Here is a 47,257-nt window from a genome sequence, read left to right on the forward strand (position 1 = left end):
TTGAGGGTATGGACAAGGATTTGGCGATGGAACTGGCGGTGCGCGGCGTAGTTACCCGCGAAGACCTGGCCGAGCAGTCGATTGATGACCTGCTCGACATCGACGGCATCGACCAAGAGCGTGCCGGCAAGTTGATCATGGCCGCCCGAGCCCACTGGTTCGAGTAATTAGGCGCGGCCTGAGGAGAGAAGTGCATGACGCAAGTCACGGTGAAAGAATTGGCCCAAGAGGTCGCTGCACCGGTAGAGCGCCTGCTGCAGCAGATGCGTGAGGCAGGTCTGCCGCACACCGACGCCGGTCAGGTAGTGACCGACAATGAGAAGCAGGCATTGCTGGCTCATTTGAAGAGCAGCCACAAGGCAAAAGTGGAAGAGCCGCGCAAGATCACCTTGCAGCGCAAAACCACCAGCACCCTGCGTGTCGCCGGTAGCAAGAGCATCAGCGTAGAAGTACGCAAGAAGAAAGTATTCGTTCAGCGCAGCCCGGAAGAAATCCAGGCCGAGCAGAAGCGCGAGCTGGAAGAGCGCCGTGCAGCAGAAAATGCTGCCCGTGAAAAAGCCGATGCCGAAGCACGTCAGCGTGCCGAGGAAGAAGCCCGTCGCCAGCCAGCCGCTGCCAACGCCGCACCGGCTGCCGCCGCTGCGCCGGCTCCAGCGCCTGTGATCGAAGCTGCAGCCGCCGATGCTCCGGCACCGGTTGCCGATCGTAAGAAAGACGACGTGCGTCGCAGCGACAAGTCGCGTGACGACGAGCGTCGTGGCGGTGAGCGCCGTAACGAAGCGCCGCGCGTTTCGGTCAAGGTCAAGGAAAAGGAAAAGGCGCCTACCCCGCGTGCCGCTCCGCGTACCACCGACGAAGAAAGCGATGGCTTCCGTCGTGGTGGCCGTGGCAAGGGCAAGCCGAAGAAGCGTAACGCCCACGGTTTCCAGAACCCGACCGGTCCGGTTATCCGCGACGTGCAGATCGGCGAGACCATCACGGTTTCCGACCTGGCCAACCAGATGTCCGTCAAGGGCGCTGAAGTGGTCAAGTTCATGTTCAAACTGGGCACTCCGGTGACCATCAACCAGGTGCTCGACCAGGAGACAGCTCAGCTGATCGCCGAAGAGCTGGGCCACAAGGTCACCCTGGTCAGCGACACCGCCCTGGAAGATTCCCTGGCCGAGTCGTTGAAGTTCGAAGGCGAGACCTTCTCCCGTGCTCCAGTCGTGACCGTAATGGGCCACGTTGACCACGGCAAGACCTCGCTGCTCGACTACATCCGTCGTGCCAAGGTAGCTGCCGGCGAAGCCGGTGGTATCACCCAGCACATCGGTGCGTACCACGTGGAAACCGACCGCGGCATGGTCACCTTCCTCGACACCCCGGGCCACGCCGCGTTTACCGCCATGCGTGCCCGTGGTGCCAAGGCGACCGACATCGTGATCCTGGTGGTTGCCGCGGACGACGGCGTGATGCCGCAAACCCGCGAAGCCGTCCAGCACGCCAAGGCTGCCGGCGTTCCGCTGGTCGTGGCTGTGAACAAGATCGACAAGCCAGGTGCCGACCTCGATCGCATCCGTAACGAACTGGCCGTCGAAGGCGTCACTTCCGAGGACTGGGGTGGAGACACGCCATTCGTCAAGGTGTCGGCGAAGATGGGTACCGGTGTCGACGAGCTGCTCGAAGCCGTCCTGCTGCAAGCCGAGATCCTCGAGCTCAAAGCCACTCCATCGGCCCCGGGTCGTGGTGTGGTGGTTGAATCGCGTCTGGACAAGGGCCGCGGTCCGGTGGCTACCGTGCTGGTTCAGGACGGTACCCTGCGTCAAGGCGACATGGTCCTGTGCGGTTCGAACTACGGCCGTGTACGGGCCATGCTCGACGAGAACGGCAAGCCTGTTAAGGAAGCCGGCCCGTCGATCCCGGTCGAGATCCTCGGCCTGGATGGCACTCCGGACGCCGGTGACGAGCTGTCGGTAGTGGCTGACGAGAAGAAAGCCCGTGAAGTTGCCCTGTTCCGTCAAGGCAAGTTCCGCGAGGTCAAACTCGCTCGCGCTCACGCTGGCAAACTCGAGAACATCTTCGAGAACATGGGCCAGGAAGAGAAGAAGACCCTCAACATCGTGCTCAAGTCCGATGTTCGTGGTTCTCTCGAGGCCCTGCAGGGCTCCCTGAGCGGCCTGGGCAACGACGAAGTACAGGTTCGCGTGATTGGCGGCGGTGTCGGTGGTATCACCGAGAGCGATGCCAACCTGGCCCTGGCCTCCAATGCAGTACTGTTCGGCTTCAACGTGCGTGCCGATGCCGGCGCGCGCAAGATCGTCGAGCAGGAAGGTCTGGATATGCGTTACTACAACGTGATCTACGACATCATTGAAGACGTCAAGAAAGCCTTGACCGGGATGCTCGGCAGCGATGTTCGCGAGAACATCCTGGGTATCGCCGAAGTGCGTGACGTGTTCCGTTCGCCGAAGTTCGGCGCCATCGCCGGCTGCATGGTCGTCGAGGGTGTGGTCTACCGCAACCGTCCAATCCGCGTACTGCGCGAGGACGTGGTGATCTTCGAAGGCGAGCTGGAATCGCTGCGTCGCTTCAAGGACGATGCGTCCGAAGTACGTGCCGGCATGGAATGCGGTATCGGCGTCAAGAGCTACAACGACGTCAAGGTCGGCGACAAGATCGAAGTCTTCGAGAAAGTCCAAGTGGCTCGTACGCTTTAAGCCGCGAGCATGGGAACCGCCAATCGCCCGCCCCAGGGCGCCGCTTGGCGGCTCTGAACGCAACGCCCGGTCCGGCTCTAGCCTGGCCGGGCGTTTGCCGCTTTAGTTACAGGTAGCAAAAATGGCAAAAGAATATAGCCGTACCCAACGCATCGGCGATCAGATCCAGCGTGAGCTGGCCCAGTTGATCCGTCGTGAAGTCAAAGACCCGCGCGTCGGCGTGGTCACTATCACCGCTGTTGATGTCAGCCGCGATGTCGGCCATGCCAAGGTGTTCATCACCTCCATGGGCCAGGAAGGCGCGGAAGACATCAAGCAGACCCTCAAGGTGCTCAACGGCGCGGCCAGTTTCCTGCGCGTGCACCTGGGCAAGGAAATGCAACTGCGCAGCGTGCCGCAACTGCATTTCCACTATGACGAAAGCATCAGTCGCGGCGCCCACCTGTCGGCCCTGATCGAGCGCGCCGTCGCCGAAGACAAGCTGCACCAGGCTGCCGACACGCCCCTGGACACCAAGGAGTAAGCGGTGGCTCAGGTCAAGCGTATCCGTCGTAACGTCAGCGGCATCATCCTGCTCGACAAGCCCTTGGGGTTTACCTCCAACGCCGCCTTGCAGAAGGTCCGCTGGCTACTCAACGCCGAAAAGGCCGGGCACACCGGTAGCCTCGATCCACTGGCCAGCGGCGTGCTGCCGCTGTGCTTCGGTGAGGCGACCAAGTTCTCGCAGTACCTGCTCGATTCCGACAAGGGCTACGAGACGGTCATGCAACTGGGGCAGACCACCACCACGGGCGATGCCGAAGGTGAAGTGCTGAAAACCCGTGACGTGACCGTTGGTCGCGCCGATGTCGAAGCGGTTTTGCCACAATTTCGTGGTCAAATCAGTCAGATACCGCCGATGTACTCGGCCCTCAAACGTGACGGTCAGCCGCTGTACAAGCTTGCCCGTGCAGGTGAAGTAGTGGAGCGCGAGGCGCGTTCTGTTACTATTAACCGCTTGGAATTGCTCGAGTGCGAAGGCACCCGTGTCCGGTTGTCGGTCGGCTGCAGCAAAGGCACCTACATCCGCACCCTGGTCGAGGATATCGGCGAGGTGCTCGGTTGCGGAGCCTATGTCGCTGAACTGCGCCGTACCCACGCCGGTCCTTTCGAGCTAGCCCAGACCGTGACCCTCGAAGAACTCGAAGCGGTCCACGCCGAAGGTGGCAACGAAGCGGTCGATCGCTTCCTGATGCCATCGGACAGCGGTCTGCTGGACTGGCCACTGTTGCAGTTCTCCGAGCACAGTGCGTTCTACTGGCTCAATGGTCAGCCGGTCAGAGCCCCCGACGCGCCGAAGTTCGGCATGGTCCGGGTACAGGATCACAATGGTCGCTTCATCGGTATCGGTGAAGTGAGCGAAGACGGGCGCATCGCGCCTCGTCGCTTGATTCGGTCAGAATGATCGAAACCTTCAGTGTCAGGCCCAGGCCTGGGACTGGTGGTAAAGAGGATGGCTGTTAATAGGCACGGTCACGCCTCACTTTATGAATACAGGGAGCAGTCCCTGGCCTATTGGAAACCGTTTGTTCGGGTTCCCTTGATTTGGAGAAGCCAGATGGCACTCAGCGTTGAAGAAAAAGCAAAGATCGTTGGCGAATACCAGCAAGCCGCCGGTGACACCGGTAGCCCGGAAGTACAGGTTGCTCTGCTGACCGCCAACATCAACAAGCTGCAAGGCCACTTCAAGGCCAACGGCAAAGACCACCACTCCCGTCGTGGTCTGATCCGCATGGTTAACCAGCGTCGCAAGCTGCTGGACTACCTGAAAGGCAAGGACACCACTCGTTACAGCGCCCTGATCGGTCGTCTGGGTCTGCGTCGCTAATAGCGGCCTGGCCAGTGGTGTGCACGGCGTGCTGCAGTCACCAGGCGGAGCCTTTGGCCCCCGTGCTGGTGAGCACGCCTTGCGTATCTATGAGGTTGGCTGTCTGTCTCGCCTGAGCGGTTTACCGCGAGGGCAGGGCAGGCTCCCAACCTCTAGTTTTATCTGGACTGCCAACAGGGCCGATTCCCTGTTCTGCCCAAGAATTCGCAAGAACCCGTTCCCCCAGAGCCACTGAAAAAGGTAGGAAACCGTGAACCCGGTAATCAAGAAATTCCAGTTCGGTCAATCGACCGTTACCCTCGAGACGGGCCGTATTGCTCGTCAAGCGTCCGGCGCCGTATTGGTCACCGTCGACAACGATGTCACCGTACTGGTGACCGTGGTCGGTGCCAAACAGGCCGATCCAGGCAAAGGCTTCTTCCCCCTGTCCGTTCACTATCAGGAAAAGACCTACGCCGCCGGCAAGATCCCTGGTGGTTTCTTCAAGCGTGAAGGCCGTCCTTCCGAGAAAGAAACCCTGACCTCGCGTCTGATCGACCGTCCGATCCGTCCGCTGTTCCCAGAAGGCTTCATGAACGAAGTGCAGGTTGTCTGCACCGTCGTTTCCACCAGCAAGAAGACCGATCCGGACATCGCTGCGATGATCGGTACCTCGGCTGCCCTGGCGATCTCCGGCATTCCGTTCGAAGGCCCGATCGGCGCCGCTCGCGTTGCTTTCCACGAAAGCACCGGCTACCTGCTGAACCCGACCTACGAGCAACTGGCTGCCTCGAGCCTGGACATGGTCGTTGCCGGTACCTCCGACGCCGTACTGATGGTTGAATCGGAAGCCAAAGAGCTGACCGAAGACCAGATGCTGGGCGCCGTACTGTTCGCCCATGACGAATTCCAGGCTGTGATCCAGGCTGTCAAAGAGCTGGCCGCCGAAGCTGCCAAGCCGACCTGGGACTGGACTGCCAAGGCCGAGAACACCCCGCTGCTGAGCGCCATCCGTGGCGAATTCGGTGCTGCGGTTTCCGACGCCTACACCATCACCGTCAAGGCTGACCGTTACGCTCGCCTGGGCGAACTGCGCGAGCAAGTAATCGCCAAGTTCTCCGGTGAAGAAGGTCAACCGACTGCTGGTGAAGTCAAAGAAATCTTCGGCGAAATCGAATACCGCACCGTTCGCGAAAACATCGTCAACGGCAAGCCACGTATCGACGGCCGCGACACCAAGACCGTACGTCCGCTGAACATCGAAGTCGGCGTACTGCCAAAGACCCACGGTTCGGCACTGTTCACCCGTGGCGAAACCCAGGCCCTGGTCGTTGCGACCCTGGGTACTGCCCGTGACGCCCAGCTGCTGGACACCCTCGAAGGCGAGAAGAAAGACCCCTTCATGCTGCACTACAACTTCCCGCCGTTCTCGGTAGGCGAGTGTGGTCGCATGGGCGGTGCTGGCCGTCGCGAAATCGGTCACGGCCGTCTGGCCCGCCGTTCGGTTCAGGCCATGCTGCCTGCTGCCGACGTATTCCCGTACACCATCCGCGTCGTATCGGAAATCACCGAATCCAACGGTTCCAGCTCCATGGCTTCGGTCTGTGGTGCATCCCTGGCACTGATGGACGCTGGTGTACCGATGAAGGCGCCGGTTGCCGGTATCGCCATGGGCCTGGTTAAAGAAGGCGAGAAATTCGCCATTCTGACCGACATCCTCGGTGACGAAGACCACCTGGGCGACATGGACTTCAAGGTAGCCGGTACCGCCAAAGGTGTTACCGCGCTGCAGATGGACATCAAGATCAACGGCATCACCGAAGAGATCATGGAAATCGCCCTGGGCCAGGCCCTGGAAGCGCGCCTGAACATCCTCGGCCAGATGAACCAGATCATTGGTCAGTCCCGTAGCGAACTGTCGGAAAACGCTCCGACCATGATCGCCATGAAGATCGACACCGACAAGATCCGTGACGTCATCGGTAAAGGCGGCGCGACCATCCGCGCCATCTGTGAAGAAACCAAGGCTTCGATCGACATCGAAGACGACGGTTCGATCAAGATCTTCGGTGAGACCAAAGACGCCGCTGAAGCTGCTCGTCAGCGCGTTCTGAGCATCACCGCCGAGGCCGAGATCGGCAAGATCTACGTCGGTAAGGTTGAGCGCATCGTCGACTTCGGTGCCTTCGTCAACATCCTGCCTGGCAAGGACGGTCTGGTTCACATCTCGATGCTGAGCGATGCTCGCGTCGAGAAAGTGACCGACATCCTGAAAGAAGGCCAGGAAGTTGAAGTACTGGTACTGGACGTGGACAACCGCGGCCGCATCAAGCTGTCGATCAAGGACGTTGCCGCTGCCAAGGCATCGGGCGTTTAAGACCGTCGCTTAAGAAGAAGGACCCTTCGGGGTCCTTTTTTTATGCCTGTAGAAATTGTCTTGCGGACTTGCATCTTGCATGCAGGATTTTGCCACTGCTTGCAAAATGCACGATTCGGAATTTTGGTTGGTTGGTTAACATATTGATTTATAAGGGAAAAAATATTGGCAAAAGCTGGCACAGGCCCTGCAATAGTACTCATACCCCTGCTGCCAGGACTTACGGCGCAGACTTTTCGAAAAACAGGAGTGTCTCGTATGAAGAAGTTCGCTATTGCTGCCGCTACTGCCACCGCCCTGACCCTGACCCTGGCTAATGCGGCGTTTGCCCAACAGCCCCAGGCTCCGCTGACCGTTGCTGCTGGTGAAGTTACCAAAGCAAAAGAAGCGACCTCCGACACCTGGATCACCACCAAGGTCAAAGCTGACTTGGTTACCGAGAAAGGCATCCCGGGCACCGACATCAAGGTCGAAACCAACAAAGGCGTGGTCTCCCTGTCTTCTGATGTTGCCGTGACCGATTCGCAGAAAGAGATGGCGGTCGCCATCGCCAAGAAAATCAAAGGCGTTCAAGCCGTCTCGGCTGATGGCCTGAAAACCAACTAAGGCGTTTTCCCGACTCGCTGACCCTTAAAGGTTCATGCGAAAGACCAAAAGGACTTGGTCACTCAAAGCCCCGGCACTGGTTGCCGGGGCTTCTTTTTGGGGGCAAGGAGGGGGCTACTCCGCGTCCAGATGCAGCGGTGAGATCACCCGGCCATCCGGTTCGGCCTGGCCCAGGGCGGCATCGACGAAGTACACCCGGTCATCCGCCAGTTTGCCTTTCTCGACCAGGTAGTCCTTGATGCTGCTGGCCCGGGCTTGCCCCAACTGGCGCAGCAGCAGGGCGCTTTCGCCCCAGGACTTGAGCACGGCATCGCGCAACTGAGTGGTGCGCTGTTCGCGATCGAGTTGTTCCCACTCCGCCGGTGGCTGTTTCTTCATGCGGGTGCGGTAGATGCCTTCAAGCATCGCTGGCTTGTCGCCATCCGGGACCTTGAGCTCGGAGGCCTGGGCCGGCACCTTGTCACCGCGGCGCTGGAGGATCTTGTAGTAGGTGCTCTGGTACTCACGCTCCAGACGCTGCTGGGCAATCAACGGTCCGTCGCTGCTCTGGGCGCTGGTGCCTTCGATTTCCAGGCGCAGGGCAGGGCGCTCCTTGAGCGCCGTTGCCAGCTTGTCCAGGGCGCTTTGCGCATCCGGGCCCAGGTCACTGGAGCCAGCGGCGAAGGCCACGTTGCCCAGGTCCTGGGAGTCGCCACCACTGACCAGCCCGCCAATGAATTTGAAGGGCGCCTGGGCCGCACGTAGCACCAGGTTGCGCAGGGTTTGCCAGACAATCGGCATGACGCTGAACTGCGGGTCGTTGAGGTCGCCAGTCACCGGCAGCTCGATGGAGATCTTGCCGTCGGTGTCCTTGAGCAACGCCACTGCCAGGCGAATCGGCAGGTCCACCGCATCCGGGCTGTCGACCTTTTCACCCAGCTGCAGTTGCTCGACCACCACCTTGTTCTCGGCCTTGAGCTTGCCCTGGGTGATCACGTAATGCAGATCGATGTTCAGCCGGCCCTTGCGGATGCGAAAGCCTGCGAACTTGCCCGAGTAAGGCGTCAGGGTGGTCAGCTCGACGCGTTTGAAGCTGGTGGCGATGTCCAGGGCGGCCATCGGATCGAAGGGGTTCAGCGAGCCTTTGATGGTCACCGGTGCATAGCGATCGACCTTGCCCTTGATATCGACCTTGGCAGGTTTTGGCTGACGGTTGTCGATGGTGCCGATCTGGCCGTTGAGCTGCTGGATGGCGGTGGCAAAGTTCGGCGTCAGGCTGAAGTCGGCAAAGTTGGCCGAACCGTCATTGATATCGATTTCACCGATACGGATACCCAGCGGTTTTTCAGCCGGTGGCTTGGCTTTGACCGGCGTCTTGGACTGCGCGGTGGCCGGTTGCGGGATCAACAGGTCATCGACGTTGGTGGTGCGGTCTTCGTTGATCATGAAGCGCGCGTAGGGCTGCTTGAGGGTCACCTTGGCAATGCTCAGGGCATCACCGTGGCGGTACGACAAGCCGTCGAGGTTCAGTTGCTGCCATTTGACGAAGTCGCGGTCCTTGATGGTGTCCAGGGTGTGCAACTGGTTGACCTGGGCCTTGCCGTCAATGTTGAAGGCCAGCGGCTCGGTGCTCTTGAGATCGACGTTGAGGTCGCTGCCGAGCATGCCGCTGCGCAGTTCCAGGCGAATGTACGGGCTGATGTAGGCCTGGGCGACGCGCAGGTCGATGTCCTGGGTGTTGACCTTGAGCTTGGCAGTAACCGGCGCCAGGTTGACTTCGCCGGCGCCCTGCAGCTTGCCTTGCTTGCCCACGCCGGTATCGAGCTTGAGGGTGAAGGGCGACTGGTTGAGGCTGTCGAAATTCTGCAGGTCAAGGTTCAATGGGCCGACGTCCAGAGCTACCGCCTCTTTCTGCGAGCGGTCGGCCAGGTGCACTTGATAGTTGCGCAGTTGCACATCCTTGAGCAGTACCTGCCATGGCTTGCTCGGCGCCTCGGCGGCGGCCTTTTCCTTGGCGTCTGGCTCGGCGGCGGCAGGTTCGGCTTTCTCTTTTGCCGTGGCTTTGGCCGGCTGGCTGGCGAACAGCTTCTGCCAGTCAAGCTGGCCATCGGACTCCACTGCCGCCCAGGTTTCGAGCTTATCGCTGCGGATCTTGCCGACGGTGACCAGCTGCTTGGCCAGGTCAATCGAGGTTTCGCTGACATCCAGACGCGCAAGGCGCGCCAGCGGGCGGCCATCCGGTGCCTTGATGGCAAAGGGAGCGATGCTCAGCGAGGTGTTGTCCAGCAGCAGTTCGGTTTCTTTGGACAGGTTCAGCTTGTAGTGGGTATCGAGGCTGAGCACACCCTCTTCAAGCACCAGCGGCACGGCATCGCGCACATAGGGCCAGAAGGCTTTCATCTTGCCGTCGGTAACCTTCAGGGTGCCTTCGGAGGCGATCGGCACCAGGCTGAAGTTGCCGGCCCAGTCGATACGCCCGCCTGCCGGGCCGTTTGCGACCAGGGTCATTTCAGTGCTGTCTTCAGGCAGGGTGCTGAGGTTCTTCAGTTCCAGGTTCATCGAGTCGTAGAGAAACTCGATCGGCTCGCTCGGGCGCAGGTCCTGGAAATGCAGGTAGCCTTCGCTGAGCTTGATGCTGCCGATGCGCAAGGGGAAAGGGTCGCTGGCTGGTTCTGCAGGTTTGGGCTCGCTTGGCGGCAGCTTGAACAGTTGCGTGAGGTTGAGGCTGCCGTCCTTGGCGAACAGCAGCTCGGTGCGCGCCTTGTCCAGCTCGACGCCGTCCAGGTGCAGGGCACCGCTCCACAGGCTGTCGAGCTGCAGGTTGGCGTACAGGCGTTCGAAGCCGACCTGCTCCTTGCCCGGTTCGCCGATCTGCAGGCCCCAGAGGGTCAGCTCGAGGCTGAACGGATTGAGTTCGATCCGCTGCAGGTGCGCCGGTACTGTGGCGTAATTGGCCAGTTGCTGGTTGGCGATACGCAGGGCAACCCCTGGGAGAATCAGAAAGCCTAGCAGGCTGTACAAGGCCAGTGCGGCCAGCATGGCGCCGATGGCGCGTTTCAATCCTTTGGGCATGTGTGGCGTCGTCTGTCTCGAACGGGAGTGGTTGGAGTATGGCACGTAAAAACGGTTCCGAAGCTACCCCGGAAATTAACGAAATTTTGTTTCAGAGCTGAAGAATCAAGGTCTTCAGTGGCGGCTGACCGTCCTGCGACGGAAAGTCGCCGGCCGGTTTGAGCACTTGCCAGTCACGTACCGGGCGCCCGGCTTTCTCGGCGCAGCGCAGCACTTGCTCGCGCCAGTCGTCGACATTGACCTTGGCCAGGTTGTTACAGCAGATCAGTACGCCGTCGTCGGCGGTGCTCAACAGGGCCGGCTTGAGCAGGCTCTGGTAGTCGCGCAGCAGGTCGACGGTGCCGAAGGCGCTCTTGGCCCAGGCCGGCGGGTCGAGGAACACAAGGTCGAACTGGCGCTGCTCCAGGCGCGGATACGGCGGCAGCTTGTGGCCGCGACGCTGGCTGACCGGCAGGCCGGCGAATTGGCGGATGGCCGGAAAGTAATCGGACTGGATAAAGCTCATCGGCAACAGTTGCGGGTTGAGCGCGCCGTTCTCCTTGCCGACCGCCAGGTTGCCTTCAGCGAAGTCCAGGTTGCACACCTCGCGCGCGCCACCCGCTGCGGCGCTGAGGCCGACGCCGCAGGTATAGGCAAACAGGTTGAGCACACTTTTGCCAGCACTGTGCTGCTTGACCCAGCCACGGGCATTGCGCAGGTCGAGGAACAGCAGCGGGTCTTGCCCGGCATGGCGGCCACGTACCCGGTAGTTCAGGCCCCATTCGTGACCGACATGATCGGCCAGCGCCGCTTCACTGGGCTGGTACACCGGGTCGCGGCGATCGATGCGGCTGTTGCCTTGGGAACGGTCGTTGTAAACCAGCAGCAGTTCCAGGCCCAGGTGTGCTTGTACGGCCGCGTGTAGCTCCAGCAAGGCGCCGGTCTCAAGGCTTTGGTGAAAACTCTGCACCAGCAACTGCGGGCCGTAGCGGTCGACGGTCAGGCCGCTGGCGCCTTCCTGGCTGCCATGGAACAGGCGATAGCAGTCGGTGCCCTGGGCATGCAGTTCGGCGAGAAGGCCCTGGCGGGCGTCGAGGGCGGCGCGCAGCGCCTGATTCAAGAGGGACATGCACGTGGCCTTGGTTTGCGGACGTGCAGTTTATCAGCTCAAGCCAGGGGAGGGGCCGTTGCAGCCCCTCCCGCAGTGATCAGCGCTCGATCGCCAGGGCCACGCCCTGACCACCGCCGATGCACAAGGTCGCCAGGCCTTTGCTGACGTCACGCTTGATCATTTCATGCAGCAAGGTCACCAGCACCCGGCAACCCGAGGCGCCAATGGGGTGGCCCAGGGCAATCGCGCCGCCATTGACGTTGACCTTGCTGGCGTCCCAGCCCAGCTCTTTGCCTACCGACAGGGCCTGGGCGGCAAAGGCTTCGTTGGCCTCGATCAGATCGAGGTCGCTCAACTGCCAGCCGGCCTTTTCCAGGCAGCGGCGAGTGGCGCTGACCGGGCCGATGCCCATGATCGCCGGATCAACCCCGGCGTTGGCGTAGGCCTTGATACGTGCCAGGATTGGCAGGCCAAGCTGTTGCGCCTTAGCCGCGCTCATCAGCAGCACCGCTGCCGCGCCGTCGTTGAGCGACGAGGCGTTACCGGCGGTAACCGTGCCGTCTTTCTTGAACGCCGGCTTGAGCTTGCCCAGCGATTCGGCGGTAGTGCCGGCGCGTGGTTGCTCGTCGGTGGCGAAGGCAACCGGATCGCCTTTGCGCTGCGGAATCAGGATCGGGGTGATTTCGTCGACGAAGCGCCGGGCTTCGATGGCCGCCGCAGCTTTCTGCTGCGAGGCGGCGGCGAAGGCGTCCTGTTCTTCCCGGCTGATGCCGTATTTTTCCACCAGGTTCTCGGCGGTGATGCCCATGTGGTAGTCGTTGAACGCATCCCACAGGCCATCGCTGATCATGCTGTCGATCAGGGTGCTGTGGCCCATGCGCAGGCCGGTACGGGCACCCGGCATGACGTAGTTGGCCAGGCTCATGTTTTCCTGGCCGCCGGCGATGATCACCTCGGCGTCGCCGCAGCGGATTGCCTGGGTTGCCAGGTGCAGGGCCTTGAGGCCCGAGCCACAGACCTTGTTCAGGGTCATGGCCGGTACTGCGTGAGGCAGGCCAGCCTTGATCGCGGCCTGGCGCGCCGGGTTCTGTCCGGCGCCGGCGGTCAGCACCTGGCCGAGGATGACTTCGTCGACCAGTTCGGCATCGATGCCGGTCTGGGTCAGCAGCTGGCGGATCACCGCAGCGCCGAGGTCGACGGCAGGAATGTTGGCCAGCGCCCCCTGGTAGCTACCGACAGCGGTACGGGTGGCGGCAACGATTACGACATCTTGCATGGCGCAGGTCCTCACTCTTATTGGATTTGGCGTCAGAACGGTTCAGGTCCGCAGGCCTGGATAGACCGGCATGGTGGCATAGATGGCCGGGCGAGGGCTATTGGCGCGCCTCAGGCGACACCCATGCGCCGCCGGGCGCGATGGGCCGAGCCATCGCGCATCGCCCAGCGCAGCACGGGCGCGGTGCTGTTGATGCCCAGGCGGATCAGCCGGCGTTGCAGCGGGTTCTGGCCCAGCTCGAGCATGTTGCTGGCCCATTCCGGCAGCAGGTCGATTCCGGCTCGCAGCATCAGCGCACCGACCGGTTGCGCCAGGCGGCTGGGTGCCGGCGCATCGAGCAGCACCTGCACCACTTCATGGCTGCGCGCGTCGCACAAGAGTTGCGGGCGCATGGCCTGCAGGTAGTCGTCGATCTGCCGGCGCGAGCGCGGCACGTTGCGCGCGCCCAGGCGTTCGGCGATCAGGGCGATTTCGGCGTAGTAGGCATCCTGTTCGGCGATCGGCATGTGCGGGTTGCGATAACGCAGGTGTGCGGCCAGAAAGCTGCTGACCTCGGCCACATGCACCCAGGTCAGCAGGTCCGGATCACTGGCGGCGTAGGGCCGGCCATCGGCGGCGCTGCCGACCACCTGCAGGTGAATGGTGCGCACTTTCTCGATCAGCCAGTTGGCATCCCGGGTCGAGCCGAAGGTGGTGCCGGAGATGAACTGGCTGGTGCGGCGCAGGCGGCCAAGCAGGTCCTGGCGAAAGTTGGAGTGATCCCAGACGCCGGCCAGCGCCAGCGGGTGCAGCAACTGCAGGAGCAGGGCACTGATGCCGCCAATCAGCATGCTCGGGAAGTCGCCATGTACACGCCAACTGATGCTGTCGGGGCCGAACAGGCCGGGGTCACCCTTGGGGTTTTCCAGGTCAAGCTGGCCCAGGGACAAGCCGGTCAGGCTCATCACCTGGATTTCGATACGGCGGCGAATCGCTTCCATGGTTACCTTGTGTTCAAGGCAGCCGATCAGCGCTGCCGCTTAAGTGTTCAGGCGTTTGTCGATCAAGCCCTGGACCACGCTGGGGTCGGCCAGGGTCGAGGTATCGCCGAGGCTGTCGAGCTCGTTGCAGGCGATCTTGCGCAGGATACGTCGCATGATCTTGCCCGAGCGGGTCTTGGGCAGTGCCGGCGCCCACTGGATCAGCTCAGGCTTGGCGAAGCTGCCGATTTCCTTGCTGACCAGGGCCAGCAGTTGCTGCTTGAGCGCATCATCCGGGGTCACGCCGTTCATGGGCGTGACAAAGGCATAGATGCCTTGCCCCTTGAGATCGTGAGGGTACCCGACAACGGCGGCTTCGGCGATGCTGTCGTGCAATACCAGGGCGCTTTCCACCTCGGCGGTGCCGATACGGTGCCCGGAGACGTTGATTACGTCATCGATGCGCCCGGTTATCCACAGGTCGCCGTCTTCATCGCGGCGCGCACCGTCGCCGGTGAAGTAATAGCCCGGCAGCGGCTTGAAGTAGGTATCGATCATCCGTTGCGGGTCGCCGTACACGCTGCGGATCTGTCCGGGCCAGCTGGCCTTGATCGCCAGCATGCCGCTGCCGGGGCCTTCGATCAGCTTGCCCTTGTCGTCCAGTAACACCGGTTGTACGCCGAACATTGGCTGGGTGGCGCAGCCAGGCTTGACTCGCCGGGTGCCCACCAGCGGGCTGATCATGATGCCGCCGGTCTCGGTTTGCCACCAGGTGTCGACGATGGGACAGCGTTTTTCGCCTACGGCCTCGAAGTACCACTCCCAGGCCTCCGGGTTGATTGGCTCACCGACGCTGCCGAGCAGGCGCAGACTCTCGCGCGAGGTGCCCGCCAACGGGCCCTGGCCTTCGCGCATCAGCGCCCGCAGGGCGGTGGGCGCGGTGTAGAAGATGTTCACCTGGTGCTTGTCGACCACCTGCCAGAAGCGCGAGGCATCGGGGTAGTTGGGCACGCCTTCGAACATCAGGGTGACCGCGCCGTTGGCCAGCGGCCCGTAGACGATATAGCTGTGACCGGTCACCCAGCCGACATCGGCGGTGCACCAGAACACCTCGCCCTCGCGGTAATCGAACACGGTCTTGAAGGTCAGCGCCGCCTGCAGCAGGTAGCCGGCGGTGGTGTGCAGTACGCCCTTGGGTTTGCCGGTGCTGCCGGAGGTATAGAGGATGAACAGCGGGTCTTCGGCCTCCATCGGTTCGGGTAGGCAGTCTTCGCTGACCTGCTTGATCGCTTCGTGGTACCAGAGATCGCGGCCGTCGCTCCAGTCGATGTTGCCGCCGGTGCGTTTGATCACCACTACCGTACTGACATCCGGACAACTGAGCAGGGCTTTGTCGACGTTGTTCTTCAGCGCCACGCTCTTGCCGCCGCGCACGCCTTCATCGGCAGTGATCAGCGTGCGACAGTCGGCGTCGAGAATCCGGTCACGCAGGGCATCCGGCGAGAAGCCACCGAACACCACCGAGTGAATGGCGCCAATGCGGCTGCAGGCGAGCATGGCGTAGGCCGCCTCCGGGACCATGGGCATGTAGATGCACACCCGGTCGCCTTTTTTCACCCCGCGCTGCTTGAGCACATTGGCCAGGCGGCAGACCTGCTGGTGCAGTTCGCGGTAGGTGATGACGCTGGAATCGGCAGGATTGTCGCCCTCGCGAATGATCGCCGGCCGATCGCCCCGGGTGGCCAGGTGGCGATCGATGCAGTTGTAGCTGACGTTGAGTTGCGCACCCTTGAACCAGGCGGCCTGGCCGGTCTTCATATCGCTCTGCTGGACCTGGCTCCAGGGCTTGATCCAGTCCAGGGCCTTGGCCTGTTCGCTCCAGAAGGTGTCCGGGTCGTCGATGGACTGGCGGTACAGGCGCTGGTAGTCGGCCTGGCTCAGTTGCGCCGCTTTGCTGACGGCATCGGCTTGGGGAAAGTCGCTGATATCGAACATGGCGGGGTCCTGTTCTGACGGATTGTTTTTGTCAGGACAGTGTAGCCGCTACCCCCGGCCGTGTTCGTTCGGCCAGGGGCAGCGCGGGCGATCAACCGCGGTGACGGCTGCGGAAGAAGTTGATCAGGCCCTGGGTCGAGGCGTCTTCGGCAGGCTCTTCGCTGCCGCCGGTCAGGCGCTGGTACACGCCCTTGCCGAGTTCCTTGCCCAGCTCCACGCCCCACTGGTCGAAGGCGTTGATGCCCCAGATGACGCTCTGCACGAACACCTTGTGCTCGTACATCGCCACCAGCGCGCCGAGGCGACGCGGGCTGATGCGCTCGACCACCAGGGTATTGCTCGGGCGGTTGCCCGGAATCACCTTGTGCGGTGCCAGCTTCTGGATATCGGCTTCGGCCATGCCTTTGTCACGCAGCTCGGCTTCGGCTTCGCTGCGGGTCTTGCCCAGCATCAGCGCCTGGCTCTGCGACAGGCAGTTGGCGTACAGCCACTGGTGATGGTCGGCGACCGGGTTGAAGCTGACCACCGGGACGATGAAGTCGGCCGGAATCAGCTGGGTGCCCTGGTGCAGCAACTGGTGGTAGGCGTGCTGGCCGTTGCAACCCACGCCGCCCCAGATGACCGGGCCGGTGTCGTGGTTGACCGGCGTGCCGTCCTGGCGGACGCTCTTGCCGTTGGATTCCATGTCCAGCTGTTGCAGGTGCTTGGTGATGTTGCGCAGGTAGTGGTCATACGGCAGGATCGCGTGGCTTTGTGCGCCCCAGAAGTTGCCGTACCAGACGCCGAGCAAGGCCAGCAGCACCGGCATGTTCTGTTCGAACGGCGCGTTCTGGAAGTGCTGGTCCATGGTGTAGGCGCCGGACAGCAGCTCCTTGAAGTTGGCGGTGCCGATGGCCAGGGCAATCGGCAGGCCGATGGCCGACCACAGCGAGTAACGCCCGCCAACCCAGTCCCACATCGGGAAGATGTTTTCTTCACGGATGCCGAAGGCCACAGCGGCGGCCTTGTTGCTGGAGACGGCGATGAAGTGCTTGTACAGCTCGGCTTCCGAGCCACCCTGGGCCAGGTACCAGGCGCGGGCAGCCTGTGCGTTCTTCAGGGTTTCGAGGGTGTTGAACGATTTGGACGAGACAATGAACAGCGTGGTTTCGGCGCGCAGTTTGGCCGACAGCTCATGGAATTCGCTACCGTCGATGTTCGCCAGGTAATGGCAGCGTACGCCGCGCTGGGCGTAAGGCAACAGGGCTTCGGAGACCAGCTCGGGGCCGAGGAACGAGCCGCCGATACCGATGTTGACTACGTCGGTGATCGGCTTTTCGCTGTAGCCGCGCCACAGGCCGTCATGGATGCGGCCTACCAGTTCGGTCACCTGGTTGAGAACCTTGTGCACCTCGGGCATCACGTTGACGCCATTGACGCTCAGTTTGTCGCCCACCGGGCGGCGCAGGGCGGTATGCAGAGCCGGGCGACCTTCGGAGGCGTTGAGGATCTCGCCAGCGAACAGACCTTTGATGGCCTCTTGCAAGCCGACTTCGTTGGCAAGGCCCACCAGCAGCTCGCGGGTCTGGCCGTTGATCAGGTTTTTCGAATAATCGAGAAACAGCCCGCATGTGCTCAGGGAAAACTCTTCGAAGCGCTTTGGCTCGGCCACGAATGCGTCGCGCATGCTGAAGTCCTGCATGGCTTCGCGGTGCTGCTGGAGCGCCTGCCAGGCGGGCAGGGCGGTAACATCATGAGGGGTGCGGTAATACGCCATCGCTGCAGGTTTCCTTATTGCGTGAACTGCTTTGGACACTGGAAACAGCGCCCCGTTTGCAGGCTGATGCCAATTATAGGCATGCAGCCTGCTTTACAGGGAGAGGCCAGGTCAGCGGGCGACCTGGTTACTTGTCGTTAAGGTTCAGGTGCAGGTTGTCGATCAGGCGGGTAGCACCGAGGAAGGCAGCTACCAGGATCACCAGATCGCGGTCTTCAGGCGCTGCCGGGCGCAGGCTCAGGGCCTGGCGGACTTCCAGGTAGTCCGGGCGAAAGCCTGCGGCGGCCAGTTGTTGCTGGCCGTTGGCGATCAGCGCCGGGTAGTCGCGTTCGCCCTGTTCGATGGCGGCGGCCATCTGGCTCAGCAGGCGATACAGCGCTGGCGCCGTGGCGCGTTGCTCGTCGCTCAGGTAACCGTTGCGCGAAGACAGCGCCAGGCCGTCCTCGGCGCGCACGGTCGGCTCGCCGATGATCTGGATCGGCATGTTCAGGTCGCGCACCAGCGCGCGGATTACCGCCAGTTGCTGGAAGTCCTTCTGGCCAAACACCGCCAGGTCCGGCTGGACCATGTTGAACAGCTTGCTGACCACCGTCGCCACACCTTCGAAATGGCCTGGGCGGCTGGTACCACAGAGCCCGTCGGACAACTGCGGGACGCTGACCCGGGTCTGCCCGGCCATGCCATCGGGGTACATCTCTTCAACAGTCGGGGCGAACAGCAGGTGGCAGCCGGCCTGGAGCAGTTTCTCCTGGTCGGCGGCGAGGGTCCGCGGGTACTTGTCGAGGTCTTCGCTGGGGCCGAACTGCAGCGGGTTGACGAAGATGCTGGCGACGACGAAATCGACCCGTTGCGCAGCCTTGGTCACCAGCGCGGCGTGGCCGCTGTGCAGGTTGCCCATGGTCGGCACGAAGCCGATGCGTTTGCCTTCGCTGCGCGCCCGCGCCACGGCGGCGCGCAGTTCGCGGACGGTCTTGACTGTATTCATGCACTGAACCCGTGTTCGCTGGCGGGGAAGCTGACTTCCTTGACGGCGGTTACATAAGCCTTGAGCGCGCCTTGAATGTCGCTCTGGCCGGCCATGAAGTTCTTCACGAACTTCGGTACCCGGCCGGTCAGCGACAGGCCGAGCATATCGTGCAGCACCAGCACCTGGCCGTCGGTGGCGCTACCGGCACCGATACCGATGACCGGAATGCTCACCGCCTGGGTGATTTCGGCGGCAAGTTCGGTCGGCACGCACTCGAGCAGCAACATGGCCGCGCCGGCCTGTTCCAGGGCGATGGCGTCGGCGCGCATCTGCCGGGCCTGGTTTTCCTTGCGGCCCTGAACCTTGTAGCCACCGAGGATGTTCACGGTCTGCGGGGTCAGGCCCATGTGCGCGCACACCGGCACGCCACGTTCGGCCAGCAGGCGGATGGTATCCGCCAGCCAAGCGGCGCCTTCGACCTTGACCATGTGCGCGCCCGCCTGCATCAGCGCGCCGCTGTTGGCGAATGCCTGCTCGGTGGTAGCGCAGGCCATGAACGGCAGGTCAGCAAGAATCAGCGCCCCTTCGTTGCCGCGTTTGACACAGGCGGTGTGGTAGGCCATCTCGGCATTGGTTACCGGCAAGGTGCTGTCATGACCCTGCAGGACCATGCCCAGGGAGTCACCCACCAGCAATACTTCCACGCCGGCACGGCTGGCGGCCTGAGCAAAGGTCGCGTCGTAGCAGGTCAGCATGGTTATTTTCTCACCCTTGGCCTTGAGGCTCTGCAGGGTGGTCAGGGTTACTTCTGGCATGAAAAGGAATCCTCGTTCAGGCGCTGTGAAAAACGACTGCGTACAACGCGTGTATTCATCTTCTGGAACAGCACATCATCGATCGTGGTGTTTGAATTACGACCTGTTCCAGGCCTATATACGCCTTTTTGCGGCGCTCGGGGCGCCACGGGACGCCTATAGTCGTGAGCGAGGGGGCTGAAGTCAATTGCCCTGTTACCGCATTGTTACTAATGCGTTGTTACGGGCGTTACCGGCTGGGGGAACGCCCGGCTACAGGCGTTCGAGGCCGACGAACGGGCAATCTGCCAGTAATTGGGAAAGGGGCCGCTGATCGGCCAGGCAAAAGTCTTCGGGTACCAGCTCGGCCAGCGGGTAGAGGACGAACGGTCGCGCCTGCATGTGGTAATGCGGCACTTTCAGGCGTGGCACATCGATGACCTGGTCGCCGTACAACAGGATATCCAGGTCGAGGGTGCGCGGGCCCCAGCGCTCTTTGCGCTCGCGGCCCTGGTCGGCCTCGATGGCCTGCAGCGCATCGAGCAGCTCAAGCGGCGCGAGGGCGGTATCCAGCGCTGCCACGGCGTTGGTGTAGCGCGGTTGCCCGGGCGATAGCGATTCGCTGCTGTAGAAAGCCGAAACCCCGGCCAGGGCGCTTTCATGCAACTGCCCCAGCGCCTCGACGGCGCTGCGCAATTGCTGCTCGGGATCGGCCAGGTTGCTGCCCAGGCCAATGAAGGCGCGGACCATCGGTTACTCGCCTGCAGCGCCGTCGGCGCGCTTGCGCTTGCTCGGGCTGCGCTTGCGTTTGCGCGGGCCGGCACCGGCGCCTTCGTCACGGCTGCCGAGCTCACGAATCATGTCGCGGCGCTCGCTGTCGTTGCAGTCCTGGTAGTCGGTCCACCACTGGCCCAGGCCATCGGTTTCTTCGCCCGCGCTTTCACGCAGCAGCAGGAAGTCGTAACCGGCGCGGAAACGCGGGTTGTCGAGCAACAGGTCGGCACGCTTGCCGCTGCGCCGTGGCAGGCGCTCCTGCATGTCCCAGATCTCGCGGATCGGCATGGTGAAGCGCTTGGGGATCGCAATGCGCTGGCATTGCTCGGCGATCAGCTCGTGGGCGGCTTCGTTCATCGCCGGAATCGGCGGCATGCCACGGCTCTGCAGGCGCAGGGCGCGACCCGGCAGGGCTGGCCAGAGCATCGCGGCGAACAGGAAGGCCGGAGTCACCGGCTTGCCCTGCTTGACCCGCAGGTCGGTGTTGATCAAGGCCTGGCTGATCAGGGTGTGGGTATAGGTTGGGTGCTCTTCGAGCGCCTCGGCACTGGCCGGGAACAGCGGGTTGAACAGTTCCAGGTCAACGAGCATTTCGAAGGTGTCGGCAGCCTGGCCGGAGAGGAACAGCTTGAGCGATTCTTCGAACAGTCGCGCCGCCGGGATCTCGCGCAGCATCGGTGCCAATTGGCGAATCGGCTGCACGGTGTGCTTCTCGATACCGAAATTGAGCTTGGCGGCGAAACGCACGGCACGCAGCATGCGTACCGGGTCTTCCTGGTAGCGCTGGGTCGGGTCGCCGATCAGGCGGATCAGGCGGTTGCGGATGTCGTGTACGCCGTTGGCGTAATCGAGGATGCGCTCGCTGACCGGATCGTAATACAAGGCGTTGATGGTGAAGTCGCGGCGCTGTGCGTCCTCTTCAAGGGTGCCGTAGACGTTGTCGCGCAAAATTCGCCCACTCTCGTTACGCGACGAGGTGTGGCTGTTCTCTTCTTCGCTTTCCGGATGGTTGGCGCGGAAGGTGGCGACTTCGATGATTTCACGGCCGAAATGGATGTGAACCAGCTTGAAACGGCGACCGATGATACGGGCGTTGCGAAATTCGGCGCGGACCTGTTCAGGGGTGGCGCTGGTAGCGACGTCGAAGTCCTTGGGGGTAATGCCCAGGAGCTGGTCGCGTACGCAGCCACCGACCAGGTAGGCTTGGTAGCCAGCGTTTTGCAGGCGCTCGACGATGTTCACCGCGTGGCGACTGAACTGGCCACGTTGCAGCGAATGTTGACCACTATTGATCACTTCGGGCGTGGTGCGGATATGGTGCTGGCCACGCACGGTAGGACGGAATGACTGGAACAGCTTCTTCAGCATGGGATGCACTGTTTGAAGGAATGTTCGGCCAAAAACGAAGAATGGCCGCATGATGGGCGGGGATTCTAGCATTTACTCGGTGGATGGTGTAGGCGGTCGCGTCGGACGACGCGCGGGCAGGCTGGGGCGGGCAGAAACTACAAGGGGAGCCGAAGCTCCCCAAGAAGTAGTTGCGTGCTCTTATTGTTTTTTTGCCGGGCTTCTTGTTTTTGTTGAGTGCCCTGCCCACAAAAAAAGCTTGTGGGCGGTCTCCCTAACCGGGATCAAGAGCAAACGGATTGCTTTGGTCGCTGAGGTTGCAATGATCATGCGATCCAACCAGTTCAGGCCCTGCTTGAGTGCAGTTTTTGTTGTTCTCTGCCTGGTTGTGGGGCAAGCCCCAAATACAACTCCTCTCCAAAAGAATCAGTTAGCTGCGCCTCCGCCGTCTTGTTCTTATTGTGCGTGAGCCGATTCGTCTTATTTTTATTGTCTTTTGCAGTGCTTGTTATTGTTCTTGTACCAAACATATAGCAGGTGCCGTGCCAACTTTTGCAAAGCCCAGTAAAACAAGGGGTTGGAGCGGTTTTGCGGGGTTCGGAGGGCGAAAAAAAACCGGGGCTTCGTTACCGTAAGCCCCGGTTTTTGTTACGACTTCGTGATGCGGTAACAGTTTGTCGCAAGGTGACAGTGTTACCGCCGCGCACCGTTGAAAACTGCTGAAACGCCTCAGCCTTCGCTGGTGGCGCCGCTCTTGCGCCGCGGGATACCCAGGCGCTGCCGACGTTCCCACAGGCACTTGCGGCTAACCCCGAGCTTGCGCGCAAGCTCGGTCTCGGTCATGTGGTCCTGGTGCTCGAGGACGAAATGCTGGAAGTAGTCCTCCAGCGACAGGTCTTCGGTCGGCTCGTGGCTGGTGTTGCTGGCATTGCTGCCGGTACCCGGCAGGCCGGCAAACGGATCGTCGTCTTCCAGGTCACTGAGTTCGATATCGATACCCAGCAGGTCGGCAGAAATTTCCGGGCTCTCGCACAGAATCACCGCACGCTCCACGGCGTTTTCCAGCTCGCGCACGTTACCTGGCCAGGAGTAATGCCGGATGGCCTGCTCGGCGTCATGGCCGAAGCGCAGGTCGTTACGTCCCACTCGCGCACTCTGGCGGGCGAGGAAGGCATTGGCGATTTCGTTGACGTCGGCGCCACGTTCGCGCAAGGCCGGCAATTTCAGGGCGATGACGTGCAGGCGGTAATAAAGGTCTTCGCGGAACTGGCCGACCTTGGCCAGGTTCTTCAGGTCCCGGTGGGTCGCGGCAATCAGGCGCACATCGACCTTTTGCGATTGCACCGAGCCGACCCGGCGGATTTCGCCTTCCTGCAGCACGCGCAACAGGCGGGCCTGGGCTTCGAGCGGTAGTTCGCCGATTTCGTCGAGGAACAGCGTACCGCCATCGGCAGCTTCGACCAGGCCGGCACGGCCGGCACTGGCACCGGTGAAGGCGCCTTTTTCGTGGCCGAACAGTTCCGATTCGATCAGGGTTTCGGGGATCGCTGCGCAGTTCACCGAGATCATCGGCGCCTTGGCGCGCCGCGAGAGGTTGTGCAGGGCGCGGGCCACCAACTCTTTACCGGTACCTGACTCGCCCTGGATCAATACATTGGAGTCGGTTGGCGCGACCTTGCGGATCTTGCCGTACAGGTCCTGCATCGGCGGGCAGGAACCGATGATGCCGATCTCGCCGTTGGCTGCAGTGCTGGCCGCCTTGTCGCCGGGTGCTGCCTTGCCGTTGCCGCGCTCGGCCGGGGCGGCCGGCGCGTTCTGCCGGTCTCGCAGGATGCGCGCCACGGCCTGGAGCATTTCGTCGTGGTCGAATGGCTTGGCGATGTAGTCCACTGCACCCATTTTCATCGAGTCGACGGCAGAGCGCAGGCTGGCGTAGCTGGTCATGATCAGCACCGGCGTGCCCTGGCCGAGCTTGATCAGTTCGGTGCCCGGTGCGCCCGGCAGGCGCAGGTCGCTGACAATCAGGTCGAAGGTGGCAATGCTGAAGCGTTCCTGGGCTTCCTGCACCGAGCCGGCCTCGCTGACCTGGTACTGGTTTCGCTCGAGCAATCGGCGCAACGCCGAGCGGATGATGGTTTCGTCTTCGACGATCAGAATATGCGGCATTGATTCAATTCTCTCGACGGTCTCAGTTCACAGCGGACGTCGCTACGACATGGCGCGGCAGGGTCACTCGGATCCGGGTGCCGCGTTGGCTCTGGCTATCGGCCGGGCTGTCGATGGTGATTTGTCCATAATGCTCTTCCACGATGGAATAGACCAGAGCAAGCCCCAGTCCGGTGCCTTCGCCCGGGTCCTTGGTGGTAAAGAAGGGTTCGAACAGACGATCCATGATGTTTTTCGGGATGCCGCTGCCTTCGTCTTCGACGATCAGGTCGACGGTATGCTCGCTGGCTTCGCTCTTGACCCGTACGGCGCTGCCGGGCGGGGAGGCGTCACGGGCGTTGGACAGCAGGTTGATCAGCACCTGGGCCAGGCGTTGCGGGTCGCCCTCGACCCAATGGTCCGGGTCGCACAGGTTGAAGAACTGTACTTCGAAATTGCGCCGGTTCAAGGCCAGCAGACCGATGGCATCCTGGGCCACTTCAGCCAGGCACACCGGCTCGTCGCTGTGCTGGTGGCTGCCGGCATGGGCGAAGCTCATCAGCGACTGGACGATGCGCGAGATGCGTTTGGTCTGCTCCAGGATCTGGCTGCTCAGCTCGGTGATCTCGCCGTCCTCTTCGCGCTCTTCGCGCAGGTTCTGCGCAAGGCAGGCGATACCGGTCACCGGGTTGCCGATTTCGTGGGCCACCCCGGCGGCCAGGCGGCCGATGCTGGCCAGGCGCTCGGAGTGCACCAGCTTGTCTTCCAGGGCCTGGGTCTCGGTGAGGTCTTCAACCAGCAACACCAGGCCGCTGTTACCCGGTGCCAGTGGCTCGTCGATGGCCGCCTTGTGCAGGTTCAGCCAGCGGGTCTGGCCATCGAGGCCCAGACGTTGTTTGTGCAGGTGTTCATCGGGCACGTTGATGAAGCCCAGCAGCAGACCGCGCCAGGGGTCGGCAATGGTGGTCAGGCGTGAGCCGACCACGCGCTTGGCGGGGATACCGGTGAGCTCTTCCATGGCCTTGTTCCACATCAGGATCTCCTGGTCCTTGGCCAGCGAGCAGACGCCCATCGGCAGTTCCTGCAGGGTCTGGCGGTGGTAACGGCGCAGGGCATCGAGCTCGGCGGCAAGGCCGGTCAGGCGCGAGTGGTAGTCTTCCAGGCGGCTTTCGATGAAGTGAATGTCTTCGGTCACGTAGTTTTCGTTACCGGACTTGTAGGGCAAGAAAGTTTCGACCATGTCCTGGGCCACACTCGGGCCCATCAGCCCCGACAGGTTGGCCTCGATGCGGTCGCGCAGGCGGCGCAGGGCATAGGGTCGGCGCTCGTCGAACGGCAGGTAGAGGTCGCGCAGGGCCTGTTCGACTTCTTTCTGCGCCGCCTTGGCACCCAGCGGCTTGGCCAGTTGCGTGGCGAATTCCTGCGGCGAGGCGGCGTGCAGCTCACGGCGTTGCGGGCGGCGCACGTTATCCACCGCGCAGGCCTCGGCGGCGCTGACTTCTTCACTGCTGGCGTTGGTGAACAGCGAGATCAGGGTAAACAGCAGCACGTTGGCGGCCAGCGAGGCGATCGCGGCCATGTGCCAACTGGTGTCGTCGAGCACATAGATCATGTTCAGCAGCGGGATGTAGAAGCCCTGCAGATTGCCTACCAGCGGCAACAGCATGGTCACCATCCACACCAGGATCCCCGCCAGCAGACCGGCAATGAAGCCGCGGCGGTTGGCGGTTGGCCAATACAGTACCGAGAGCACGCCCGGCAGGAACTGCAAGGTGGCGACAAAAGCGACGATGCCGAGGTTGGCCAGGTCCTGCTGGCTGCCCAGGGTCAGGTAGAAACCGAAGCCGGCGGCGATGATGGCGACGATCAGCGCCCGCCGGGTCCACTTCAGCCAGCGGTAGATGTTGCCCTCGGCCGGTGGCTGGTACAGCGGCAGCACCAGGTGGTTGAGGGCCATGCCCGAGAGTGCCAGGGTGGTGACAATGATCAGCCCGCTGGAGGCCGAGAGCCCGCCGATATAGGCCAATAGCGCCAGCGCCTGGTTGTTGGCGGCGATGCCCAGGCCCAGGGTGAAGTATTCCGGGCTGGTGCTGGCGCCCATTTTCAGGCCGGCCCAGAGAATCAATGGTACCGCCAGGCTCATCAGCAGCAGGAACAGCGGCAGGCCCCAGCTGGCGCTGACCAGCGAGCGCGGGTTGAGGTTTTCGGTAAAGGCCATGTGGTACATGTGCGGCATGACGATAGCCGAGGCGAAGAACACCAGCAGCAGCGTGCGCCATGGGCCTTCCTGCAAGGGTGTGTGCAGGGCGGCGAGGGCAGTCTGGTTCTGCAGCAGCCAGACTTCCAGTTCATGCGGGCCGCCAAACACCCCATACAGCGCATACAGGCCAATGCCACCGAGGGCCAGCAGCTTGATCACCGACTCGAAGGCAATGGCGAACACCAGGCCTTCGTGTTTCTCCCGGGTAGCGATGTGCCGCGAGCCGAAGAAAATGGTGAACAGGGTGATCAGCGCGCAAAAGGCAAACGCGACCCGCGCCTTGACCGGCTCGCCGGTCAGAATGCTGATCGAGTCGGCCACTGCCTGGATCTGCAGGGCCAGCAACGGCAGAACGCCGATCAACATGAAGATGGTGGTCAGCGCCCCGGCCCAGGTGCTGCGAAAGCGAAAGGCGATCAGGTCGGCCAGCGATGACAACTGATAGGTGCGGGTGATCTTGAGGATCGGGTACAGCAGCACCGGCGCCAGCAGGAAGGCCCCGGAGACCCCCAGGTAACAGGCGAGAAAGCCGTAGCCGTACTGGTAGGCCAGGCCTACCGAGCCATAAAAGGCCCAGGCACTGGCATAAACGCCCAGCGACAGGGTGTAGGTCAGCGGGTGGCGGATGATCGAGCGCGGGATCATCCCGCGTTCGCTGACCCACGCCACGCCGAACAGCACCAGCAGGTAGGCGGCACTGATCAGGATCATCTGGGTCAGGCTAAAGCTCATCGGCATCACGTTGGCTCTGCAGGATAAAGGTCACGACGATCAGGATCAGCCAGAGCAGGTAAGGGCGATACCAGGCACCGGTTGGCTCGATCCACCAGTCCATGATGGCCGGGGAGAACAGGTAGATCCCCACGACCAGAAGCAGGACCAAACGATAGATATACATGCTGGCCTCAAAGGTTAGGGCGCTGCGGCTTGGACTTATTATTGGCGCAAATGGCTGCGGCGATGGTAACGGGCTTGTGGGTTTTTGCCAAAGAATTGAATTTACTGGGCTTTATGTGGGGCCGGGCCCCCCAGGGCTCAGTGCAGATCGGCCTCGGGCACGCTCAGGCGCCGGGGCAGGGCGTCGGGGCTCCAGTGCAATGCGGCATGCGCCAGCACTTCACCCGGGGTGCCTTGCTCCATGCCCGCTTCGGTCTTTTGCCCCAGCGCGCGCAGGGCCCTCAGCAGCAGGGGCGTGGCTTGGTCGGCGGCCAGTGGTGGCGAGCGGTAGGACTTGCCCAGCTTATGCCCATCCGGCTGCACGATCAGCGGCACGTGCAGGTAACGCGGCTGCGACAGTCCCAGCAGCTCCTGCAGGTACAGCTGGCGTGGGGTGTTATCCAGCAAATCGGCGCCACGGACGATATCGGTCACCCCTTGCCAGGCGTCATCGAGCACCACCGCCAGTTGATAGGCGTACAGGCCATCGCGGCGGCGAATGACGAAGTCGCCGACTTCACGGCCCAAGTGCTGTTCGAAACGGCCCTGTACGCGGTCCTCGAAATGATAGGCCAGCTCCGGCACCCGCACGCGGATGGCGGCGTCTTCACAGCCATGTCCGGCATTGCGGCACAGGCCCGGGTAGACGCCGTTGTAACCCTCGAGCTGCTTGCGCGAGCAGGTGCAGGCGTAGGCCAGGCCCTGACGGAACAGGCGCTCGACCACTTCGGCATAGGCATCGTGGCGCTGGCTCTGGTAGACCACCTCGCCGTCCCATTCCAGGCCGTAGCTTTCCAGGGTCTGCAGGATGGCAGCCTGGGCGCCGGGGGCTTCGCGGGGCGGGTCGATGTCTTCCATGCGCACCAGCCAGGTGCCGCCGACCGCACGGGCATCCAGCCACGAGGCCAGGGCTGCGACCAGCGAGCCGAAGTGCAGGAAACCACTGGGAGTAGGGGCGAAGCGCCCGATATAGCGAGGGTTGTTCATGCTCATGGACGCAACTGCAGACGAATACGTAAAGCAATAAATGAAACGGGGCGCCTTGAGCGCCCCGTTCTGGTCAGGTCAGGCTTTGCCGACCTGCTTTTCCTTGATTTCCGCCAAGGTCTTGCAGTCGTAGCACATGTCGGCGGTTGGACGCGCCTCAAGGCGACGCAGGCCGATTTCGACGCCGCACTTTTCGCACCAGCCGTATTCTTCATCGACAATCAGCTGCAGCGTCTTGTCGATTTTTTTGATCAGCTTGCGCTCACGGTCACGGTTGCGCAGTTCCAGGGCGAATTCTTCCTCCTGGCTGGCACGGTCGGCCGGGTCAGGGAAGTTGGCCGCTTCATCCTTCATGTGATCAACGGTGTTGTCCACGCTGATCATCAGCTCTTTCTTCCAGCCGTTGAGGAGCTTGGTGAAGTGGTCGCGCATGGCTTTGCTCATGTATTCCTCACCCTTTGTCTCTTTATAGGGTTCGACACCATGAACAAGAACTGGCTGACTTTGTTGCTTTTCTTGGGTGGACATGAATAGACCGCCTCTCACTCTTCTAATCCATTGCGCAGGCTGCTCCATCTCCGGCGCCCGCCGGCCCTGCGACTGCGAGCCGCCGAACTTACCAGATCGAATCGGGGTACGCTACTCCCGGTTGTCAAGGCCAGGACAACTGCGCCAGGCCTTGACGATCTTTGCAGTGGACCGCAGCTTTTGCCACACGTTCGACCCGGCGCATGGGTAGAATCAATATTCTAGACCCTTTTGAGAGAAGGCTAATGGCCCAGCCCTACAGTGCGCGCAGCCGCGCCATCGAACCTTTCCATGTGATGGCCCTGCTGGCCCGCGCCAACGAGCTGCAAGCGAGCGGCTGCGACGTGATCCACCTGGAAATCGGCGAACCGGATTTCACCACCGCCGCGCCGATCATCGAGGCCGGCCAGGCCGCACTGGCCCAGGGGCATACCCGTTACACCGCTGCCCGCGGGCTGCCGGCGCTGCGCGAAGCGATTGCCGGGTTCTACCAGCAGCGCTACGGGCTGAGCATCGACCCGCAGCGCATCCTCATCACCCCGGGCGGTTCCGGCGCCTTGCTGCTGGCCGCCAGCCTGTTGGTCGACCCGGGCAAGCACTGGCTGCTGGCCGACCCCGGTTACCCGTGCAACCGGCATTTTTTGCGCCTGGTCGAAGGCGCCGCGCAACTGGTGCCGGTTGGTCCTGAGGCCAATTACCAGCTCACCGCCGGCCTGGTCGAGCGCTACTGGGACCAGGACACTGTCGGCGCCCTGGTCGCATCACCCGCCAACCCTACCGGTACGGTGCTCGATCGCGATGAGCTGGCCAGCCTCTCGGCCGCCACCCGTGCGCGTAACGGCCATTTGGTGGTGGACGAGATCTACCACGGCCTGACCTACGGCATGGATGCACCGAGCGTGCTGGAGGTCGACGACGAAGCCTTCGTCCTTAATAGTTTTTCCAAGTATTTCGGCATGACCGGTTGGCGCCTGGGTTGGCTGGTGGCGTCACCGGCGGCGGTGGCGGACCTGGAAAAACTGGCGCAGAACCTCTATATCAGCGCGCCGAGCATGGCCCAGCATGCCGCCCTGGCGTGTTTCCAGCCTGGCACCCTGGCGATTCTCGAAGAACGTCGGGCCGAGTTCGCCCGCCGCCGCGATTTCCTCTTGCCGGCATTGCGTGAGCTGGGCTTCAAGATAGCCGTAGAGCCACAGGGTGCCTTTTATTTGTACGCCGACATCAGCGCCTTTGGCGGCGATGCCTTTGCCTTCTGCCGGCATTTCCTCGAAACCGAGCACGTGGCCTTCACCCCGGGCCTGGACTTCGGTCGCCACCAGGCCGGGCACCATGTGCGCTTTGCCTACACCCAGAGCTTGCCGCGCCTGCAGGAGGCGGTCGAGCGGATTGCCCGCGGACTACGGAGCTGGCAAGGCTGATGCGCTTTTCTCCACCCCTTGAAACCGCACGTTTGCTGCGCCGCTACAAGCGCTTCCTGGCTGACATCGAGCTGGCAAGCGGCGAGCAAATGACCATCCATTGCCCCAACACCGGCTCGATGTTCAATTGCATGGTCGAGGGCGGCCAGGTCTGGTTCAGCCGCTCCAACGACCCCAAGCGCAAGCTGCCCGGCACCTGGGAAATCAGTGAAACCCCGCAAGGGCGCCTGGCGTGTGTCAACACTGGGCGCGCCAATGCGCTGGTGGAAGAAGCCTTGCGTGCTGGCGTCATCAGCGAGCTGGCGGGGTTTACCGGGCTAAAACGCGAAGTCGCCTACGGTGAAGAGAGCAGCCGGGTGGATTTTCGCCTGGAGTTTGCCGAGGGGCCGGCCTACGTCGAAGTCAAAAGCGTGACCCTGGGCTTTAGTGACTCGGCGGTAGCTGCATTCCCTGATGCCGTGACCCAGCGCGGCGCAAAACACCTGCGTGAGCTGGCGACCCTGGCTCGCCAGGGCGTGCGCGCGGTGCAGCTGTATTGCGTGAACCTCAGCGGTGTCGAGGCTGTACGCCCGGCCGACGAGATCGACGGCGCCTATGCCGATGCCCTGCGTGCAGCGGTGGCCGATGGCGTCGAAGTGCTTGCCTACGGCACGCGGATTGATGGCGAACAGGTCTACATCGATCGTGCGCTGCCGGTGTTGCTCAGTCGATAAGCCAGATGCCCTGGCTGTCTTCGCGGCAGTTCAGGGCCGTCAGTTGCTCGCCCTCGCAGGGGCCGGCTACGCATTCGCCGGACTCGATCAAAAACAGCGCGCCGTGGCGCCCGCAGGCGATCAGGCTGGCGCTGCTGTCGAGAAAGGCATCAGGTTCCCAGTTCAGCGGGATCCCGCGATGAGGGCAGTCATTGCGGTACAGGTAGACTGCGCCTGCGCGCCGAACCGCGAAAATCCCCAGGTCATCGACACTGAAGCCTCGGCTCTGGCTTTCGCCCAGTTGCTCGGAACGACAAAGAAAATGCATGGTGAGGGTTACTCGAAGTCACAGTGACGGCTTGACGTGCAAATGCAAATAATTATCAAATTGCCTGCATCAGCTGTATCGGACGCTTTATACCGCGCGTCCCCGGCATTATCCACCCGGATTGCCGCACCTCCTCATTCAAGGAAGCCTGTTATGCGCCCACGTGCCCGCCTGATCGCCCTGTGTGCCGGTCTTGTGTTCAACACCCTGGCCCAGGCCGACACGTTGCCGCAGCGTTGGGTCAGCGCCGGTGGGGCACTGAGCGAGTGGGTGGCGGCGCTGGGCGGCGAGCAGAAGCTGGTCGGGGTCGATACCACCAGCCAGCATCCGCAATCGCTCAAGGCCTTGCCGAGTATCGGTTATCAGCGCCAGTTGTCCGCAGAAGGGGTGCTGAGCCTGCGTCCGGATGTGCTGGTGGGCACCGAAGAAATGGGCCCGCCGCCGGTGCTCGCGCAAATCCGCGGCGCCGGGGTCAAGGTCGAACTGCTGTCGAGCAAGGCCGACCTGGGGGCGGTGGAAAGCAACCTGCAGCAATTGGGGCGCTTGCTTGGCAATGAGCAACAAGCCCGGCAACTGTTCGCCGACTATCGCCAGCAACTCGATACCCTGCAGGGCAAGATCAAGCAACTGCAAACCACCCAGACCGCACCCGGAGTGATCCTGCTGGTCGGCCATGCCGGGTCCAAACCGATGATCGCCGGCAAAGGCACCGCCGGCGACTGGCTGCTCAAACAGGCCGGTGCGCGCAACCTGGCGGACAACGAAGGCTACAAAAACTTCTCCGTCGAGGCCTTGGCGTTCCTGGACCCTGATGTGCTGGTATTCGCCGACCGCAGCCTCAGCGGTGACCAGGCCTTGCAGGCGCTGCTCAAGGAAAACCCGGCCCTGAATGCTTCGCGCGCCGCCCGTAACAAGCGCCTGATCGAACTGGACCCAACCCTGCTGGTCGGCGGTCTCGGTCCGCGTCTGCCTTCTACCTTGCAAAGCCTTTCCCACGCTTTCTACCCGACCGCGCAATGAACCGGCTGGTCAAGCCGCGCACGCTGTTCGTCACCCTGACGCTGCTGTGCCTGTTGGCGATCTGGTTGTCGCTGGCGCTGGGGCCGGTCAGCCTGCCATTGATCGATACCCTGCGCGCCGGTGCCCGGCTGATCGGGTTGCCGGTGGCAGGCGACGGGCTGGAGCAGGCCGAGCTGATCCTCGGCCAGATTCGTTTGCCGCGGACCCTGCTCGGGTTAGCGGTGGGCGCCGTGCTGGCGCTGTCCGGGGTGGCGATGCAAGGGCTGTTTCGCAACCCGCTGGCCGACCCCGGCCTGGTCGGTGTGTCCGCTGGCGCCGCGCTAGGTGCGGCGGTAGCGATTGTCGGTGGTTCATGGATGGGCGGTATTCCCGAGGTGTTCGCTCCTTATCTGCTATCGATGTGTGCGTTTCTTGGTGGCCTAGGGGTGACTGCGCTGGTTTATCGATTGGGCCGGCGCGATGGCCAGACCAACGTGGCGACCATGCTCCTTGCCGGCATCGCCTTGACCGCGCTGGCCGGCGCGGCGGTGGGGCTGTTCACTTACCTGGCCGATGACGCCACCCTGCGCACCCTGACGTTCTGGAACCTGGGCAGCCTCAATGGCGCCAGTTACCAGCGCCTGTGGCCGCTGGTGCTGGTCGCCGTGGTGGTATCACTGTGGCTGCCGCGCCGGGCCCAGGCCTTGAATGCCTTGTTGCTGGGCGAGTCCGAAGCCCGTCACCTGGGCATCGAGGTCGAAAAGCTCAAGCGCGAGCTGGTGTTCTGCACGGCGCTGGGGGTGGGCGCGGCCGTCGCGGCGGCGGGGCTGATCGGCTTTATTGGCCTGGTGGTGCCGCATCTGGTGCGCTTGCTGGCCGGGCCAGATCATCGCGTGCTGCTGCCGGCATCCTTGCTGGCTGGTGCTTCGCTGTTGCTGTTCGCTGACTTGATCGCCCGCTTGGCGCTGGCGCCTGCGGAGCTGCCGATCGGTATCGTCACCGCGTTTATCGGTGCGCCGTTCTTCCTCTACCTGCTGTTGCGAGGGCGTGCCTGATGCTGCGAGTCGATAACCTGTCCCTGCGCCGAGGCGATAACCAGGTCCTCAGCGATATAAGCCTGGCCCTGCAACCCGGCCAGGTGCTGGGTGTGCTGGGCCCCAACGGGGCGGGCAAAAGCAGCCTGCTCGGGGTGATGTGCGGCGAGTTGAATCCCAGCCACGGACGGGTGAGCCTGGATGACCGAGGGCTGTGCGACTGGCCTGGCCAGCAGCGGGCCCAGCGCTTGGCGGTATTGCCACAGGTGTCCAGCCTGGGCTTTGCCTTCAAGGTCGAGGAGGTGGTCGGCATGGGCCGCTTGCCGCACAAAACGGGTCTTGAGCGCGACCAGCAGATCATCGACGCGGCCCTGCAGGCGGCCGATGCCAGCCACCTGCTCGGGCGCAGCTACCTGGCGCTTTCTGGTGGCGAGCGTCAGCGCGTGCACCTGGCGCGGGTGCTGGCGCAGCTGTGGCCCGGGGAAGACGGGCGCATCCTGCTGCTCGACGAGCCGACCTCGATGCTCGACCCGCTGCACCAGCACACCACCTTGCAAGCGGTGCGCGAGTTCGCTGATCGTGGCGCGGCGGTGATGGTCATCCTTCATGACTTGAACCTGGCGGCGCGCTACTGTGACCGTATCCTCCTGCTTGAACAGGGCCGCACCCATGCCCTGGATACCCCGCAGCAGGTGCTGCGCCCTGATTCGCTCAAGGCGGTGTTCGGCATCGATGTGCTGGTCCAGCCTCATCCCGAGCGGGGGCACCCGCTGATCATCGCCCGTTAGGAGCACTGCCCATGCGTCGTCCCCGCTTGCCTGCGTTGTTACTGTTGCTGGTCTGGGGGCTCGCCGGCTGCCAGTCCCGCGCCGAGGCACCACCATTACCCGCCTGGCAAAGCCCAGAAGGCCGTGAGCACGCCGCACTTGGGCAGATCCGCGAGCTGAGCAGTGGTCGCCTGCTGACGCCCACGCAACTGCTGGAAAAGCTCGCGCAAGCGCCACGGCTGCTTGTGGGCGAGAAACACGACAACCCCGATCACCATGCCCTGCAACTGTGGCTGTTGCGCGCACTGCAGGCGCAGCGGCCGCAGGGCAGCCTGCTGCTGGAGATGTTGCAGCCGGTGCAGCAAGCCAAGGTCGATGCGCTCAAGCAGAAGGTCTTGCCTGCGGATCTGCCCCAGGCGCTTGGTTGGCAGCAAGGCTGGGATTGGGCCATGTACGGGCCGATCGTACGTGAAGCTCTGGGCCAACCTTACCCGCTACTGGCCGCCAACCTCGACACCGACGAGGTGCGCAGCATCTATCGTCAGCCGCCGGTTTTGAAGGGGGCGCGCTCGACCGCCGCCAAGGTCCAGGCCGTGCTGCTTGAGCAAGTCAGGGAGTCCCATTGCGGTCTGCTGCCCGAAAGCCAGTTGCCGGCCATGCTGGCGGTTCAGCAACAACGCGACCGGCGAATTGCCGAGCGCTTGCTGGCAGCGCAACAACCGGCGCTGCTGTTTGCCGGTGGGTATCACGTGCGCAAGGACATCGGCGCGCCGTTGCACCTTGCCGATTTGGGCGCTGAAGCCGGCACGCAGGTGTTGATGCTCGCCGAAGTGGGGCAGGGGGTTGATGCGCAGATGGCCGACTATGTCTGGTACACCCCGGTTTTGCCGGAGCAGGACTACTGCGCGCAGATGCGTAAGGGAGGGTAAAAAAAGCCCAGGCAAAAAAAGACCCGGCAAAGTGCCGGGTCAATAACCGTGATTAGCCTGATGAGGAGATAATCTGAGAGTCCGAACCAGGGGCTTTCAGGTTACCCAACCAGTCTCGCGACCAGTTGTGATAATCATAACGATTCTCATTTCGTAGTCAAGCGTCGTGATTCAAAATTCTCGATTATTTTTCTGTACGGCAGCTTTGCCGTCGAGTTGCTGGTTCAGGGCTTCCTTGCGTTCAGCGGGAATATCGTTCCAGTGCACATCGAGCAAGGCGCCTTCAATCGCGTACAGCAGTACCTTCGAGGCCCGGAAACCACGGGTACGCACGGCCTTGTAGGCGTTGACCGCACCCAACCGGCGTAGATCCGAAGCGCTGTGGATGCCGACCGCATGCAGCCACTGCGCAGAAGTCTTGCCAAGATTTTTCAGATGCTGGAGTTCATCGTTCATCAAGCCTCCTTGCGACGGCTGAACGGGTCTTGATTAGTGAATCGCGGCAGGTCAATGAGCAGTGTAGCGGCACTTGGGAAATACGCGGCGTTTTGCCATCCATGTGCCGACGGGTAGCCGAAAACAGCCCGCCAGGCCACGGCCGGCGGGCGTTTTGGTCTGTGCTTTCAGCGGGTGCGGTAGCGCAGGCGGGTGCCGAAATTGACCGACATGAGGATTTCGTCGGCGCTCAGTTCGCTGGGGAAGTAGGTACCGGAAATCTGCGCATGAGCCAGGCTGGCGCCTTCCAGGCCGTTGTTGCGCAAGTCCAGGCCGCGCAGGTCGGAGGCGCGAAAGTAAGCGTCGGTGAAGTCGATGCCGGTGGTGTCCAGCTCGCGCAGATCGAGCCCGCGAAAATCGCCGCCACGAAAGTCGACGGTGGCGTCCTTGGGTTTCTCGCGATTGAAGCTGGCGATCTGTTCGTCATGCACCAGCGCATACAGCGCGCTGTCCAGTTGCCGTGGCTGATTCATGAGGCGCCTCCTTGTTTGCACTTAGGATGACACTATAGTGCCATCATTAAGGAGGCGCCCGGAATCAGGCGTGAACTGTCGACTGCTTCACGTCCTGGGTTGCTCAGAGCCCGGGCAGGCGCTGGCGGATCTGCTTGACCAGCAGGTCCAGGCTGCCGCTTTCGTTGGTTTCCACGCGCTTGCTTTGCAGCAGCTCTTCGGCGCTGAGCGGATCACGGCTGGCCTGTTGTGCCTTGACCACGTCCAGGGTGGCATCCGACGGATCGTTCTGATCGGCCTGACGCTGGGCCAGCCAGCTGGCGATTACTGCATCCGGGGCGTTGCAGTCGAGGATCAGGAACGGCACGCCGGTTTCGCTGGCAACGCCGGCGGCGGCCTGGCGCTGGTCGTGCTTGAGGTAGGTGGCGTCGATTACCACAGGGAAACCGGCACGCAGGATGGTTTCGGCCAGCTGGTGCAGGCGCTGGTAGGTGGCCTGGCTGGCGTCTTCGCTGTAGATGCCGGCTTGCAGCTGGCCGGCATTGGTGCTGGCTTGCTCACCGAACATACGCTTGCGCTCGACGTCCGAACGCAGGCGGATGGCACCCAGGGCATCGACCAGGCGCATGGCCACATGGCTCTTGCCGACCGCGGAAACGCCGTGGGTGATGGCCAGGAAGCGCGAAGGGATGGCGCTGTAGCTTTCCGCCAGGTTGGCATAGTTGCGGTAGGTGCGCAGGGTAGTGGCGCGCTGCACCGCATCGGCGTTGGCCGGCATGCTGAACAGGGCGACTTTGGCCCGCACCAGGGCGCGGTAGGCCTTGTAGAAGTTAAGCAGTTCCAGGCCGGCATAGTCACCGGTCAGTTCCAGGTACTGGCTGACGAAGCGGCGCGACAGCGATTTCAGGCCACGGTCTTCGAGGTCCATGGCCAGGAACGCGGCGTCAGCGTAGACGTCGGTCAGGCGGAATGGCTCGTTGAACTCGATGCAGTCGAAAATCACCACCTTGCCATCGATCAGGGTGGCGTTGCCCAGGTGGATGTCACCGTGGCATTCGCGAATGAAACCTTCGGCCTTGCGCTGCTCGAGCAGGCCGTGCAGGCGCTTGAAGCTGTCCTGGGCCCAGGCTTGCAGGGCATCGAGTTGCTGCAGGTCGGCCTTGTCGGAAAGGAACGGGCGAATCTGCTCGAAGTTCTGCTCGACCGGGGCCATGACGCTGTCCGGCGTGCCCAGCGGGTGCTCGACGGCAACTTTTGGCGCCGCCAGGTGGAAGCGGGCGATCTGCTCGGCCATCTGGTCAATGTGCGCGGCGGTCAGTTCGCTGTTGGCCTGCAGGGTGCTGAGCATCTGGCTCTGCGGGAACTGGCGCATTTTCAGCGCGTATTCGATCGGCTCGCCTTCGCCACCCAGTTGCGGCGCTTCGGCGCTGCCGGTGATTGGCAGCACTTCCAGGTACAGGCCTTCGGTCAGGCGCTGGTTCAGGCGCAGCTCTTCGGCGCAGAAGTGTGCTCGCTGGGACAGCTCGGTGAAATCGAGGAAACCGAAGTTCATCGGCTTCTTGATCTTGTAGGCATAGTCACCGGTGAGCAGCACCCAGGAGATATGCGTCTCGATGACCTGAAATGCCTTCACCGGGTGAGGGAACAGGGCGGGATTCTGCAGGGCTGTGATCAAGGCTTGGCTCACGGGCGATCCTTCTGGGTCGGAGATTCGAATCGGCCATTATGGCCGCAAGCGGGGCTGGTGCAAACCGCCGGAGGGCGCCTGTCGATGATTGATAAAGTGCGTATAATCCGCCGCCATGACTCGATCCCGATCCCCCCGTACCGCTAAAAAACGCCCGTCTGGCCGCTCGCGTGCCTGGCTGGGCTGGGCCTTGAAGCTCAGCCTGGTCGGCCTTGTGCTGGTGGCGGGCTATGCCATTTACCTCGATGCCGTGGTCCAGGAGAAATTCTCCGGCAAGCGCTGGACCATTCCGGCCAAGGTGTATGCCCGGCCGCTGGAGCTGTTCGTCGGCCAGAAGCTGAGCAAGGCCGACTTCCTCATCGAGCTCGATGCCCTCGGCTATCGCCGCGAAAGCGTCGCCAATGGCCCGGGCGCGGCGGCGGTCAACGGCAATACCGTCGATCTCAATACCCGTGGCTTCCAGTTCTATGAAGGCATGGAAAGCGCGCAAGCGGTGCGCGTGCGCTTCTCTGGCGACTATGTTGCCGGCCTGAGTGGCGCCAACGGCTCGAAACTCGACGTGGTGCGCCTTGAGCCCCTACTGATCGGCGGCCTGTACCCGAAAAACCTCGAAGACCGCATCCTGATCAAGATCGACCAGGTGCCGCCATACCTGCTGGAAACCCTGGTGGCTGTGGAAGACCGCGACTTCTATCACCACTTCGGTGTGTCGCCCAAGTCGATTGCCCGGGCGGTGTGGGTCAATACCTCGTCCGGCGCCATGCGCCAGGGCGGCAGTACCCTGACCCAGCAGTTGGTGAAGAACTTCTACCTGACCAACGAACGCAGCCTCAGCCGCAAGCTCAATGAAGCGATGATGGCCCTGCTGCTCGAAGTGCATTACGACAAGCGCGAAATCCTCGAGGCCTACCTCAACGAAGTGTTCGTCGGCCAGGACGGTCAGCGCGCGGTGCACGGCTTCGGTCTGGCCAGCCAGTTCTTCTTCAGCCAGCCGTTGTCGGAGCTCAAGCTGCACCAGATCGCCTTGCTGGTCGGCATGGTCAAGGGGCCTTCCTATTACAACCCGCGGCGCTACCCGGAGCGGGCGACGGTGCGGCGTAACCTGGTGCTTGACCTGTTGGCCGAGCAGGGCGTGGCGACGCCGGAAGCGGTGGACGCAGCGAAGAAAATGCCACTTGGGGTGACCAAGCGCGGCAGCCTGGCCGATAGCTCCTACCCGGGCTTCCTCGACCTGGTCAAGCGCCAACTGCGCCAGGACTACCGCGACGAAGACTTGACCGAAGAAGGCCTGCGCATCTTCACCAGCTTCGACCCGATCCTGCAGATGAAATCCGAAGCGGCCATGGGCGAGACCTTCAAGCGTCTGGCCGGGCGCAAGGGCGCCGATGAAGTCGAAGCGGCGATGGTCGTGACCAACCCGGAGACCGGCGAAGTCCAGGCCCTGATCGGCAGCCGCCAGGCCGGTTTTGCCGGCTTCAACCGCGCGATCGATGCGGTGCGGCCGATCGGCTCGCTGGTCAAGCCGGCGGTGTACCTGACCGCCCTGGAGAAACCGAGCAAATATACCCTGACCAGTTGGGTCCAGGATGAACCGTTTTCGGTCAAAGGCGCCGACGGCCAGGTGTGGAGGCCGCAGAACTACGACCGTCGCTCCCACGGCACCATTTATCTGTATCAGGGCCTGGCCAACTCCTACAACCTGTCGACCGCCAAGCTCGGCCTGGAACTGGGGGTGCCGAATGTGCTGAAAACCATCGGCCGGCTCGGCGTGAACGTCGACTGGCCGGCGTTCCCGTCAATGATGCTCGGCGCCGGCGGCATGTCGCCGATGCAGGTCGCAACCATGTACCAGACCCTGGCCAATGGCGGCTTCAACACGCCGATGCGCGGCATTCGCAGTGTGCTGACCGCCGAAGGCGAGCCGCTCAAGCGTTATCCGTTCCAGATCCAGCAGACCTTCGATCCAGGTGCCATTTATCTGGTGCAGAACGCCATGCAGCGGGTGATGCGCGAAGGTACCGGGCGTTCGGTCTACAGTGTGCTGCCAAGCTCGTTGAACCTGGCGGGCAAGACCGGTACCAGTAACGATTCTCGTGACAGCTGGTTCGCAGGCTTCAGCCAGGATTTGCTGGCGGTGGTGTGGCTGGGCCGCGACGACAACGGCAAAACGCCGTTTACCGGAGCCACCGGTGCGCTGCAGGTCTGGACCAGCTTCATGCGCAAGGCCGACCCGCTGCCGCTGGACATGCCGCTGCCCGACAACGTGGTGCAGGCCTGGATCGATCCGCATAGCGGCCAGGGCTCGGATGCCAGTTGCCCGGGTGCGGTGCAGATGCCGTATATTCGCGGAAGTGAACCGCCGGCCGGGGCCGCCTGTGGCGGCGAGCCGGATCCTGCCGAGTCCGTCATGGACTGGGTCAAGGGTTGGATGAATTAAGCATTAGCCTAGAGAGGGTGTGCAGTGAACAAGTGGTGGTTTCCAGCCTTGACGGCGCTGGCTTTGCTCAATGGCTGCGCCAGCAATCCGCGCGGCTCCATTCCCGTGGTCGACTCCAGTACCCGGGTCTCCAACAGCGAGCGGGTCACGGCCAACCGTGGCGCGCCGGCGCAGGTCAATAACGGTACACGCCAGGCGCAAGCCGTGCCGCAGGACTCCGGGGTGATGGTCATGGTCCCGCAGGGTTCCGGCGCCGCACCGATCCAGACTTTCCCGGCGTCCACCGGCGCCGCGCCGATCAGCACTGGCCCCATTACCCCGGGGCCGAGCAGTTCGACGCCGTTCGACAGCAGCTCGAGCAACGCCGGCAGTTACACCATGCCGAGCACCAGCGCCCCGAGTGCGCCGAGCGGCATTCCGCGCTCCAGCGCTGCCAGCGGCGGCCTGTCGGCTGACGAACAACTCGACGGCCCGGTGCTGGCGCTGCTGACCACAGCTCAGCAACAGCAGAGCGGCGGCGACTACAACGGCGCTTCGTCGAGCCTGGAGCGTGCCCAGCGCATTGCCCCGCGTGAGCCGCAGGTGCTTTACCGTCTAGCCCAGGTACGCCTGGCCCAGGGCGATGCTGCGCAGTCCGAGCAACTGGCTCGCCGCGCCCTGACCTACGCCAACGGTCGCCCAGACCTGCAAGCGGGGCTGTGGAACATCATTGCCCAGTCGCGCGAGAAGCAGGGTGACTCGGCCGGTGCCGCGCTGGCCCGGCAGAAAGCCCAGGTCAACCTGTAATGGATCAACGCATCCTCGATATCGCCGATCACTTGCTGTTGATCGAGCGCGAACTGCACGTCCAGGGCTGGTGGAGCGAACAGCCGCCCAGCCCCGAGGCACTGGCCAGTACGGTGCCCTTTGCGGTCGACAGCATGAACTTCGATCAGTGGTTGCAGTGGATCTTCCTGCCAAGAATGAAAGTGATTCTCGAGAAGGGGCTAGCGCTGCCAAATGCTTCCGGGATTCTGGTCATGGCTGAAACGGTATACGTCGATCGCCCGGAGCAAAGCCGCGAGCTACGCAGGCTGCTAGCAGAGTTTGACCAATTGATCAGTCCATCTGCCTGAATTTCCCTCTTTTCACCCTTGGAGCCACAGATTGTGGCTCTTTTTGTTTCTGTTCTTTGTTTTTCTGCTGCTGTCGATGGCATTAGTGGTGGCTGTGGATCGTCCTTGCGCGAAATTGGCAATAATTTTTCTTGACTTGCGCGCGCCGAAAAAGAAGAATCCAGATTCCGCTGTAGAGGGACTGCCAGAAGCAGACCCGCTAAGCAGATCATGAGGCGCACACCCGCGCCGACCTGTTACACCCCGCAACGCGTTACCTCGCGCTGGGTGGGAAAACCCCGCAACACTTTGGGGCGCTCCCAATACTTGCTCAGTCAGTGCTGACGTAGTCGGCGATTTCGTCGCTCATGCTCTGCTTGGCAGTAAACCTATTAAGACCCGTCCACCGTGGACGGTATTCTGGCGTTTTAGAGGTGAACAACGTGGAGCTTTTATCTGGCGCTGAGATGGTCGTCCGCTTTTTGCGTGACGAAGGCGTTAAGCACATCTACGGGTACCCTGGTGGTGCTCTCCTTCATGTTTACGATGCCCTGTTCAAAGAACCGGAAGTAAGCCACATCCTGGTTCGTCACGAGCAGGCAGCTACCCATATGGCGGACGGTTACGCCCGTGCCACCGGCAAGGCCGGCGTGGTACTGGTGACCTCGGGTCCAGGCGCGACCAATGCCATTACCGGTATTGCCACCGCGTACATGGACTCCATTCCGATGGTCATCCTCTCCGGTCAGGTGCCAAGCACCATGGTCGGTACCGATGCCTTCCAGGAAACCGACATGATCGGTATTTCCCGGCCGATCGTGAAGCACAGCTTCATGATCAAACATGCTTCGGAAATTCCTGAAATCCTGAAAAAAGCTTTTTATCTGGCGCAATCCGGTCGCCCGGGCCCGGTCGTGGTCGATATCCCCAAAGACATGACCAACCCTGCGGAAAAGTTCGAATACGTCTACCCCAAAAAGGTCAAGATGCGTTCCTACAGCCCGGCTGTTCGTGGTCACTCGGGGCAGATCCGCAAGGCTGCCGAGATGTTGCTGGCTGCCAAGCGTCCAGTGGTCTATGCCGGTGGTGGCGTCATCCTCGGCGGCGGCTCTGCAGCCCTGACCGAAGTCGCGCAGATGCTCAACCTGCCGGTCACCAATACCTTGATGGGTCTGGGCGGCTATCCGGGTACCGATCGCCAGTTCCTCGGCATGCTCGGCATGCACGGCAGCTACACCGCCAACCTGGCCATGCACCACGCTGACGTGATCTTCGCCGTCGGTGCGCGTTTCGACGACCGCGTGGTCAACGGCCCGGCCAAGTTCTGCCCGAACGCCAAGGTTATCCACATCGACATCGACCCGGCGTCGATCTCCAAGACCATCAAGGCCGACGTGCCGATTGTTGGTCCGGTCGAGAGCGTGCTGACCGAAATGGTCGCGACCTTGCGCGAAATCGGCGAGCAGCCGGACAAGGCCGCCATGGACGCCTGGTGGAAGCAGATCGAAGAATGGCGTGGCGATCGCGATATGTTCCCTTATGACAAGGGCGACGGCAGCGTGATCAAGCCACAGACCGTGATCGAGACCCTCTGCGAAGTGACCAAGGGCGATGCCTTCGTTACCTCCGACGTTGGTCAGCACCAGATGTTCGCGGCGCAGTACTACCGCTTCAACAAACCCAACCGCTGGATCAACTCCGGTGGCCTGGGCACCATGGGCTTCGGTTTCCCGGCGGCCATGGGCATCAAGCTGAACTTCCCGGACCAGGACGTTGCCTGCGTTACCGGCGAGGGCAGCATCCAGATGAACATCCAGGAGCTGTCGACCTGCCTGCAGTACGACCTGCCGGTTAAGATCGTCAACCTGAACAACGGCGTATTGGGCATGGTCCGCCAATGGCAGGACATGGCCTACAACAGCCGTCACTCGCACTCCTACATGGAATCGCTGCCTGACTTCGTCAAGCTGGCAGAAGCCTATGGTCACGTGGGTATCCGCATCACCAGCCTGAAAGACCTCAAGCCCAAGCTCGAGGAAGCGTTCGCCATGAAAGACCGCCTGGTGTTCATCGATATCCAGGTCGACAACAGCGAGCACGTCTACCCGATGCAGATCAAAGACGGCTCCATGCGCGACATGTGGCTGAGCAAGACGGAGCGTACCTAATCATGCGGCACATTATTTCCCTGCTGTTGGAAAACGAACCCGGTGCCTTGTCTCGCGTGGTCGGCCTGTTCTCGCAGCGTAACTACAACATCGAAAGCCTGACGGTGGCGCCAACCGAAGACCCGACCCTGTCGCGTCTGACGTTGACCACGGTCGGTCATGATGAGGTGATCGAGCAGATCACCAAAAACCTGAACAAGCTGGTTGAAGTCGTCAAGCTGGTCGACCTTTCGGAAAGCGCGCACATCGAACGTGAACTGATGCTGGTCAAGATCAAGGCCACGGGCGCCCAGCGTGCCGAGATCAAACGCACCACCGATATCTATCGGGGGCAGATCGTCGATGTCAGCAGCAGCGTCTATACCGTTCAGCTCACTGGCGCCAGCGACAAGCTTGACAGCTTCATTCAGGCCATCGGTACCGCGTCCATTCTCGAAACAGTGCGCAGCGGCGTTACCGGCATTGCCCGTGGCGACAAAGTGCTCAGCATCTAACTCAAAAAATTAGCGATGGCCCTATGGGCCGAGATAACAGGGGTATTTTCATGAAAGTTTATTACGACAAAGACTGTGACCTTTCCATCATCCAGGGCAAGAAAGTTGCCATCATCGGTTACGGCTCCCAGGGCCACGCTCAGGCGTGCAACCTGAAAGACTCCGGTGTGGACGTCACTGTCGGTCTGCGTAAAGGTTCGGCCACCGTTGCCAAAGCCGAAGCTCACGGCCTGAAAGTTGCCGATGTAGCGACCGCTGTTGCCGGTGCCGACCTGGTCATGATCCTGACCCCGGACGAGTTCCAGTCCCAGCTGTACAAGAACGAAGTCGAGCCGAACATCAAGAAGGGCGCCACTCTGGCCTTCTCCCACGGTTTCGCCATCCACTACAACCAGGTCGTTCCACGTGCCGACCTGGACGTAATCATGATCGCGCCAAAAGCGCCAGGTCACACCGTACGCTCCGAGTTTGTCAAAGGCGGCGGCATCCCTGACCTGATCGCGGTCTACCAGGACGCTTCCGGCAATGCCAAGAACGTTGCCCTGTCGTACGCCGCTGGCGTCGGTGGCGGCCGTACCGGCATCATCGAAACCACCTTCAAGGACGAGACCGAAACCGACCTGTTCGGCGAACAAGCCGTTCTGTGCGGCGGTACCGTCGAGCTGGTCAAAGCCGGTTTCGAAACCCTGGTTGAAGCGGGCTACGCGCCAGAAATGGCCTATTTCGAGTGCCTGCACGAGCTGAAGCTGATCGTTGACCTCATGTACGAAGGCGGCATCGCCAACATGAACTACTCGATCTCCAACAACGCCGAATACGGCGAGTACGTGACCGGCCCTGAAGTCATCAACGCCGAATCCCGTCAGGCCATGCGCAACGCTCTGAAGCGCATTCAGGACGGCGAGTACGCCAAGATGTTCATCAGCGAAGGCGCCACCGGCTATCCTTCGATGACCGCCAAGCGTCGCAACAACGCTGCCCACGGCATCGAAGTCATCGGCGAGCAACTGCGCTCGATGATGCCTTGGATCGCGGCGAACAAAATCGTCGACAAGGCCAAGAACTGATCTTGTCCTGATGCGATGAAAACGCGGCTTCGGCCGCGTTTTTTCGTTTAGGCGGTCAGCTTCTGGTATAAAGCTTCATCGTTTGTCGGCGAACCCTCGTCGCAGACGTCTGTCGAAACTTTCCACACCGTTGCAAGGTAATGTCCATGAGCGAACGTCCCGAAGAGCCGAACAAGGCCTCTGACGCCGAAAGCCTGCTACCGATCGATGAGCATGTTGAAGAAGGGCATGACGCCGAAGGACGCAAGGTTCGGCATCGCGGCATCTATCTGCTGCCCAACCTGTTCACCACTGCGAACCTGTTCGCCGGTTTCTATTCGATCATCAACTCCATGAGTGCCCAGGCGGCCCTCAGTGCGGGTGATCCACGCGAGGCGAGCAAGTATTTCGCCTTCGCCGCCATCGCCATTTTCGTCGCCATGGTCCTCGATGGCCTGGACGGCCGCGTGGCACGCATGACCAACACCCAGAGCGCCTTCGGTGCCGAGTACGACTCGCTGTCGGACATGGTCGCCTTCGGTGTCGCCCCGGCATTGCTGGCCTTCGGCTGGGCCCTGGGTGACATGGGCAAGGTCGGCTGGATGGTCGCCTTCATCTATGTGGCTGGCGCCGCGCTGCGTCTGGCGCGCTTCAACACCCAGGTCGGCAAGGCCGACAAGCGCTACTTCATCGGCCTGGCCAGCCCGGCGGCAGCCGGTGTGGTGGCCGGTACCGTCTGGGCCTTCAGCGACTACGGCATCCAGGGTTCGAAGCTGTCGTTCCTGGTGGCGCTGCTGGTGGCTGCAGCTGGCATGCTGATGGTCAGCAACATCAAGTACAACAGCTTCAAGGAGCTGGATCTCAAAGGGCGCGTGCCGTTCGTAGCGATCCTCGCCGTGGTGCTGGTGTTCGCGGTAGTCTTCAGTGACCCGCCGCGCATCCTGCTGCTGGTGTTCCTCGGCTACGCCGCCTCCGGCCCTGTGCAATACCTGTTGCGCATGCGTAGACGCAAAAATATCGAGTGATGTAATTTCGCTCGGGCTCCGTAGTCTACTGGTGCATCAGTCCTCCAGTTCTACGGAGCCATCATGCTCATCAAGCTGCCCAAAGCCTCCGATTGCAAAGAATCGGATGTCACCCCCGAATCCCTTTATGTCTCGCGCCGCGCCATGCTCGGCGGGTCGCTGGCTGCCATCGCGGCAACCGCGCTGCCGCGCTGGGCCAATGCTGCCGATCCGTCGCGCTATGTCGATGTAGAGGCGGGCAGGGCGCCGAGCTGGTTCAGCGACAAGCTCGTTGCTACCAAGTGGCAGGCGGTGACAGCGCCAGGAGAGGCGACCACGCCATTCAAGGATGCCACCCACTACAACAACTTCTACGAGTTCGGCACCGACAAGGGTGACCCGGCGGCCAATGCCGGCAGCCTGAAAACCGAGCCGTGGACCGTGGTGGTGGATGGCGAGGTCGGCAAGCCCGGGCGCTATGCCCTTGAAGACTTCATGAAGCCCTATCAGCTGGAGGAGCGTATCTATCGCCTGCGCTGCGTGGAGGCCTGGTCGATGGTCATTCCCTGGTTGGGCTTTCCGATATCGGCGCTGCTCAAGCAGGTCGAGCCAACCTCCAAGGCGCGCTACATTCGCTTCGAAACGTTGCAGGATCCGAAGACCATGCCTGGTCAGCGCTCAAGTTTTGCCCTGATCGACTGGCCCTATATAGAAGGCTTGCGTCTGGATGAGGCGATGAACCCGCTGGCGATTCTTGCCGTCGGCATGTACGGGCGCGAACTGCCCAACCAGAACGGTGCGCCGTTGCGCCTGGTGGTGCCATGGAAGTACGGCTTCAAGAGTATCAAGTCGATCGTGCGCATCAGCCTGGTCGAAGAGCAGCCACGTAGCACATGGCAGGCGATTGCCCCGGATGAATATGGCTTCTACGCCAACGTGAACCCCGAGGTAGATCACCCGCGCTGGACTCAGGCTCGTGAGCGGCGTTTGCCTAGCGGCCTGTTCAGTCCCAATGTGCGGCCGACACAGATGTTCAATGGCTATGCCGAAGAAGTGGCAGGGCTGTACAACGGTCTCGATCTGCGGAAGAACTACTGATGCGCTATCCACTGTTCAGGCTTGGCATCTTTATCCTGGCCAGTATCTGGCCGTTGTGGTGGTTGTATGAAGCGGCCATGGAGGCCCTTGGGCCCGATCCAGGTAAGATACTGGTCGATCGCCTGGGCCTTGGGGCCTTGATCTTCCTGTTGATCACCTTGAGCATGACGCCCTTGCAGCGCCTTACGGGGTGGTCGGGCTGGATCGTCTCACGGCGCCAGCTGGGGTTGTGGTGCTTTGCTTATATAGTGCTGCACCTGAGTGCCTACATGTTCTTCGTGCTTGGCCTGGATTGGGGGCAGTTAGGGGTGGAGTTGATCAAGCGTCCCTACATTATTGTCGGCATGCTGGGATTTGTCGGCCTGCTGACCTTGGCAGTGACATCCAACCGCTATAGTCAGCGTCGCCTGGGGGCCCGCTGGAAGAAACTGCACAAGCTGGTGTATGTCATCCTCGGGTTGGGGTTGCTGCACTTTCTCTGGGTGGTGCGCGCCGATCTTAAAGAGTGGTCCATATACGCCGTTGTTGGTTTGTTCTTGCTGGCCTTGCGCATTCCCGCGCTTGAGCGGCGAATTCCGCGGCTGGTAACGCGCAAAGCGCCGCCATTGAAACAAAGCTGAAATAAACCCTTGACGCCCCCGCGGATGTGTCTATAATTCGCCCCACTTCCGGCGCAGTCGGAACTGAAAACTCCTTGAGTTTCAAAGAGTTAGAGGTTCAAG

The 47,257-nt window shown here is 62.1% G+C and carries 41 protein-coding genes (1 of these 41 only partly in view); 22 read left to right on the top strand and 19 right to left on the bottom strand.

Translation table 11 applies throughout. The annotated features are described in order from the left end of the window. From nusA to ABIE20_RS15915, 7 genes are all read left to right on the top strand, one after another. A protein-coding gene (gene nusA, locus ABIE20_RS15885) for a transcription termination factor NusA (RefSeq protein ID WP_429505826.1) crosses the window boundary here: on the top strand, positions 1 to 167 show its 3' end. The gene continues 1,315 nt to the left of window position 1, outside the view; the window shows 167 of its 1,482 coding nt (coding positions 1,316-1,482); its start codon lies off the left edge, out of view; the stop codon is at positions 165 to 167. A 27-nt stretch (positions 168 to 194) separates the two neighbouring features. Beyond that, positions 195 to 2,699: a translation initiation factor IF-2 gene (gene infB / locus ABIE20_RS15890; protein WP_429505827.1), complete on the top strand. Its 2,505-nt coding sequence runs from the start codon at positions 195 to 197 to the stop codon at positions 2,697 to 2,699. A 121-nt stretch (positions 2,700 to 2,820) separates the two neighbouring features. Further along, a complete protein-coding gene (gene rbfA / locus ABIE20_RS15895) occupies positions 2,821 to 3,222 on the top strand; it encodes a 30S ribosome-binding factor RbfA (protein WP_045199718.1) in 402 nt (133 codons plus the stop codon). A gap of 3 nt (positions 3,223 to 3,225) precedes the next feature. Beyond that, positions 3,226 to 4,143, top strand: coding sequence for a tRNA pseudouridine(55) synthase TruB (gene truB / locus ABIE20_RS15900; protein WP_429505828.1), 918 nt, complete (start codon positions 3,226 to 3,228; stop codon positions 4,141 to 4,143). Between the two features lie 153 nt (positions 4,144 to 4,296). Beyond that, the gene (gene rpsO, locus ABIE20_RS15905) at positions 4,297 to 4,566 is read left to right on the top strand and encodes a 30S ribosomal protein S15 (protein ID WP_010222985.1); all 270 of its coding nucleotides are present in this window, start codon (positions 4,297 to 4,299) and stop codon (positions 4,564 to 4,566) included. A gap of 250 nt (positions 4,567 to 4,816) precedes the next feature. Then, a complete protein-coding gene (pnp, locus tag ABIE20_RS15910; RefSeq protein WP_429505829.1) occupies positions 4,817 to 6,922 on the top strand; it encodes a polyribonucleotide nucleotidyltransferase in 2,106 nt (701 codons plus the stop codon). A gap of 258 nt (positions 6,923 to 7,180) precedes the next feature. After that, positions 7,181 to 7,528 (top strand): BON domain-containing protein, encoded by a 348-nt coding sequence (locus tag ABIE20_RS15915; RefSeq protein WP_429505830.1) that lies wholly within the window; start codon positions 7,181 to 7,183, stop codon positions 7,526 to 7,528. Between the two features lie 114 nt (positions 7,529 to 7,642). Here the strand turns inward: ABIE20_RS15915 and ABIE20_RS15920 are convergent, their stop codons facing one another. From ABIE20_RS15920 to dksA, 15 genes are all read right to left on the bottom strand, one after another. Continuing rightward, the gene (locus tag ABIE20_RS15920; protein WP_429505831.1) at positions 7,643 to 10,579 is read right to left on the bottom strand and encodes a DUF748 domain-containing protein; all 2,937 of its coding nucleotides are present in this window, start codon (positions 10,577 to 10,579) and stop codon (positions 7,643 to 7,645) included. A gap of 91 nt (positions 10,580 to 10,670) precedes the next feature. Further along, positions 10,671 to 11,687, bottom strand: a complete 1,017-nt coding sequence (locus tag ABIE20_RS15925; protein WP_429505832.1) for a class I SAM-dependent rRNA methyltransferase — start codon at positions 11,685 to 11,687, stop codon at positions 10,671 to 10,673. Positions 11,688 to 11,766: 79 nt separating this feature from the next. Further along, positions 11,767 to 12,945, bottom strand: coding sequence for an acetyl-CoA C-acetyltransferase (locus tag ABIE20_RS15930; protein WP_429505833.1), 1,179 nt, complete (start codon positions 12,943 to 12,945; stop codon positions 11,767 to 11,769). Between the two features lie 110 nt (positions 12,946 to 13,055). Next, complete coding sequence (locus tag ABIE20_RS15935; RefSeq protein WP_429505834.1) at positions 13,056 to 13,925, bottom strand: oxygenase MpaB family protein; 870 nt, start codon at positions 13,923 to 13,925, stop codon at positions 13,056 to 13,058. A 39-nt stretch (positions 13,926 to 13,964) separates the two neighbouring features. Then, entirely contained in the window at positions 13,965 to 15,899 is a 1,935-nt protein-coding gene (gene acs, locus ABIE20_RS15940; RefSeq protein WP_429505835.1) for an acetate--CoA ligase, read from the bottom strand. 91 nt (positions 15,900 to 15,990) lie between these two features. Further along, positions 15,991 to 17,655: a glucose-6-phosphate isomerase gene (gene pgi / locus ABIE20_RS15945; RefSeq protein WP_429505836.1), complete on the bottom strand. Its 1,665-nt coding sequence runs from the start codon at positions 17,653 to 17,655 to the stop codon at positions 15,991 to 15,993. A 127-nt stretch (positions 17,656 to 17,782) separates the two neighbouring features. Beyond that, positions 17,783 to 18,640 (bottom strand): pantoate--beta-alanine ligase, encoded by an 858-nt coding sequence (panC, locus tag ABIE20_RS15950; RefSeq protein ID WP_429505837.1) that lies wholly within the window; start codon positions 18,638 to 18,640, stop codon positions 17,783 to 17,785. Continuing rightward, entirely contained in the window at positions 18,637 to 19,437 is an 801-nt protein-coding gene (panB, locus tag ABIE20_RS15955; RefSeq protein ID WP_429505838.1) for a 3-methyl-2-oxobutanoate hydroxymethyltransferase, read from the bottom strand. Before panB ends, panC begins: the two co-directional genes overlap by 4 nt. Positions 19,438 to 19,689: 252 nt before the next feature. Continuing rightward, the gene (folK, locus tag ABIE20_RS15960; RefSeq protein ID WP_093379337.1) at positions 19,690 to 20,166 is read right to left on the bottom strand and encodes a 2-amino-4-hydroxy-6-hydroxymethyldihydropteridine diphosphokinase; all 477 of its coding nucleotides are present in this window, start codon (positions 20,164 to 20,166) and stop codon (positions 19,690 to 19,692) included. 3 nt (positions 20,167 to 20,169) lie between these two features. Then, the gene (locus ABIE20_RS15965; RefSeq protein WP_429505840.1) at positions 20,170 to 21,558 is read right to left on the bottom strand and encodes a polynucleotide adenylyltransferase PcnB; all 1,389 of its coding nucleotides are present in this window, start codon (positions 21,556 to 21,558) and stop codon (positions 20,170 to 20,172) included. A 708-nt stretch (positions 21,559 to 22,266) separates the two neighbouring features. After that, on the bottom strand, positions 22,267 to 23,703 hold the full coding sequence (locus ABIE20_RS15970) for a sigma-54-dependent transcriptional regulator (protein WP_429505842.1): 1,437 nt from the start codon (positions 23,701 to 23,703) through the stop codon (positions 22,267 to 22,269). A gap of 22 nt (positions 23,704 to 23,725) precedes the next feature. Continuing rightward, positions 23,726 to 26,680 (bottom strand): sensor histidine kinase, encoded by a 2,955-nt coding sequence (locus ABIE20_RS15975; protein ID WP_176794212.1) that lies wholly within the window; start codon positions 26,678 to 26,680, stop codon positions 23,726 to 23,728. After that, positions 26,664 to 26,840, bottom strand: a complete 177-nt coding sequence (locus tag ABIE20_RS15980; RefSeq protein WP_003250005.1) for a hypothetical protein — start codon at positions 26,838 to 26,840, stop codon at positions 26,664 to 26,666. Before ABIE20_RS15980 ends, ABIE20_RS15975 begins: the two co-directional genes overlap by 17 nt. Positions 26,841 to 26,977: 137 nt before the next feature. Further along, on the bottom strand, positions 26,978 to 27,865 hold the full coding sequence (gluQRS, locus tag ABIE20_RS15985; RefSeq protein WP_429505876.1) for a tRNA glutamyl-Q(34) synthetase GluQRS: 888 nt from the start codon (positions 27,863 to 27,865) through the stop codon (positions 26,978 to 26,980). A gap of 78 nt (positions 27,866 to 27,943) precedes the next feature. Next, positions 27,944 to 28,393 (bottom strand): RNA polymerase-binding protein DksA, encoded by a 450-nt coding sequence (gene dksA, locus ABIE20_RS15990; RefSeq protein ID WP_429505878.1) that lies wholly within the window; start codon positions 28,391 to 28,393, stop codon positions 27,944 to 27,946. Positions 28,394 to 28,638: 245 nt separating this feature from the next. On the opposite strand from dksA, the gene ABIE20_RS15995 reads away from it, so the two are divergent. Together ABIE20_RS15995 and sfsA are read left to right on the top strand one after the other, a co-directional pair. Further along, a complete protein-coding gene (locus ABIE20_RS15995; protein WP_429505845.1) occupies positions 28,639 to 29,811 on the top strand; it encodes a pyridoxal phosphate-dependent aminotransferase in 1,173 nt (390 codons plus the stop codon). Next, positions 29,811 to 30,524, top strand: a complete 714-nt coding sequence (gene sfsA, locus ABIE20_RS16000; RefSeq protein WP_429505847.1) for a DNA/RNA nuclease SfsA — start codon at positions 29,811 to 29,813, stop codon at positions 30,522 to 30,524. The genes ABIE20_RS15995 and sfsA overlap by 1 nt, the downstream gene beginning before the upstream one ends. On the opposite strand, the gene ABIE20_RS16005 is transcribed toward sfsA, so the two are convergent. After that, a complete protein-coding gene (locus tag ABIE20_RS16005; RefSeq protein WP_429505849.1) occupies positions 30,514 to 30,831 on the bottom strand; it encodes a Rieske (2Fe-2S) protein in 318 nt (105 codons plus the stop codon). The genes sfsA and ABIE20_RS16005 overlap by 11 nt on opposite strands. Before the next feature lie 153 nt (positions 30,832 to 30,984). On the opposite strand from ABIE20_RS16005, the gene ABIE20_RS16010 reads away from it, so the two are divergent. Genes ABIE20_RS16010 through ABIE20_RS16025 form a run of 4 tightly spaced genes read left to right on the top strand, consistent with a single transcriptional unit; the run spans position 30,985 to position 34,560 of the window. Next, entirely contained in the window at positions 30,985 to 31,851 is an 867-nt protein-coding gene (locus tag ABIE20_RS16010) for a heme/hemin ABC transporter substrate-binding protein (protein WP_429505850.1), read from the top strand. 50 nt (positions 31,852 to 31,901) lie between these two features. Continuing rightward, positions 31,902 to 32,885, top strand: coding sequence for a FecCD family ABC transporter permease (locus ABIE20_RS16015; RefSeq protein WP_429505880.1), 984 nt, complete (start codon positions 31,902 to 31,904; stop codon positions 32,883 to 32,885). Beyond that, positions 32,885 to 33,652: a heme ABC transporter ATP-binding protein gene (locus ABIE20_RS16020; protein WP_429505852.1), complete on the top strand. Its 768-nt coding sequence runs from the start codon at positions 32,885 to 32,887 to the stop codon at positions 33,650 to 33,652. The genes ABIE20_RS16015 and ABIE20_RS16020 overlap by 1 nt, the downstream gene beginning before the upstream one ends. Positions 33,653 to 33,663: 11 nt before the next feature. Further along, positions 33,664 to 34,560, top strand: coding sequence for a ChaN family lipoprotein (locus ABIE20_RS16025; protein ID WP_429505854.1), 897 nt, complete (start codon positions 33,664 to 33,666; stop codon positions 34,558 to 34,560). A 171-nt stretch (positions 34,561 to 34,731) separates the two neighbouring features. On the opposite strand, the gene ABIE20_RS16030 is transcribed toward ABIE20_RS16025, so the two are convergent. From ABIE20_RS16030 to ABIE20_RS16040, 3 genes are all read right to left on the bottom strand, one after another. Then, positions 34,732 to 35,016, bottom strand: a complete 285-nt coding sequence (locus ABIE20_RS16030) for a TfoX/Sxy family protein (protein WP_429505855.1) — start codon at positions 35,014 to 35,016, stop codon at positions 34,732 to 34,734. A 167-nt stretch (positions 35,017 to 35,183) separates the two neighbouring features. Continuing rightward, complete coding sequence (locus ABIE20_RS16035) at positions 35,184 to 35,528, bottom strand: pentapeptide repeat-containing protein (RefSeq protein ID WP_429505857.1); 345 nt, start codon at positions 35,526 to 35,528, stop codon at positions 35,184 to 35,186. Positions 35,529 to 35,631: 103 nt separating this feature from the next. Next, positions 35,632 to 37,194, bottom strand: coding sequence for an AAA family ATPase (locus ABIE20_RS16040; protein ID WP_429505858.1), 1,563 nt, complete (start codon positions 37,192 to 37,194; stop codon positions 35,632 to 35,634). Positions 37,195 to 37,309: 115 nt separating this feature from the next. Here ABIE20_RS16040 and mrcB point away from each other — a divergent pair, with 115 nt between their 5' ends. From mrcB to msrQ, 9 genes are all read left to right on the top strand, one after another. Beyond that, complete coding sequence (gene mrcB / locus ABIE20_RS16045) at positions 37,310 to 39,631, top strand: penicillin-binding protein 1B (RefSeq protein WP_429505860.1); 2,322 nt, start codon at positions 37,310 to 37,312, stop codon at positions 39,629 to 39,631. Positions 39,632 to 39,655: 24 nt separating this feature from the next. After that, the gene (locus tag ABIE20_RS16050) at positions 39,656 to 40,417 is read left to right on the top strand and encodes a hypothetical protein (protein ID WP_429505862.1); all 762 of its coding nucleotides are present in this window, start codon (positions 39,656 to 39,658) and stop codon (positions 40,415 to 40,417) included. Beyond that, positions 40,417 to 40,746 carry a YqcC family protein gene (locus ABIE20_RS16055; protein WP_429505863.1) on the top strand — a complete coding sequence of 110 codons (330 nt, stop codon included), beginning with the start codon at positions 40,417 to 40,419 and terminating at the stop codon, positions 40,744 to 40,746. Before ABIE20_RS16050 ends, ABIE20_RS16055 begins: the two co-directional genes overlap by 1 nt. A 422-nt stretch (positions 40,747 to 41,168) precedes the next feature. Beyond that, positions 41,169 to 42,893 (top strand): acetolactate synthase 3 large subunit, encoded by a 1,725-nt coding sequence (locus ABIE20_RS16060; protein ID WP_429505865.1) that lies wholly within the window; start codon positions 41,169 to 41,171, stop codon positions 42,891 to 42,893. Positions 42,894 to 42,895: 2 nt separating this feature from the next. After that, complete coding sequence (gene ilvN / locus ABIE20_RS16065) at positions 42,896 to 43,387, top strand: acetolactate synthase small subunit (protein ID WP_010223016.1); 492 nt, start codon at positions 42,896 to 42,898, stop codon at positions 43,385 to 43,387. A gap of 50 nt (positions 43,388 to 43,437) precedes the next feature. Further along, entirely contained in the window at positions 43,438 to 44,454 is a 1,017-nt protein-coding gene (ilvC, locus tag ABIE20_RS16070; protein WP_429505867.1) for a ketol-acid reductoisomerase, read from the top strand. Between the two features lie 146 nt (positions 44,455 to 44,600). Next, positions 44,601 to 45,458 carry a CDP-diacylglycerol--serine O-phosphatidyltransferase gene (pssA, locus tag ABIE20_RS16075; protein WP_010223018.1) on the top strand — a complete coding sequence of 286 codons (858 nt, stop codon included), beginning with the start codon at positions 44,601 to 44,603 and terminating at the stop codon, positions 45,456 to 45,458. A gap of 63 nt (positions 45,459 to 45,521) precedes the next feature. Next, positions 45,522 to 46,535 (top strand): protein-methionine-sulfoxide reductase catalytic subunit MsrP, encoded by a 1,014-nt coding sequence (gene msrP, locus ABIE20_RS16080; protein WP_429505869.1) that lies wholly within the window; start codon positions 45,522 to 45,524, stop codon positions 46,533 to 46,535. Beyond that, complete coding sequence (gene msrQ / locus ABIE20_RS16085; RefSeq protein ID WP_429505871.1) at positions 46,535 to 47,155, top strand: protein-methionine-sulfoxide reductase heme-binding subunit MsrQ; 621 nt, start codon at positions 46,535 to 46,537, stop codon at positions 47,153 to 47,155. Before msrP ends, msrQ begins: the two co-directional genes overlap by 1 nt. The last annotated feature ends 102 nt before the right edge of the window (positions 47,156 to 47,257 follow it).

It is taken from the genome of Pseudomonas sp. 2835 (assembly GCF_050435905.1).
In the GTDB taxonomy this organism is placed as follows: domain Bacteria; phylum Pseudomonadota; class Gammaproteobacteria; order Pseudomonadales; family Pseudomonadaceae; genus Aquipseudomonas.

Excerpts from the sequence above, each read along its gene's own strand:
- gluQRS (WP_429505876.1), bottom strand. The coding sequence starts at position 27,865 with ATGAACAACCCTCGCTATATCGGGCGCTTCGCCCCTACTCCCAGTGGT.
- ABIE20_RS16025 (WP_429505854.1), top strand. The coding sequence starts at position 33,664 with ATGCGTCGTCCCCGCTTGCCTGCGTTGTTACTGTTGCTGGTCTGGGGG.
- pssA (WP_010223018.1), top strand. The coding sequence starts at position 44,601 with ATGAGCGAACGTCCCGAAGAGCCGAACAAGGCCTCTGACGCCGAAAGC.
- ABIE20_RS16020 (WP_429505852.1), top strand. The coding sequence starts at position 32,885 with ATGCTGCGAGTCGATAACCTGTCCCTGCGCCGAGGCGATAACCAGGTC.
- sfsA (WP_429505847.1), top strand. The coding sequence starts at position 29,811 with ATGCGCTTTTCTCCACCCCTTGAAACCGCACGTTTGCTGCGCCGCTAC.
- ABIE20_RS15995 (WP_429505845.1), top strand. The coding sequence starts at position 28,639 with ATGGCCCAGCCCTACAGTGCGCGCAGCCGCGCCATCGAACCTTTCCAT.
- panB (WP_429505838.1), bottom strand. The coding sequence starts at position 19,437 with ATGCCAGAAGTAACCCTGACCACCCTGCAGAGCCTCAAGGCCAAGGGT.
- mrcB (WP_429505860.1), top strand. The coding sequence starts at position 37,310 with ATGACTCGATCCCGATCCCCCCGTACCGCTAAAAAACGCCCGTCTGGC.
- rbfA (WP_045199718.1), top strand. The coding sequence starts at position 2,821 with ATGGCAAAAGAATATAGCCGTACCCAACGCATCGGCGATCAGATCCAG.
- ilvC (WP_429505867.1), top strand. The coding sequence starts at position 43,438 with ATGAAAGTTTATTACGACAAAGACTGTGACCTTTCCATCATCCAGGGC.
- ABIE20_RS16055 (WP_429505863.1), top strand. The coding sequence starts at position 40,417 with ATGGATCAACGCATCCTCGATATCGCCGATCACTTGCTGTTGATCGAG.
- msrQ (WP_429505871.1), top strand. The coding sequence starts at position 46,535 with ATGCGCTATCCACTGTTCAGGCTTGGCATCTTTATCCTGGCCAGTATC.
- infB (WP_429505827.1), top strand. The coding sequence starts at position 195 with ATGACGCAAGTCACGGTGAAAGAATTGGCCCAAGAGGTCGCTGCACCG.
- ABIE20_RS16030 (WP_429505855.1), bottom strand. The coding sequence starts at position 35,016 with ATGAACGATGAACTCCAGCATCTGAAAAATCTTGGCAAGACTTCTGCG.
- ABIE20_RS15970 (WP_429505842.1), bottom strand. The coding sequence starts at position 23,703 with ATGCCGCATATTCTGATCGTCGAAGACGAAACCATCATCCGCTCGGCG.
- ABIE20_RS16010 (WP_429505850.1), top strand. The coding sequence starts at position 30,985 with ATGCGCCCACGTGCCCGCCTGATCGCCCTGTGTGCCGGTCTTGTGTTC.
- ABIE20_RS16035 (WP_429505857.1), bottom strand. The coding sequence starts at position 35,528 with ATGAATCAGCCACGGCAACTGGACAGCGCGCTGTATGCGCTGGTGCAT.
- dksA (WP_429505878.1), bottom strand. The coding sequence starts at position 28,393 with ATGTCCACCCAAGAAAAGCAACAAAGTCAGCCAGTTCTTGTTCATGGT.
- msrP (WP_429505869.1), top strand. The coding sequence starts at position 45,522 with ATGCTCATCAAGCTGCCCAAAGCCTCCGATTGCAAAGAATCGGATGTC.
- ABIE20_RS15935 (WP_429505834.1), bottom strand. The coding sequence starts at position 13,925 with ATGGAAGCGATTCGCCGCCGTATCGAAATCCAGGTGATGAGCCTGACC.
- acs (WP_429505835.1), bottom strand. The coding sequence starts at position 15,899 with ATGTTCGATATCAGCGACTTTCCCCAAGCCGATGCCGTCAGCAAAGCG.
- ABIE20_RS15915 (WP_429505830.1), top strand. The coding sequence starts at position 7,181 with ATGAAGAAGTTCGCTATTGCTGCCGCTACTGCCACCGCCCTGACCCTG.
- folK (WP_093379337.1), bottom strand. The coding sequence starts at position 20,166 with ATGGTCCGCGCCTTCATTGGCCTGGGCAGCAACCTGGCCGATCCCGAG.
- panC (WP_429505837.1), bottom strand. The coding sequence starts at position 18,640 with ATGAATACAGTCAAGACCGTCCGCGAACTGCGCGCCGCCGTGGCGCGG.
- ABIE20_RS15965 (WP_429505840.1), bottom strand. The coding sequence starts at position 21,558 with ATGCTGAAGAAGCTGTTCCAGTCATTCCGTCCTACCGTGCGTGGCCAG.
- pgi (WP_429505836.1), bottom strand. The coding sequence starts at position 17,655 with ATGGCGTATTACCGCACCCCTCATGATGTTACCGCCCTGCCCGCCTGG.
- ABIE20_RS15920 (WP_429505831.1), bottom strand. The coding sequence starts at position 10,579 with ATGCCCAAAGGATTGAAACGCGCCATCGGCGCCATGCTGGCCGCACTG.
- ilvN (WP_010223016.1), top strand. The coding sequence starts at position 42,896 with ATGCGGCACATTATTTCCCTGCTGTTGGAAAACGAACCCGGTGCCTTG.
- rpsO (WP_010222985.1), top strand. The coding sequence starts at position 4,297 with ATGGCACTCAGCGTTGAAGAAAAAGCAAAGATCGTTGGCGAATACCAG.
- ABIE20_RS15975 (WP_176794212.1), bottom strand. The coding sequence starts at position 26,680 with ATGCCGATGAGCTTTAGCCTGACCCAGATGATCCTGATCAGTGCCGCC.
- ABIE20_RS15980 (WP_003250005.1), bottom strand. The coding sequence starts at position 26,840 with ATGTATATCTATCGTTTGGTCCTGCTTCTGGTCGTGGGGATCTACCTG.
- ABIE20_RS15930 (WP_429505833.1), bottom strand. The coding sequence starts at position 12,945 with ATGCAAGATGTCGTAATCGTTGCCGCCACCCGTACCGCTGTCGGTAGC.
- ABIE20_RS15925 (WP_429505832.1), bottom strand. The coding sequence starts at position 11,687 with ATGTCCCTCTTGAATCAGGCGCTGCGCGCCGCCCTCGACGCCCGCCAG.
- ABIE20_RS16005 (WP_429505849.1), bottom strand. The coding sequence starts at position 30,831 with ATGCATTTTCTTTGTCGTTCCGAGCAACTGGGCGAAAGCCAGAGCCGA.